The following is a 52,057-nucleotide window of genomic DNA, read 5'->3' on the forward strand; positions in this document are numbered from 1 at the left end:
CTCTCATGCGTTGAATGGCTTTTGATAAGCTGGCTTGCAATTCTTGCAGGGATCTGTTTGGCCCATCAATGTTTCCAACATCATAAACATTGACCTGACTGCCTAGGTGCCAAGGGAATTTGGCTAACTGGCTACGAATGGCAGCGGGGCTTTCCACAGCTCCCACACGACCGTTATTGATGTAAACCCCTTTGTCACTTTTAAATCCAATTAAAGCAAAATGTGTCCCTTCAAAGGGAGTTAAGCTAGGGTCATTAAGGTCTAAGAAGGTCATGACCATTCCCCATTTGGCTGTATATAAGTCGTCATCGATACCCCCATGATAGTAGATGGTACTGACAGGGTAGTAATCTTCTAACATGTTATCATCTCCTTTTAGGTTTATCATAGCAAAAAGAATAAGAGAGTCAACTCTTTTTAGGTTTTTGCTAAGAAATAGAATGAAAAAAGAGTAGAAGCTGAGGCGACTCAGTCAGCTTCTACTGCCTCATAGGGATTATTAAAATTGAATAGATAGGTCGACAGCGTTTTCCACAGCAGCGAGGAAGTCAGGGTTTTCAATGACTTGGGAAGCCTTGTTGAGTTCCTCATAGATTTCAATATCTTTATCGTGGTCAATAAAGTTGACCTGTTGACGGAAGAAGTCATAAGCGATTTGAGTTCCTTTTCCAAGGGCTTGCTGATTCGTTTTGAGATCCAAAACTTGGCAGGCTGCCATGATTTCAGTGGCAACGATGCGGCGAGAATTCTTAAGGATTTCACCTGCTTTACGAGCTGCAGTTGTGCCCATGCTGACAAAATCTTCTTGGTTTTCACAAGACGGAATCGAATCCACACTAGCAGGGTGAGAGAGCACCTTGTTTTCAGAAGCTAGTGATGCGCAGGCATATTGGGTAATCATAAAGCCTGAATTTAGGCCAGGATGTTTGACTAGGAAGGATGGCAACTTGCTTAACTGACTATTGACTAAGCGTTCCACGCGACGTTCTGACACGTTTCCGATCTCAGAAATAGCGATACCAAGGAAATCAAAAGGCTGTGCCATTGGTTCACCGTGGAAGTTACCACCTGAAATCACGTGACCATCTTTACAGATAATAGGGTTATCGGTGACAGAATTGATTTCAATTTCAACCTTGGTTTTGACGTAGGCAATGCTGTCTTTACTTGCCCCGTGAATTTGAGGAATGCAACGAAGGGTGTAAGGGTCTTGAACACGCTCTTGAGTAGCAAGGGTTGTGTTTTGGCTACCTTCAAGCAGGTGACGAATATTACGTGCCGTTGCTAACTGACCGCTTTGTGGACGAATGGTATGAAGTTTTTCTTCAAATGGACTGGTAATACCGTTATGAACTTCTAAAGACAAGGTGCCAGCCAAGTCAGATAATTTCAGCAACTGGATAGCATCATAGGTGGCTAGGGCACCGATACCAGTTAGGACGGTAGTGGTGCCATTAATGAGGGCGAGGCCTTCTTTAGCCGCCAAATCAATGCATGCAATCCCTGCCTTGTCCATGGCTTCTTTTCCTGATAGGAGTTGCCCTTCATAGTATGCTTTTCCAAGTCCTAACATAGGGAGAACCATATGAGCAAGAGGTGCTAAATCTCCCGAGGCCCCTAGCGAGCCTTTTTCAGGAATATAAGGGTGCACCCCTTTATTTAACATGTCAAGAAGTGTCTCGATGGTTGATAAACGAATGCCAGAGAAGCCTTTGACTAAGGAATTGATACGGATAAGCATGATAGCACGCACGGCGTCTTCTGGCAATGGGTCACCAAAGCCACTCGCATGAGTACGAATTAAGTTTTCTTGGAGTTGGACAGTATCTTCTGGTGAGATACTGACGTTACACAGAGAGCCAAATCCTGTATTGATACCATAGACCACACGTTTGTCACGGACAATATCATCAACAATTTGCCGTGAGGCTTTAACATCTTCTTTGGCAGCTTCAGCAATGTGACAGGTGACACCATCACGCGCTACAGCTACAACATCTTCAAGCCTTAAACTATTACCATCTAAATGAATGATTTTTGTCATGGTTTATTCTCCTATATTCTTTCTTCAGGTGGAAAAGGTTGAGATCTTTTTTTTCGACCATACATGAGGAAATAAATGCTACTTGCTATAGCGACACCAACGGCACCATAGATAAAGTTTTTGGGGTTATCACCCCAAATCATCAATAAACTAATGATGACAGCAATCCAAGGGATAACAGGACCAAAAGGTACTCTAAAAACAACTTTTGCTTCTGGTTCTTCTTTGCGTAATTTCATAACGGCAAGAGCAGTTGGAATGTATTGGAAGAAACGAAAGCCAACGCTGAGAGTTGCTAAATGTTCAAAGGATCCTGTCAAAAGAAGGATGATGGCAATAGTGCTTGAAATGGCAATGGCAACTAATGGAGCCCCATTTCGATTTTTCTTAGCAATAGCTGCTGGTAATAGCCCTTCGTCAGCGATAGCAGCACCGTAGCGAGGAACCATGATAGACTCTCCCAAGTTAAGTCCTGTAATGGAAATTAGCGCACCGATTGAGACCATCCAAGCACCCGCAGGGCCAATCATTTTCATAAAGGCATCCTGAACGGGAGCGTTACTCATCATGATTGTAGGACCAAGCATTGCGATGGTACCTGCAATAATTAACATGTATAAGATGGACACGATACTGATGGAACCAAGGATAGCACGAGGCACATTCTTTTCGGGATCACGCATCTCGCCAGCGACAATAGAGAGGGTTTCAAAACCGATAAATCCATAGAAAATGTAAACGGCAGTATTAGAGATAGCCCCTAACAAATCCATTCCTTCTTCTAACTGTACAAAGGGTGTAAAGTTAGGCAGACCATTTTTAATAAAGAAGAGGGTACAGATGGAAAAAGCAACAATAGGAATTAATTTTGCAATCGTAGCCGTAATGGTAAAGATTTTGGAAGTCTTTAACCCAGCAATATTCATTAGGGATAATAAGATGACTAGGCCTATACTAAGCGGGATATTTTTTCCTTCAAAAGATGGGAAAGTAATGATAAACATTTTGGCAAATCCAGCTGCCATGGCTGCCCAAGCAAATATGGTAACAGCCCAGCCTAAGATACCCACGTTAAAGCCAACGAAATCTCCAAATGCACGTTTTGAGTATTGGAAAGCTCCGCCATTTTTCCCAAAATAGCCAGAAACTTCCGCAAAACAGACAGCTAACATGATTGTTAAGATTGCTGTTCCAAACATAACAGCAATTGCAGCAGGTCCAAGCCCCTTATAGATAGCTTGGGGTAATAGAAAGATTCCAGAGCCGATGACAGCATTGATACCATACAATGTTGCACCGCTCAAGCTAAATTTTGCTTGTTCTCTTTCTTGTTCGTTCATGTGATTAGACGCCATAAAAGCTCTCCTTTTTGTATCAATTACCTTGGTCACTTATAAGTGACAAGAAGGCATAAAGAAGCGATGTGTCATGTTTTCCTAATAGGTGCTAATAAGTGAGAAATTAACCTATGATAAGAGAGGTTCTCTCCTATCATAGGGTTTCCCAGAGTTCTGTCCAAATAGCCAATGGTTTTTGGTAGGTCTTGCCTTTTTGGGACATGTGCCAGTTTGTCTTTTGTTGATTGTCTTTAAGGACTAATAGGTGTTTGTGAGGTAAGGTTATCTGTTGCTGGTTTTCCAGTTTGATCTCAATATCTTCTAGCGCGTAAATCAAATGGATATGAGCGCTAGATTCCTCTATGTCATCTGCCTGCCAAATGGCTTTTAACTGTCCTTTGTAATGATCATCATAGATGAGGTTAACGTCTTGGCAGGTGCCTCGGCTAACCATTCGTGAACTGCCTTCAAAAGCGTAACTTTCAAAGGGAGCTAGGGAAATCTCTTTTGAGTGACTGAGATCACTTAAGATAATGGTTTTATCTAAAGGCATCAAGAGTCGGTGGTAATCCTCTAAGAGGGTAAAGGTGGTTTGCCTAAGGGCGACAGTGGCAGTAGAGAGACGATAAGCGAAATGACCTGGCTTATAATGCCCCTTTTCTGGGTAGAGGTAAAGTTGAGTGGTTTTTCCTCCGGACCAGTCAGATTGGACATAATCAGATGGTCTTATTAGGCTGATATCAATCATTTCCTATCTCCTCGTCTTAATTTTAGAACAATCCTGTGATATTACTCTCCTCATCGATATCTATTTTTTCACTGGCAGGTACCTTAGGAAGACCAGGCATGGTCATGATAGCACCTGTTAGAGCAACGATAAATCCAGCACCGGCAGATACCTTCAGATTACTGATTTTAAGGGTGAAATCTTTTGGTGCACCTAAGCGTTTGGCATCATCTGAGAAGGAATACTGGGTCTTAGCCATACAAATGGGATAGTTGCCAAAACCGAGTTTTTCTAATTCAGCCATTTCTCGCTTGGCCGCAGGGGTTAGACTGATACCTTTTCCGCCATAGACTTTAGTGACAATTTTAGTAAGCTTGGTTTCAATACTATCATTTTCATGGTAAACAAAGCTAAAGTGGTTGTCTTGGTCAGCTAGTTCACGACCACCAGCGCCGCCATTTGCCCAAACGTCTGAGATAACCACATCAACATCGCGTTTTTGACAAGCAGCATAGACAGCCTCTAATTCAGCCTCGGTATCTAAGGGGAATTTGTTAATGGCAACAACTACTGGAAGCCTATAGACTTCTTGGATGTTAGCCAAGTGTTTGTCTAGATTAGGAAGACCATCTATAACAGCCTGAACATTTTCAGTAGCTAGGTCTGCTTTTGGCACACCGCCATGCATCTTAAGGGCACGGATAGTAGCCACTAAGACTACAGCAGATGGGCGAAGTCCAGACATGCGACATTTGATGTCAATGAATTTTTCAGCACCCAAATCTGCACCAAAGCCAGCTTCTGTAACTGCATAATCTCCGTATTTTAGAGCTAATTTGGTGGCTAGGATACTATTACAGCCATGAGCGATATTAGCAAATGGGCCACCGTGAATAATAGCAGGTGTGTGTTCCAAGGTTTGGACAAGGTTAGGGTGAATCGCATCTTTAAGAAGAGCTGCTAAGGCACCACCAGCTTTGAGGGCTTTAGCAGTGACAGGCTCTCCTTGGAAATTATAACCGATGATGATTTTTTCAAGGCGTCCTTTCAGGTCTGTGATTGTTTCAGACAGGCAAAGTATAGCCATGATTTCAGAAGCGACCGTAATGTCGTAGCCATCTTCACGTGGAACACCGTTGACCTTACCTTGTAGCCCATTGACAATATGACGCAACTGGCGATCATTCATATCCACCACACGCTTCCAAGTGATGCGTCTGGAATCAATGCCTAAGGCATTACCGTGGTGAATGTGATTGTCAATAAGAGCCGCTAAGAGATTGTTGGCAACTCCGATGGCATGGAAATCTCCTGTAAAGTGAAGGTTAATATCTTCCATGGGTACTACCTGCGCGTGACCACCACCTGCAGCACCTCCTTTAATCCCAAAGACGGGACCTAAAGAGGGTTCACGTAAGGCGATGACAGCCTTCTTGCCAATGGCAGAAAGCGCATCTACTAAGCCAACGGAAGTGGTTGTTTTACCTTCACCAGCTGGCGTTGGGGAGATGGCAGTGACTAAGATTAATTTACCATCTTTTTTCTCTTTTAACTTAGCTAATTGTCGGGCATCAATTTTTGCCTTATATTTTCCATAGAGGGTTAAGGCATCCTCTTCAATACCAATGGATTGAGCCACATCTGTAATAGGGCTCATTTCAACTGAATTGGCAATGTCAATATCTGATAACACCATGTTTGCTCCTTTACATCATTAAACCATTCCAAGGATCTCTTCATAAATCTGATCGGCTAAGTGACAGCCCTTGTCTAATAGAGTTTGCCCTTGGTGCTGATAATCAGAGACAAATTCCTGGTCTTTGATGCCTGATAAGTTAATCAAAACATTGAGCCAGGCTCCTTGTAAGCCAGCTTTTAAGGAAAGCGCAGCAACTCCTAAGTCACTAGCGGCATTGGTGTTTGATTTTCCAACGGCAGCTTTGGTAGTTTCAAGAGCTTCTAACATCAAGTTCATCATCTGTAAGGGGGATTTGGCAGCTTCTTTTAGAGCACTTTGCATGGCTTCTTTATGAGCCAGCTTATCCTCATCTGTTTCTTTTGGCATGTCAAAGACAGCAGAGACCAGATTAAAAGCTTCTGTATCCTTGTCAATGGCATCTAATAAGTCCTGTTGCAAGCGACTACTTTTGGTGTGAAGGTCTTCAATAATGTCTTGATAGTCGGCATACTTTTTCTTGCCAAGCGTCAATTCACAAACCATTTTGGTTAAAGAAATGCCGTTGGCACCGGATAGTGCAGCAGCAGATCCGCCTCCAGGAGCTGGCGCATCTGAGCCAAGTACCTTAGCAAAATCCGTCAAACTTAAATCAACTAATCCCATAAGACACCCCCTAGCCTAATAAATTGTTTTCTAACACTTGTTTGTGGTAATCAAAGTCTTCTACCTGTAAATAGTATTCAGCCACATCTACTAAGGCTTTAGCAGGTGCTAAGCCGATGATTTCAGAACCAATAACATTCACACCGTAGCGACGTGCTTCAAATTTGATGGTTTCAAAGGTGCGATAAAGGGAACATTTTTCAAAATTGACCATATTCATTGAGACTTGAGCAATGTTGCGGTCTTCAAGCATGAGGCCGATTCCTTTACAATATTTATAGCCACCTGATGATCCACGGATTATTTTGGCAATATTTTTAGCCACTTCCACATTGTTGGTATCTAAGTTGACATTGAAAGCAACCAGAGGCATACGTGCTCCAACAGCTGTCACACCAGCAGTAGGGTGAATTTTGCGGTCGCCATAATCAGGTGCCCAGTCTTCTTCTAAGAGTTTTTCAGGCATGCCTTCGAATTGCCCTTTACGGACTTTGGCTAAGTTTTGACGCTCTGGACGTGAGGAAGAGTCTTCGTAGAGGAAGATTGGAATCCCTAATTCACGGTTAATGCGCTCTGCTACTTGTTTAGAAATCTCGACACACTCTTGTGTCGTAATGTCTTTGATTGGCACAAATGGGCAGACATCAGTTGCTCCCATACGAGGGTGTTCTCCGTGATGTTTGGTCATATCGATATTTTCAGAAGCGTATTTCACTAACTGAAAAGCGACTTCTTGGATTGATTCTTCATCACTAACCAAGGTAAATACACTACGGTTGTGACTAGCGTCTGACGAATAATCGAGTAGTGTTACACCAGCGACACTTTTGGCAGTTTTAACAAGGCCATCAATGACGTCTTGGTTACGACCTTCTGAAAAATTTGGAATACATTCAACAATTTTTGCCATCTTAATCTCCTTTGGGGAAAGTTAGTTATCAAGAGGATAACCTTTTTGCTTCGTTTTTAGTCAAATAGGTTTTTAACAGCGGCACTGACTAGCTCATCATTGGCTAGGTAAGGGATGGTGATGTGATCAGTACCAGCATGGAGGCGATTGTACTCAATAGCGGTTTCAATGGCATGTTCATTACGTGCCCAGTTACGTCTAGCAACGCCCCCCATGGTGTCCCAAGCAATGGCTGATTTGATAATATCGTCAATACGTTCACTACCATCAAGGACCAGACCAAAGCCACCATTAATGGCCTTACCAATACCAGTTCCGCCACCATTGTGGAGAGCAACTAAACTCATACCACGCGCAGCATTTCCGGCATAACATTGAACGGCCATATCCGCACAGACATTTGAACCATCTTTGATATTGGATGTTTCACGGAATGGTGAATCAGTACCAGATACATCATGATGGTCACGACCAATCATGACAGTACCAATCTTGACTTGACGAACGAGTTCGTTAAATTTAAGAGCAATATTGACGCGCCCTAAACAATCTTGATAAAGGATACGCGCTTGGGTACCAACTACCAGTTGATTTTTTTCAGCATCGCGAATCCAGTTGTAGTTATCACGGTCTTGGTAACGGCGTTCAGGATCGATAGCTTCCATGGCAGCTTTGTCAGTAGCTACCAAGTCTTCGTGTTTACCACTTAGACAGACCCAACGGAAAGGCCCATAACCATAGTCAAAGAGCATAGGTCCCATGATATCTTCGACATACGAAGGCCAGATAAAGCCGTCTTTGTCATCATTGCCATTTTTTGAAATGTCCTTGATACCTGAATCATAAACAGCCTTCATAAAGGCATTGCCGTAATCAAAGAAGTAAGTGCCTTTTTGAGTTAAACTCTTAGTAGCTTCAAAGTGACGGGCTAAGGTATCATCTACCAATTTATGGAATCTGTCCTTATCTTCTGCCAAGAGACGAGTTCGTTCTTCAAAGCTAATATCAACTGGACAATAGCCGCCATCGTAAACATTATGACAAGAGGTTTGGTCTGACAAGAGATGAACATGAATATTATTTTCATCAACATATTCCAGCAAGTCAACGATATTACCATGGTAGGCAATTGAGGTTGACTCCTTATCTTCCATAGCTTTTTGAGCTAATTGAACAGCTTCTTCTGGGCTTTCTGCGATTTGGCTGATCCAACCTTGTGAATGGCGGGTCTCAATACGGGATTGATCGACCTCGGCTACAATGGCAACTGCTTTAGCAATCTCAGCAGCCTTACCTTGAGCCCCACTCATACCGCCTAGACCAGATGAGATGAAGAGTTTTCCAGTCAAATCACCATCATCTGCGACACCAAGTTTTAAGCGACCCGCATTCAGGAGGGTATTGAAGGTACCATGGACAATCCCTTGAGGTCCAATATACATCCAACCGCCAGCAGTCATTTGACCATAGTTAGTCACCCCCATCTCTTCAGCAATTTCCCAATCTTTCATATTGTCATATTCACCAACTAAAAGACCATTGGTGATAATAACCCGCGGAGCACTTGCTTTTGATTTGAAGAGACCGACCGGATGACCGGATTCAACGACTAAAGTCTGTTCTTCTGTCATGACTTCTAGGTATTTTTTAATCAAACAATACTGCATCCAATTGGCACAAACAGAACCAGTTTCCCCATAAGTAACTAATTCGTAAGGGTAAAGGGCAATATCAAAAGAAAGATTATTATCAATCATGACTTGCATGGCTTTTGCGGCGGTACAATTTCCTTTATACTCATCAATTGGTTTGCCGTAAATGCCTTCATTTGGACGCCATCTGTAACCATAGATGCGTCCCCTTGTTTTGAGTTCTTCCAGAAACTCTGGAATGACATCTTCATGGAATTTTTGTGGCACATAGCGTAGGGCGTTTTTTAAGGCAATTTCGGTTTGAGCTTGACTGAGACGAAAGCCCCTGTCTGGTGCGCGACGAATACCTTCTTCAAAGACAGTCTTTTCAGGTAAAACATCATCCAATTTAACAGTCATAGCTGCTGCTATTTCATTTTCACTGTAAAATGACATGGAAAATTCCTCCTAAAATTTATTTCCCCCTAAGTCTAACTTAAGCTAGTCTATAAATAGTCACCCCGAGCAAAAATCGTTAAATGCTATTGATAATTTCTCTTCTTGTCATTTTTTGACTAAAATTTGACGCTTTGAGGATAGAATGGGGACATGATAAGAGTCAGCTAGAGGCAAATGCTGTTCTTTTTAGCTTGGCTTTGGTATCTTAGTTTTAACAGTTGAATGACAGGTTTATCAAAGAACAAGGTGTTTTCCTAACAAATCCTTTGAGCCTAACAACATTACGTTTCTTGATTTCATGGAGGTTTTTATATGGTCGCTGAACGAATACTGATGCATTTTAATCAATTATTGACACCTCGTGACCCAGGTCATCCCCTTGCTGGAGAAGAAATGGCACAAGCAGAGGTGATTGAGGATGCCTATGTTGCTATCAAGGATGGGAAAATTCTGGCACTGGGTTCTGGTGAACCAAACCAGGAGCTTATAGGACCAGAAACAGATCTAATCTCCTATGAAGGGAAGCTAGCGACACCTGGTATTATTGATTGCCATACGCACTTGGTGTATGGTGGTAGTCGTGAGCACGAATTTGCCCAAAAACTAGCAGGGGTTTCCTACTTAGATATTTTAGCACAAGGAGGCGGTATTTTAAGCACGGTTAGAGCTACTCGTGCAGCCGATTTTGACACTTTGTATCAAAAATCCAAAAGACTGTTAGACTATATGTTATTGCATGGTGTTACGACAGTTGAGGCTAAAAGTGGTTATGGTTTAGATTGGGAGACAGAGAAGCGTCAATTAGACGTTGTAGCAGCACTTGATCGTGATCACACCATTGATTTGGGGTCAATTTTTATGGCGGCCCATGCTATCCCAGAAGAATACAAAGGCAATTCAAAAGCTTATCTTGATACCATTGTGTCTGAGATGTTACCTAAAGTGAAAGAAGAAGGATTGGCAGAATTCTGTGATATTTTCTGTGAGAAAAATGTCTTTACAGCAGATGAATCACGCTATCTTTTGCAAAAGCCAAAGACTTAGGCTTTAAATTGCGCATCCATGCAGATGAAATTGCATCGATCGGTGGGGTTGATGTAGCAGCCGAGCTTGAAACTACCAGTGCTGAGCATCTGATGATGGCGACAGATGAAGGCATTGCCAAAATGAGTCAAGCAGGTGTTATCGGGAATTTACTACCTGCTACAACCTTTAGTTTAATGGAAGATACCTACGCTCCTGCTCGTAAAATGATTGACGCAGGGATGGCCATTACCTTATCAACAGACAGTAACCCTGGATCATGTCCAACCGCAAATATGCAGTTTGTTATGCAACTAGGCTGCTTCGTGCTGCGCCTAACTCCGATTGAAGTCTTCAATGCGGTTACTATTAATGCTGCCTATTCAGTCAATCGCCAAGATCGTGTAGGAAGTTTAGAGGTCGGAAAAGAAGCTGATATTGCAATCTTTGACGCTCCAAATAGTGATTACCCGCTTTATTTCTTCGCCACAAACTTGATTCATCAAGTCTATAAAAAAGGTCGCTTAGTAGTTGATCAAGGACGCATTGTCTAAAAGAATTTGAAAAAGAGACTCATTAAGACACTAAAAGAGCACTTCGACTGAAGTGCTCTTTTTAACTTAGAATAGTGTGTTTTAATAAAGAGATAAATTATTGACGAATCAGGTAGTCAAAGGCACCAATCGCAGCAGTAGCACCAGATCCCATAGAAATGATGATTTGCTTGTAAGCTGAATCCGTACAGTCTCCAGCTGCAAAAATACCAGGAATATTGGTTGAACCATGTTTGTCAACGATAATTTCGCCACGATCCGTTAAGTTGATACCACTGTCTTTTAGCCAACCTGTATTTGGGACAAGTCCGATTTGGACAAAGACACCTTCAAGGTCAATATGTTTTTCTTGACCACCATCACGTTCGGTGTAGTTAAGTCCTGTCACATGGTCTTCACCAACGATATCTTTTGTGGCAACATTCTTAAGAGTGGTCATGTTGTCAGTTTGAGCTGCACGGTCTTGTAGGACCTTATCTGCTTTTAGTTCTGGTAAGAACTCAAGCACGTAGACATGCTTCGCTAAGCCAGCCAAATCAAGAGCTGCCTCTAAACCAGAGTTACCACCACCAATAACGGCAACGTCTTTACCTTCAAAGAGTGGGCCGTCACAGTGAGGACAGTAAGTCACCCCTTTGTTACGGAACTCATCTTCTCCAGGAACGTTGATGTTACGCCATTTAGCACCAAGTGCCAAAATAGCTGTCTTAGCTTTCAAGACGGCATCATTAGCCAAGGTAACTTCTACTTCCTCATTTTTAGTGATAGAAGTCGCTAGTTGAGCCTTGATAATATCCACTTCATAAGACTTAGTATGTGCTTCGATTTCTGCCATCAATTTTGGTCCCTCAGTATAAAGGGTACCAATCATGTTTTCAATACCAACAGTTTCCATGACTTGGCCACCAAAGGTTTCAGCCAGAAGTCCTGTTTTTAGCCCCTTACGAGCGGCATAAATAGCAGCACTATTACCAGCAGGTCCACCACCGATAACGAGAACATCATAAGTTCCTTTATCAGCGAAGGCTTCTTCTGAAAGAGGGCCTGAGACTTGCTCAATGAGTTGCTCAATAGTAGCACGACCAGAAGTGAATTCTTCATCATTCAAGAAGACAGTCGGCACAGACATGATGCCTTTTGCTTTAACCTCTTCTTGGAACATGCCTCCCTCAACCATAGTGTGAGAGATGTTCGGATTGAGCACAGACATAATGTTCAAGGCTTGAACAACATCTGGACAGTTATGGCAGGATAAGCTGACATAAGTTTCAAAGCTCAAAGGACGGTCAATAGTTTTGATGCGATCAATCACATCTTGGTCTACCTTAGGAGCTCGTCCAGACACCTGTAAGAGTGCTAGAATAAATGACGTAAACTCATGCCCTAAAGGAAGACCGGCAAAAACAACACCGCTATCTTGGCCTTTTTGAGTGACTTTGAAACTTGGTTGACGTTTTAAGACTGCTTTTTCAACACTGATACGATCAGACATTGATGCAATCTCTTCAATAAACTCTTTTACTTTTTGAGAATTGTCATCCTCACCAAGGTAAGTCTCTAAAACAAGATCAGATTCTAAAAGAGCAAGGTATTGGTTAAGTTGTTCTTTAATGTCAGGACTTAATGCCATGGCTTTCCTCCTTTATGGGCTAAATCTTGCCGACAAGGTCAAGGCTAGGTGTCAATGTTTCAGCGCCTTCTTTCCATTTAGCTGGACAAACTTCACCTGGATGTTTGCGCACGTATTGGGCTGCATGGATTTTATCGATCAAAGTACTTGCATCGCGGCCAATACCATCAGCATTGATTTCCATCATTTGGATAACACCATCTGGGTCAATGATGAAAGTACCACGTTGAGCAAGTCCATCTTCACCAAGAACGTCAAAGTCTCTTGAGATAGCGTGAGATGGGTCACCAATCATAGGGTAAGTGATAGTACCAACAACATCAGAGTCATCGTGCCAAGCTTTATGAACAAAGTGTGTATCGGTTGAAACTGAGTACACTTCAACGTCTAATGCTTTGAGTGCTTCATATTGTTCTTGTAAGTCACCCAATTCTGTAGGACAAACGAATGAGAAATCTGCAGGGTAGAAGCAGAAGATCGCCCATTTTCCTTTGACATCTTCGCTTGTCACGCTAATAAATTTACCATTATGGTAGGCTTGTGCTGAAAATTCAGCAATTTCTTTTCCAACTAAAGACATGTAAAGTGTCCTCCTTTTTTTAACTTAATATAGTTGTATTATAAGAAAAGAAAATGATTCTGTCCACTCATAAAACCCTTGATTTTACTGGATTTATCTGTATTTTTTCTGACAATTCAAGTGTGAAAAACATCACATTAATTAAAATCATTCTAAATAAGGCGAAAACCCTTTCATAACAAAGGTCAATAGAAATGATATTTTCTGACAAAATTAATCTTAATAACATTTTTCTTCTTCTTTGTGACGAAAAAAATTAAGCAGCCTTAAAACAAACATCCAATTGTCATATAATTTTATCTTGACGAATGATTTCTTTTAAGGTAAAATAGTTTTTGTTGTGGCGGTATAGCCAAGTGGTAAGGCACGGCTCTGCAAAAGCTTGATCGTCGGTTCAAATCCGTCTACCGCCTTTAGTATACAAAACAAACCTTGATTAACTTCTTAAAAATGTTGTTAAATCAAGGTTTTTATTTTTTACGACAGGATAAAAAAAGAGAAAAAAGGAAATAAAGTCGGTCAAAAATCGGTCAAATTTCCGAAGATGTCTTTTATTACCTGATTGTTCTTTTCTTTGAGTTTATCTAGCTGATGAGCATACACTTTTAAAGTGATGTTTAGGTTCTCATGCCCAAGCAACTGAGATATGGATATTAGGTCAACGCCCTTTAAGATTAAAAAAGATGCGTAAGTATGACGTAGAGAGTGATTACGCACAGGACGACCAACAATTTTTTTAACTAATCTATTGCAGAGTGAGTTAGAAGCTCCGCATAGCACCCTATTTAATTTGTTTTCTTTATAATGATTTGCTTTAAATGCTTTGAGCAATTTTATAGTTTGATGATCAATTGGAATTTGTCTTTTTGATTGCTCGTTTTTTGTTTCCTTGAATTCTTGAGTTTTTGAGTAATCAAATGATTTATTAATGTCTATAGATCCCTTTTCAAAGTCTATGTCATTCCAAGTTATTCCGGTCGCTTCGGCGAATCGTAGTCCAGTCACTGCTATGATGTATAGAGTAAAGTAGGAAATATACTGGTATTTCTCACTCGTTACTTTGATTAGATTAAGGTATTCATCCTCTTCAAGGAAATCAAATTCTTTTGCTCTAGCTTCTTTTTGAGATTTTACAATCGCACCTTCGGCAAAATTTGTTTTGATAAGTCCACCTCTAACTGCTACATTGACAGCCCCTTTAATTTGATAGTGGAACTTTTCAAGTGTTTCTTGTGCATATTTTTTGGCAAACTCGTTGATTATTTTTTGGTAAAAGGTATGTGTTACTTTATTAAGCTTGATATCGCCAAAATATTTTTTGATGTGTTTGAGGTTTTTAGTGTAAGTTTCCCAAGTTTTGTCGACAACGTGTGGACGTTTGTAAATTTCTGCCCAATCTTTACAAAAATCATAAAGGGTTATATCTTCATTGCTATTATCTTTGTTAATGTTTGCTTCAGCTTTAATCGCAGCAGCAGAAGCTAGAGCCTTAGTAGCGAATCCGCCCTTTGACTTTTCTCGTTTTATTCCTTGGTTATCTGTGTAGTAAATGCGATAGGACCACTTATTGCCGCGCTTCCTAAATTTTGCCATTGTTTTCACCTCATTTTTCTGTTAAAATGGGTACAAGAAAACGAGCCATTTAATGCTTTTTTCTTATACGGTTTTGCCTCACGCTCTCCTCGCTAAAATTGAGCGTGGGGCTTTTTTAGTTTTTTAAAACAAAAAAAGGGCGCTTATTCGAAAACAGGCGCTCACAGTGGAGTTGGACACTCCAAAATAATGTTTCAGTGGTAGCGAGGCTACCAAAATTACACCTTAATTCTAACATAGTGATATTTAATTGTCAAGTTTCCCCCACTGGCCAGATAATAACTGCCTTGCGAGAGCTTTATCAATGTTGTCCATGATTTCTTTGGACAATGTTATTTTTCCGACAGGGTCAAGATCGTTAATTGGTTTAGCGATTTTTAGTTTGCTGACAGAAGTGATTGAGTCCAGCTTGGTGTAGGACACCTTGTCATAATTTGCATATCTTTTTTTGAGGAAGTTAATTTTGTCTAAGTCTGATTGTATCCATTTTCGGACAGTGATGTTTGCTACGGGCACATGAACCCCTTTAGGGTCATATCTATTGTAATATTTCATCCATATATCATGATATTTATTTTCTTTTTTAATCTGAAAAAACGCTGGGGGAACTGGTAACGAGTGGTGTATCCGTTCCACTTCAGTTGTTAGGTTTAGCACATTTTGAACTGTTTGAACTGTTTTTTCGGCATCATCCATTATGCTCGTAAAAATCTCTTTGTTAATTGACAGACTCTCTTTAGAATTTTTTGATGTTAGCGGTAAGATAGTTAGCTTTCCGTTATTGGGATGATCTTTTTTATTCAGCACAATCCCAAAGTGCGAATCGGAAAATTCATTGCCGATATTTATTCCAAAATGAATAAAGACGATAGTTCCTCGTTTGTATCTCTGATATTTTTGAGATTTAATTAAGTTTTCTGTTTTAAAAATTTTAGCGCGCTCGAGTTCTTGTCTTGATAATTTGTAAAATTTGGGATTTTTCGGATTATCAGAGATATTCAATAGAATTTTCTTGCTACGGCTTAAATTTTGTTTATTCAATGCTTTACTATCCATTTCTGCTCCTGCCTATCCCTCCCTATAAATATCTACGACTTCTCCGATAGTTCTGATATTATCATCTTCAGACAAGTATATTTCTTCGTAGTTGTTGTTCAAGCTTTGAAGATACCAAGCACCACCGTAGTCACGCTTTAGCTTCTTAACAAAGTTTTTTCCGTTAATTTGAAAAATACCAATATCGTTAATATCGACCTGTGAAGTGATATTAATAAACAAAAGGTCGTTGTCTTGAATAAGTGGTTCCATTGAATCGCCAGCTACTTTTGCAATAGTATCATATTCTTCAGGAACATCACTAGCACGCAATCTAACTTCCATATGTAGGTTGTCTTCTTGAAAAGTACCGTTACCTGCCGCAACAAGACCCTCGACATAATCATTGATATAATCTTCTGTCTCCTCAAGCTTTTTATCGAACATAGAAACAACTTTATTTTGTTCTTCTAATTGTTCGTTAGCGAAGCTGAGGACTTTTTCTTGTCTAGGTTGTTCTAGTTGGTTGTAGATAGAAACGATTTCAGGTTGATTAGATATTTCTGTCGTAGTGATTTTATCTTCGCTATTAATAGGTTGTACCCCTAGTAAAAATTCAGGAGTTACTCCTAGAACTTTAGCGAAATCATTCGCTCTATCAAGGGGGAATCCCCTTGTCCTATTGAAATACCTTGATAGTCCAGACTTAGCCATCCCTACCTGTCTTGCTAACTCGCTGATAGATAGCCTCTTTTCTTTTCTTAGTTCATCAATAATTGTGATAATTTCTTCATTAGTTCGCATATTTCACTCCTTAAAAGAATTATACCACCGTTCCCTAAAAAGCACAACAAAAACCCCTGGAAAAACTTTTTAAACTTTTTTGATTTATTTGTTGACAATAAAGAACAAAAGTTGTAAACTAAAATTGTTCACTCGGGAGAACAAAACACAATACAATGAGAGGAGGATTTTTATGGGAGTTGACTATTTACGAGTTAAAGCCGAAAGAATAGCAAAAGGTTATACCCAAGACTATATGGCTGAGCAGATGGGTTGGTCTGATAGGGCACGTTATGCGAAACGTGAAAATGGAATTGTTTCATTTGATGCTGACGAATTGGCGAAAGTAGTTCACATCTTAGGATTTTCAAAAGATCAAATAGGAATTTTTTTTACAAATAATGTTCACTAAAAAGAACAAAACTAACGAAGGGAGAAAAGTGTGCCAGAAGATTTAATCAAACAACTAGAAGTTGGATCGGAATTTCTAGCAAAGACGTGTTTACATAGCAAGATTATTATCACGGTGGATGGTATTCGGCTTGTGGAAACAAAAGAGTTCCACCCAGTGAGCGGAACTCTACTAGATTAGACAATACGTGTATAAGTGTGTATTTTAGCTAATCTATGAATATTTGAGCCAACAGACCCAACCAGAACAGAACGGTATTCCGTTTGGCTTACATTGTGATAATGGTAAATAGAACCATTATTAAACTCAACTTCCAAAGTGTTATTTTCCCAACCAACACTTCGGACGTTACTAGATGAAACGTATTGACGTTGCATAACTTATCTCCTTTCCGTAATGATAATCTCATTATAGCACGGTAGGAGGAACTACACAGATAGAAAGGAAACACATGAGACCAAAGCGATATCCGTATCAAAAAAGACCAGCTGATAAGCTAGTCATTCCAGAGTTTAAAAAAAGGATTACCTTAGAAGAGTTATTAGAGTCAATATTTGATAATTATCGAAAAATTCATTTTTCAATTTGAACCTTTCCTAATTCTTCAAGTGTTTTAAAAACACTAAGTAACATTTTTTTAGCTGAATCCTCACTAATTCTCAACAATAAATCTAAGACCTGTTGTTTTTGAGTTTCAGTTAAATCGAGATTGATTTTATCCATTTCTTTTGTAACGTTTTCTCTAATAATGGGCTTTATATCATAATCAGCTAAAATCTCAAGAATTTTATTATCCATGGCTTGTCCTCCTTTCCATAATTTTTGAATACAACGGTGAGAGGTCATATTCAAATAAATTATATCAGAAAGGATATAAGAACACAATATATTGTGTCGTCAATATACAAAAACACAACATATTGAAGTTTGGATAATCTATGAAGAAAAAACTAGACAAAATTCTCATTGATAAAGGAATGAGTAAAAAAGAGTTATCGGAGAAAACAGGAATTAGTTACAACACCATTATGAATATCGGTAAAAAAGATATTTCGTTTAACAAAATGAAAAAAATCGCCGATGTCTTAGGTGTCAGCCTAGACGAATTTAGATAACAAAAAAAGTCCGACGGGAATCGGACTCAAAACAAAACTTACGAGGTAATTTTATCATGGATAGCAGATTATTACAAATGCTAGATGAGTTTGAAGCGGGTCTTATTGATCGCAAAATCAAAGTCATGAAAATGATTAACAATGAAACGGAAACTTATCCGCTAGAACTCAATAAAAAGCAAGTTAGTAAGATGTTTGGGATTGACCCTAAAACATTTGACGCAAGATTTAACAGCCACAAAGATTTCCCACGTATTGAAACGGGAGGTCGGGAAAAATATCCACGAGATTTGGTCATTGAGTGGTATCACAGAAATTGGAGTATAACATGAACAAATTAGAATTATTTTTATTAGCAACAACCGTCATCTTAGCGGTCATTGCTAGGGTGCAACACGAAGTCATCAAAAAACACAATTCGCCAGAGAATAAACGCAGAATTTTTAGGGAAGTGGCTTTAGAAAACAGCAAGAAATGGAGTGCAGAACGTTATGTCTAAATGGGAATTACAAAAACAACTACTGGAAAATGCGACAGATTTTGAGAGCACAGTTGAGGCTTTACTTGACTTAAACGAGTCTGGCGAAATATCTGATCTGGAACTCTTACTGAATTTAAAGGATAAATTCAGAAGCTATTCCAAAGAAAAAATACGCATCCTTAATGAAATTCTCAGGCTAGGAGGCGCAGAATGATGACAACTTTTGAAAAGATTATTAAGAGCCTTAATCGGATTGAGGGGGAGTTAGTTAAACCTGAAGCTGAAAGACGAGATAGTTTACCTATCCTATCTGCGCAGTTGAGTGCTATCAAGCAAGATTTAAAATTGATGCTTTGGATTGAACTACCGACGTTAAATGACGTAGAGAAATATGAAGCTCTTTATCAAGGAAATGATTTTAAATTCAGTGAAACTTTCTTAGAGCGCCAAGCGACGAGAAAAGCCTTTTGGAGACGATTAGCTAAAGAAACTTTCAAAGAAGATCAGGATAAGAGGAATTCTGTTAAGTTGGCTGAGAAAGAATTTAAAGATGCGACGATATCGTGGCGAGAATTTTTGTGGGGTAAAAAGAAATGAATGTATCACTAAAACTCCTAGGTGAAACGCAAGCGGGTTTAAATGATATTTTACGTCAGGGGGGCTCTCTTGTTCCCAAATCCAAGCCCTGGCGGACGCAGTTTTTATACTAACAACTTTAAAACAAGTAATTGAGGAGAGAAAATGAAACCATCAGAACTAATTAGAAATTATTTTAAAGAACATACAGGTAAGACAGAGGCTGATTGTGCAAAAGCAACAGGGGTAGAACGTAACACAGTAAAGCAGTGCGTTTGGAGAGATAGGCAGCGAGGTCTTGCTACAAAAGATAGAGCTACTGGATTCGTCACTTACGAGGATGGATTTGCAGAGATTCCAGAAAAAATCAATGGGCATCCTCTTGCTAAAGTTAGCCATGAGATGCTTAATAGATTGCTTGAACAGACTGAGTTTATTACAGATGACGAGCTTCTTTTGAGATACTCAAAAGAAATCAGATTATATATTGCAGAGCTGAAAGGATTATTACGATGAACTATTTAGAATATGCACTAGCTTATCTTGAACGTGAGTTAGAAATTATTGATAATGAAGTTATCGAAGTTGAGTTGCCCGACGGAGATTGGGAGTTTGTGCCTAATCCCTATTACGAGGAAGGTTTGCATAACAGACCTTATTATCGCAGCCAGGTTGCTAAAGACATTCTTGATATTAAAGGACTTTTGGGGAGGTGAGGCTATTGATTGCATCAAAAAAGACGGCTTAGGAAACCGTCAACAATTACACACACACTTAAATTATAACACAGAAAGAGAGGAACACAATGATTGAAGTAACTTTTAAAGCAGAGAGCATGGCAGGTGTTTTCGATGCTATGCGTGAAGCTCTGGATATGCCGAAAACAGTAACCAAGGATGCGGTTGAAGAAAAACCAGCCCCTAAAAAGAAAGAAGAGTCTGTAACTTTGACATTAGCTGACATTAAGAAAATGGCTAAAGCCAAGGTTGAAGAAGGGAAGTCAAAGGACATCAAGGAGGTCTTGAAAGAGATGGACGTCGCAAAAGTTGGTGAACTTGAAGAATACCAGTTTGCGGAGTTTGTTGAGAAGTTGGAGGCCCTCTAATGCCAGTAGAAAATCACGCACTACTGTCTGCTTCTAGTGCTCACAGATGGCTTTATTGCCCTATGCTACCGAGATTAGAAGCAGACTATCCTAGCCGCGACACCGTATACACTCAAGAGGGCACAAGCGCCCATGAGCTTTCTGAAATCAAACTGATGTACAAGTCTGGTAAAATCACCAAGCGTAAATTTAACACGTTAACCAAGGCTTTTAAGGAAAACTCAGACTTCTACAACGAAGAGATGGAAGAGATGACGGAGCTTTACACAGATATTGTTATGGAGCACCTAAATGCTTATGAGGACGCTGAAATTGAACTTGAAAAACGGGTTGATTTTAGCGACTGGGTGCCTGGCGGTTTTGGGACTTCGGATGTTGTCATTTTGACGGATGGGGTCATTGAAATTATTGATCTTAAGTATGGTAAGGGTATGCCTGTGTCTGCTAACCAAAACCCACAGATGGGGCTGTACGCTCTAGGAGCTTACGCTTCCTACGATATGGTTTATGACTTTGACCGCATCAAGATGACCATTATTCAACCGCGTTTAGATTCGGTTAGTTCTGTTGACATTTACGTAGAGGAGCTTCTGTATTGGGCGGATAATGTTGTCTTGCCTATGGCCGCTCAAGCAGACGCAGGCATTGGTGACTGGAACCTAAGTGAAAAAGTATTGCAGTGGTCTCCTGTCGCAGCTAAATTGGTGCCAAGAGCGCAAGAAAACTGGGAATTAATTGATAAATATGACTATCAGGAGCCTGTCTATTTATCTGATGAAGCCGTCGCAGAGATTCTTGACAAAGCCTCAGCTATCAAGAAGTGGGTTGAGTCAGTTGAAGCCTATGCCCTGAAAGAAGCACTCTCAGGAAAAGAAGTTCCAGGCTATAAGATTGTCGAAGGTAGAAGTAATCGTGTGCTTACTAATAAGGAGGCAGCTGCGGCAATACTTGAGAAAAACGGCTTTGAAGATATCTACAAACCAAAAGAGCTACTGTCCATGGGGGCGCTAGAGAAGATGGTTGGAAAAACAACCTTCTCAGAACTGCTCTCTGAATATATTGATAAACCACAGGGTAAGCCTGTACTTGTCCATGAAAAGGATAAGCGCCCAGCAATTAACAGCTTAGAACAAGCTATTAAAGATTTTGAATAGGAGAAAAAATTATGACAACAACACCAAGCACAACTAAAGTAGTAACCGGAAAAGTACGCCTAAGCTATGTAGCTTTACTAGAGCCTAAAGCTTTTGAAGGTCAAGAGGCTAAGTATTCAACAGTTATCTTAATTCCAAAGACAGACAAAGCCACAATCAAGAAAATTAAAGACGCGCAGAAAGCTGCTTATGGAGCTGCCAAGGACAATAAACTCAAAGGGGTTAAATGGGAGCGCGTTAAAACAACGCTTCGTGACGGTGACGAAGAAATGGATATCGAAGAGCACCCAGAGTACGCTGGACACATGTTCATGTCAGTGTCAAGTAAAACTAAGCCACAGATCATTGATAAGTATAAAAACCCAGTTGACTCAGCTGATGAAGTTTACTCAGGTGTTTATGCCCGTGTATCACTTAATGCTTATGCTTACAACACAGCGGGAAATAAAGGCATCTCTTGTGGTCTGAATAATGTTCAGATTGTTGCTAAAGGAGACTACCTTGGCGGTCGTTCGTCAGCTGATGCAGACTTTGACGAGTGGAACGAAGAAGAGGACGAAGACGACATTTTATAGTAGAGGGCCTCTTTAGAGGCTCCTCATTTTTAAAGGAGAGGTATGAGACATTTAAATATTGATATTGAAACCTATAGTTCGAATGACATCAAAAATGGGGTTTACAAGTATGCTGACGCAGAAGATTTTGAGATTTTACTTTTCGCTTACTCTATAGATGGCGGAGAAGTAGATTGCCTTGATTTGACAAGGCAATCTCTACCTGAAGACATCAAAGATATGTTATTTGATGATAAGGTCCGAAAGCACGCCTTTAATGCCCAATTCGAAAGAGTTTGTCTCAGCCGTTACCTCGGTCTACCTTACTATCTAGATCCTTGCCAATGGCAGTGTACTATGGTGTTGGCTCAAGAATTAGGTTTGCCTTCAAGCTTGGAAAAGTGTGCGCTGTATTTAAAATTAGCACAGGAAAAAGATACCTCGGGTAAAAACTTAATCAGATACTTTTCCCTGCCTTGCAAACCAAGTAAAGCTAACGGTGGGAGAACTAGAAATTTACCAGAACACGCCCCCGAAAAGTGGCAAATGTTTATTGACTACTGCATCCAAGATGTTGTTGTTGAGATGGCAATTGCCGAAAAACTAGAGTCAGTTCCTGTGCACGACCGTGAATGGGATTACTACGCCTGTGACCAGAGAATCAATGACAGAGGCGTGGCGCTTGATAAAGAGTTAGTTGCTTCGGCCTTGTATTGCAAAGATGTTAAGATGGAAAGTTTGTCTGGTGAACTAAAAGCTCTAACAGGACTTGATAATCCTAATAGCAGGGCGCAGTTGCTACCGTGGCTAAAAGAACATGGCTATTCGGCTAGTGGGCTGACTAAAGCAGATGTTGAACAGGAACTTAAGACGGCCGAAGGAGAGCTTAAGAGAGTTTTAGAACTTAAACTACAAACCGCCATGTCAAGTCTAAAAAAATATGAAGCTATGGAAAGAGCTATGTGCTCAGACGGACGAGTTCATGGGCTACTTCAGTTTTACGGGGCTAGCAGGACAGGACGATGGGCGGGTAGAGTTGTCCAGGTACAGAACTTAGCTAGGAATTATATAAAGGACCTAGATGATGCTAGAGAGTATGTTAAAAAGCGTGATATTGATGCTGTGGAGATTTTATACGATAGCCTTAAGGACACTTTAAAGCAGCTCGTACGAACGGCACTCGTGGCTAAAGATGGCTGTACCTTCTATGTCTCTGACTTCTCGGCGATTGAGGCTAGGGTGATTGCGTGGTTTGCTGGAGAGCAGTGGAGGCTTGACGTGTTTTCGACGCACGGGAAAATCTACGAGGCGTCTGCCAGTCAGATGTTCGGAATTCCAATTGAGGAGATTGACAAGGAACTGCGCCAAAAGGGCAAAATTTCAGAGTTAGCACTTGGCTATCAAGGAGGTCCTGGAGCGCTTAAGCAGATGGGGGCTCTAAACATGGGAGTCAAGGAAGAAGAGCTTCAAGGGCTAGTTGATGACTGGCGCAGGGCTAATAAGAAAATCGTCCAATTTTGGAAAGACGTACAAAGAGCCGCCATCAAAGCCATCAAATCGAGAGCACCAATAAAACTTGGAAAACTATGATTTAGATACCGTAAAGGTTTCCTCTTTATAACATTGCCTAGCGGTAGGAACTTAGCTTATGCAAGAGCCAAGGTTGAGCCGGGCGACTATGGAGACAAAATTGTCTATGAGGGCCAAGGAGATAAGGCCTACTTCACAGCGCAAGAGACTTACGGCGGTAAGCTTGTCGAAAATATCGTTCAGGCGACAGCTAGGGATATTCTAGCCGAAGCGCTTCTGAGAATTGAAGCTGCAGGCCATGGTGTTGTTTTCCACGTTCATGATGAGGCTATTATCGAAGGCTCAGGCCTGACAATCGAAGAGGTTAATGATTTGATGGCTCAGACCCCTGAATGGGCGGAGGGTCTTCCTTTAAATAGCGAAGGCTACATAACAAAGTATTATATGAAGGATTAGATAGATGAAGCAAGAAAAACTAATAGTAAAGTCTTCTCCCCTGCAAGAGCTTCATATCGCAACAGGTAGTTCGCGAACAGCTAAGACATGGAAAAATATCACGCTAACTTGGCAGGAGCTGGTTGAGAGGTTAGAGAAACCTACAGTCACCCAAGAGACGTTTGCGGAGTACCAGAAGATGTCTCGAGCAGAAAAAGGGCAAGCAAAAGACGTAGGGGGCTTTGTCGGTGGATGGCTAAAGCAAGGTAAACGGAAAAATGAAAACGTTCAAAGTAGGTCCTTGGTTGCGCTTGACGCAGATAGCCCAAGTAAAGATTTCTTAGATAGGCTAGACCTGCTTGCAGATTATGCATACGCACTCTACAGTACTCACAGCCACTCAAAAAAAGCTGCTAAGTACCGTCTTATTATCCCTACTGACCGTTTAATGATGCCTGATGAATATGAGCCAGTCGCTAGATATTTGGCTAATCAACTAGGCATGTCAAACTTTGATGACACGACTTATCAAAGTGTACGCTTGATGTTCTGGCCGAGTCACTCAAGAGATGCAGACTTTACGTTTAAATATAACGACGAGGCTTTTCTGAGTGTTGATGAGGTGCTTGATACATACCCGGACTGGCATGACTCAAGTTTCTGGCCAGAAAGCCCGACGCACGCTGTTAAAAGACAGCGCGAAGCTAAAAAACAAGGTGACCCGCTTAGTAAAAAAGGACTTATTGGAGCCTTTTGTCGTAACTATGACATTAGACAGGCCATTGCAACGTTCTTACCTGAGGTTTATGAAGAAGGAACGACTCCTGATAGGTACACCTACACTGAGGGCTCAACCGCAAATGGCTTATTTATCTATGATGATGTCTTCGCTTATAGTCATCACGGGACAGATTCCGTGGGGGATACGCTTGTAAATGCATACGACCTTGTTCGTATCCATAAATTCGGAGAGCAAGATAGCGAGGCTAAAGATAATACTCCTACTAATAAGCTACCATCAAGTAAAGCGATGAATGCTTTTGTCTCTGACTTACCCGAAATTAAAGACTATCTAATGGCGGAGGCTTTAGGCGATTTCGATGAAGAGTTACCAGTCGAATATGACAGAAGCTGGCTTGAAATTGATGAGGGGGGCGAACCTGAGGTCAATAGTTATTTGCTAGCAACGCAGATTATTAAGGAGGTTCCGATTTATTGGGATGGCTTAGAATTTTTACGCTACGACGCTAAAAAAGGCATCCCGTTGTCTATGACCCCGAGGCGACCTGTGAAACCTTTGAGGGTTTTCTTAGAGAGACCGTCGGAGCTGAAAATATAGATTTCACCCGTGGTGCTAGTTAATCTCAAAATACAATAAAAAGCCCAAAAGGACTATACTGTAAGTGCCTACACAAACAGGAGGTTAGTCCAAATGAGCCACTTACAGTATACAGCTAAATCCCATCACTTACAATGGAATATGCGTCAATTATCAAAAATTTGTTCTCAGTTTTATCAGGATTATTGTCCGGAAGACTTCAAACACCGTCGTAACGTCTGTCTGTCCAAAGTTTCAGACCAATCTCTTCTAGTTTTACTGCTATTACAAGCTGAACTAGGTATTAAATCACAACGTCACTTTTATAGGATTTGTCAGCTATTTCCCTGCGGTACATTACTAGAAAGAAGTCGCTTTAATAGGCGTGCAAGACAGTTGATTTGGCTGGTTCAAGTGATTCGTCAGGCAATGAACACTCAAATTTCTCCCAATACCATTGTTATTATAGACAGCTTTCCTTTGCCACTTTGTCAATCTATTCGTAACCACAGGGTCAGACTTTTCAATGGGATAGCTAATATTGGTTACACCGCCTCTAAACATATGTGGTTTTACGGTTTTAAGGTTCACATGCTAGTGACCTTATCAGGCTACATTCTGAATTATGTTGTCAGCCCAGCCTCTGTTCATGATATTAAGGCAGTTTACGAGTTGCTAGAAAGGTGTGAACAATCCGTCATTTTAGCAGACTTAGGTTACCTTAACCGTGAGCTGAAAGATGAGTTGAAGCAAAATGGCTATCACCTCTCGACTCCCTTGCGTCAAGATATGGAAGGGGCTAAACAGCATAATCATTGGAAACTAATGGCTATGAGACGAACCATTGAGACTAGACTTTCAGAACTTTGTTCCCTTTTTGATATGGAACGAACACTGGCTAGGGGCATGACAGGGCTGCAATTGAGGATTGAACAAATCATACTAGCTTACAATTTGAGATATTTTGAAATTAACTAGCACCATGGGTAAAATAAGGCATATATAAAACACGTATATAAAAAAGAATTAATAAGTTGAAAAAAACGTAACCCTGACCTTTATTGACCAAAGGAGGAAAGATGAGGACTGAAAAAGACATTGAAAATTATTTGAAAAAGAAAACAAAAGGGCTGTGTTTAAAATTTACCAGTCCAGGGACGATAGGAGTGCCTGACAGAATTGTTGTCATGAATACGGGAACCTTTTTTGTAGAGGTCAAAGCGCCTGGTAAAAAACCAAGACCCAGCCAAGTTGCAATGCACAAAAAAATAAAAGAGGCTGGTCAGCACGTTTGGGTTGTTGACTCTTATGAATCAGTGGACATGGCCTTAAAAGAAATGGAGAAATGGGCGTGAGACTGCACGAGTACCAAGAATACGCTAAGACGTGGATAGTAGAGCACTCTTATTGTGGGCTTTTACTTGACGTGGGCCTTGGCAAAACACTGACAGCATTATCAGCGATAGATGAGATTCAAAATATTTTTTCCGAGGATCATAAGATTTTAATCGTAGCCCCTAAAAAAGTGGCGGAAGAAACGTGGCCAACGGAGATTGAGAAATGGCATTTTGATTTCACCTACTCTAAAGTTTTGGGGAGTGAGGGAAAACGAATTGAAGCGTTAGAAACAGAAGCCGATATCTATTTGATTAATCGTGAGAATGTTACTTGGCTTGTTGAATACTACAAGACTAAATGGCCGTTTACCTTTGTGGTTATTGATGAGCTGTCAAGCTTTAAGTCTAGTAAGTCAAAACGGTTTAGGGCTTTGCGAAAAGTTAGACCGAAAGTCCAACGCCTTGTAGGACTAACAGGAACCCCAGCGCCTAACAGTTTGGTTGATTTGTGGCCGCAGATTTATCTGATGGACAGAGGCGACAGGCTTGAGACGAGCCAGACTCGATTTAAAGACAAGTATTTTGTTCCTGATAAGCGTAATGGTCCAATCATTTACAGTTGGGCACTTAGGGATGGTGCAGAAGCAGAAATCTATGACAAGATTGAGGATATCTGTGTCAGCATGAAAGCTAAAGACTATCTCAAGTTGCCCCCACGAATCAACAACGTTGTATCAGTTAAGTTATCTAATATGAAAGCTTACAAACAGCTTGAAGCTGATTTGGTGTTGGAGTTTAAAAATAAAGAAATATCTGCGGCTAATTCTGCGGTCTTGGCCAATAAATTACTTCAAATGGCTAATGGTGCTATCTATGATGATGATAAAACAACAGTTGCTATACACGACGACAAACTTGACGCGCTTGAGGACATAGTAGAAGAAAGCCAAGGCCAGCCAATCTTAGTTTTTTATCAGTATCAACATGATTTTGAAAGACTTAAGAAACGATTCCCTCAGGCTGAAGAGTTGACGTCAGTTGACAAGTGGAATTCCGGAAAAATACCAATTCTTCTGTGTCACCCTCAATCAGCTGGGCATGGGCTTAATCTACAAAAAGGCGGGCATATTATTGTTTGGTTTGGGTTAACGTGGAGTCTTGAATATTATCAGCAAGCTAATGCCAGATTAGATAGACAGGGACAGACAGAACCCGTTATTGTGCACCACATTGTTGCAGAAAATACAGTTGATGAAAAAGTACTTAGGATTTTACAAGGCAAAGAAAAAAATCAGAACGCCTTACTTGAAGCAGTTAAGGCGCAGTTAGGAGTCTAGATGAAAAAAGAATGTGTCGTTAGAATCTACACGGGTAGAGAAAAGAATTTTGAGGCAAAACCTCAGTTTGAAGAGAAAACCTTTACGCGAAAAGCAGACATGCTGAGGTTTTGGGATTCTTGCGAAGCAACAGTTAAAGAAAAATATACTAGGGAGTGGAAAAAATGACAGAAGAACTAATAAATCCGCTACTAGATACGATAAAGAGACAAGAGGATAAGCTCTATAAACAGGCTAACGTGATCGTCATGCTGATGACAGCAGTTATTATGTTACTGATGATAAGTATCGCCTTACAAAACCACTACGAGCAGCAAATAACAGGACTACGTTCGCAGCTTGTACGGACACAAAAGCAGCTTAAACGTGCTAGCGAGGATAGAGATAGACAGACAAAGCGGATAGCTGAACTGACAGGGAATGGGGGATGAAAAATGGGATTTAGTGAACAAATTAAAACAAGTAAAAGCGACGAATATTACACGCCAAGATACGCAGTAAATGTGATCTTGCCATATCTAACAAAATTCAAACACATTTGGTGTCCGTTTGATAAAGAACATAGCGAATTTGTGCAAGCACTACAAGAACTTGGATATGAAGTAACTTTTGGGCATATTGAAACAGGAGAAGATTTCTTTGATTATGATGAAGTTCCAGAAGGTGTCGACTGCGTAGTAAGCAATCCTCCATTCAGCAAAAGAGATGCGATTTTTAATAAGTTGTATGACTTAGAAATTCCATTTGCCTTAATTATGAATATGAATGGTTTGTTTGACAGTAAGGCTAGATTTAATCTTTTTAAAGACAATAATTTCGAACTGTTAATTCCAAAAGGGAGGATGAAGTTTTTTGATGAAGAAATGATATCAAGAAATAATCCAAACTTCCAAAGCATCTATGTATGTAATGGAGTTTTAAATAATCAAATAGAGTTCACAGATATGATTGCAGAATTGACTGGAAATGGGAGATGATTATGTCATTAATTGATGAAGTAAAAGAATGCGGTTCAGAATCTCACAAAAAGTGGTTTGATAGATTTTTTGATGATTTAAAAATCGAGGAGAAGATTAAACAATCTGCGATGAAAGGTTTTTCTGGTTATAAAATCTCTATTTCAAAAAATGATGAATACTTAGCTAGACGACTTAACAGTCAAAAAACAGTAGATTTACTAAAACAACGACTGGGAGACGGTTTTGAAGTCGAAATAAAAAATCTTGAATCATCATATACAATCTTTGGTAAACCGGTTGTAATAAGTAGAGATTTGTGTATTTTTTGGAGGACAGGAGATAAGGATGGACGATAACACAGCAGTTGTTTTGACACTGCTAATATTATTTTTACCGATTATTATTAGTAGCTTTAGAGATTGAGTGAGGTACAAAATGACAGAGCAAGAAATTAAAAATCTGCTTAATGACGGCAGAAACCTAGTATCAGACGCAATTAGCAAGTGCTCTTTAGCGACAAGCGAAGTTCCTTTATCTGCGGATGATAGCTTGGTTGACAGTGCTTACGATTATATCATTCACGGCATAGGTGACGTTGATAAAATAGCTAAAAAAATAAGTGATGAGGTAACAAATGAACATTGAAGAAGCGATTAAAAAGATAAGAGAGCTTGACTTATATGGATTATCCCCAGCAGAGTCAAAGAAAGCAATCATACCAATTGTTTGTCAAATTAAACTCGACCAACAAAAAGTGGTAGTGCCTAAGTTTGTGGCGGAGTGGTATGAGGAACATAAAAATGAGTTTTATTTAAATTTACATAAGTTAGCTTGGGAATTAATTGAAAATTTAGATGAAGATTACTTTGTACCTGAAAAAGCATTAGATAGTGATTTTAAGCGTTGGTATCACAAAAATAAAACTGCTATTCAAACACTCATCAATATGCACCAGTTCGGCTATGATGCTCTTAGCTTTTGGGGATGGTTGGAGAAAAAATAATGGTTATCAACTCACCGAACAAGAAATCCGTAAAGACTTTGACTGGGCATGGCAATGGGCGAAAGAGGTGACGGAATGAGCAGGGACAAAACCAGAATCAGAAGCATTGTGAAGTCCATGAAACAGCTAGGTGCTAGCGAAGAGGAGACAGATGACTACATATGGCTATGTATGTTTAAAAAGCCTCACGTCATAGCTCAAGTCCGTAAAAAAGCTAGGATTTTCAGGAGTGAAGGGTGGGTAACAGATGACTGAAGAATTAGGAGTGTTGCTTGGCGATGATAAAACATCCTACTTTTTTAAGATGAACGTCGACGGAAAACCATTGTATTGTAAAAGTTTCTTTAACGCCTACAAATGCACACGCAAAGAAGCTGAACAGTTTCCGCAGTTTAGGTTCGTGCCGATAAAAGAGTTGGAGGGGCAATAATGGAAGAGTGGAGAACTGTTAAAGGTTATGAAGGAGTATATGAAATATCAAACACTGGCAAGATTAGAAGCTTGGACAGGCTGATTACATGTAGCGATGGAAGAAATGTATTCTATAAAGGTATTGAACTTAAATATTCATTAAATAAAGACGGATATTGTGTTGTTGCTTTATGCAAAAACGGCACCCAAAAAAGCGCTCATATACATAGATTAGTAGCGGAAGCATTTATCAAGAAAAATAGGCAAAATTTGGAAGTCAATCATATAGACGAAAACAAAGAAAATAACAATGCCAAAAATTTAGAATGGGTTACCAGAAAAGAAAACTGTAATCACGGAACTAGAACAGAAAGGAGTCAAAAAAACAGAACATATGAAAATGTAAGGAAAATCCCAGTTAGGAAGTTAGACTTGAGTGGAAATGTTATTAATGAATACTCATCAATTAGCGAAGCAGTAAAAGAATTTAACGGCTATATTATTGTAGTATCAAGGGTAGTAAACGGAAAAAGAAAAACAGCTTATGGATACAAATGGGAAGCTATTTAATCAACCAAATAAATTTAAGAAACTAAAATTACTGTTTAGGTAATGATTCTGCAAGGCACTGTGAGAATTTCAATGCGGATCGTGTGCCTGTCCGCAAAAAAAGACGTCCACATGGAACGCCCCTAGCAATATTATCAACACTAATATTATACCATACTGAGGGGGCTTTCATGACGTTTTTTCCAGAGATTGATATCCAAAAAACAAAATCCAATGCCAAGCGTAAATTGAGAGAGTATCCACGCTGGCGGAGGATAGCAAATGACGTAGATACTCAAAAAGTTACAGCTACTTACTCATTTGAGCCAAGACAACCGCATGGAGTCCCTAGTAAGCCTGTTGAGAGGCTAGCGCTTAATCGTGTGTCAGCAGAACAGGAGCTGGATGCAATTGAGCAAGCTGTTAGTATGATACTAGAGCCAGAGAGACGCAGAATTTTGTATGACAAATACTTAGCGCCTTATAAAAAGGCAGATAAGGTTATTTATACAGAATTATGTATGTCTGAGAGCTTTTATTATGATACGCTTGATATTGCTTTGTTAGCTTTTTCGGAGCTATATAGAGAGGGTTCGTTAATTGTTGAGCAAGGAGTTTTTAGCTAGTTTTTATACAGTAAACAGATAGTTTATACATATTTTTACATGTTATTATGGTACTATCAAAATAACAAGAAGAGATAACCGTTTTACCAACTGACTATTTATTTAGTCGCCAACTTTAACTACGATCAAACTTGTTATTTTAAAGGCACATGGGACGTGCAGGTTCGATTCCTGCCGTCTCAATAGTGGTTATTTCAACCACTAGAGCAATACAGCGGGCGTGGGACATGGAGCGGAGTTTTAACCGTTTTTGTGTAGACCTTATGGTATTAATCACGTTCGATTCGTGATGGGTCTATCAGCGTCGGAAGAGACGCGACCCCACATTCCTTCACAGGCAGACACGATCTGATATGTGGGTTTTATTAAGACTTAGCAATGCCTCTTGACAATGCGTACCAGCGCTAAGTCGATGTCAAGGTTGGACAAGACAGTGCCAACCGACATATTAACCGCAAGTCCAAAACCAAGGGTCGCAACCTTGCTTGTGGTTAGTAGGAACAACGGTTGTAAGTCGGTTCGATTCCGACTGTTCCTATGTAGAGCTCTAAGAAGTCTACGGGCCTTAGGAGCGATGAAGTTAGAGAATTGCATATCGCTCTAACTCAATATGCACAGTCATCACATTGTGGTGGCTTTTTATTATGTAAAAAAGAACCACAACAGTGGCTCTTATGCTTGCAATTTTAATTCAAGCGCTTCAGTAAGGACTTGAGAAAAGTTGAGGTTTTTATCTTCGGCTGCGTCGTTTAACCATTCAGGGATAGTCACGTTTTTGCGGACTTTTTTGGAATGATATTTTTTCATATAGGCAATCATATCAATGCCAATTAAAGCAATATCAGAATCACGATACTGTTCTTTTAAATCGGAAACGGAGCTAGCCTTTGGATAGTCGGTATAGTCTTCAAGGGCAAAGCCTAAGACTTCGACTGCCATTTCATAGGCGTGTTCTAAATCGTTACCGAAAGTAATAGCTTCAGGAACATCTGGAAAACGAACGCCAATTGAACTAGTTTCGTCATCATGTGTAAATATAGCTGGATAGATTAACATAGTTTTTTCCTTTCTAGGTAAACAATAACCAAGATGGTCAGGGCTTATTTCAGCCCTGCCTTCTTGAGAATATCGTCTTCGGTGCCGTTTGGAATATCACCTTTGTGCATGGGAACGATTGTGATATTGCCTGTTTCGAAGTTTTTGTACTTTGCATGGCTACCGTTTTGATTGACTTTTACAAAGCCGTTCTTTTTCAAGAGTTTGATAATTTCTCTTGCGGTTCTTGGCATATTGCTTACCTCACTTTCTATACTTATATTATACACATAAACAATGCAGATGTCAATACATAATACGCATAAAATACACAAAAAGGAGGTGATGGAAAATGGGATGACCGAAAAACAACAACTTTTTGCCGATGAGTACATCATCTGTTTAAATGCTACGAAAGCCTATAAGAAGGCTTATCCTAATATAAAAAAGGATTCTGTTGCTCAGGTTAATGGTAGTCGTCTGCTATCAAATGCTATGGTAAGGGCCTATATAGACGAAAGGTTAGAAGAATTAAAATCTGAACGCGTCGCTGATCAACAAGAGGTGATGGAATTTTTGACAGCTGTTATGCGAGGAGAAGTTAAAGAGCCTTTGCTAGTCCTCGATGGAGAAGGTACTCAAAAGGTGATTGAAGCTAGGCCTAATGTAGCGACTAGGAAAAGCGCAGCGGTTGATTTAGGAAAAAGATACGGATTATTTACGGAAAAAGTTGACCTCAACGCAACTGTAACAGAAGCTAAGAAATTTGATGACATTGTCAGTCAGTTAGGCGGTGAAGGGCTTGAAGAGTGAGTTTCCTTTATCGCAAAAGTACATTGATTTTTGCAATAGTTTTAAAAATGTTGATGCCGACTTTTTAGAAGGGACAACTGCCGCTGGGAAAACGACCGTTGGTGTCGGGGTTAAATTTATGCGAGCTGTTAGTCGTAGTACAAAAAAATTCCACATTATCGCAGCGAAAACTGTCGGTGTCGCAGAAAAAAACTTGATCAATCAAGATAATGGCATATTAGATATTCACAAATCAGCAATTTATAGACCAGATGGGGATAAAGATGCTAAACTCCCTCACATTAAATTTGAAGGCAAAATCATTTATGTGCTTGGTTACGATAATAAAGATAAGTGGACACTTGTCCTTGGCGGTCAGTATGGTTGTGTTTACATAGATGAGGTCAACACGGCAAACATTGAGTTTGTTCGAGAGATGTCAACTCGTAATGATTATATGATGGCGACACTTAACCCTGATGACCCAAACTTACCGATTTACAAAGAATTCATCAATCGTTCAAGACCTTATAAAAAATATGAGGGTGATGTACCAAAAGAAATTTTGTCAGAGCTAAAAGAGCCAGTAAATCCCAAGTGGAAATACTGGTTCTTTACGTTTAAGGATAATCTCTCGTTGACCGAAGAAGCGATTCAAAAGAAGATTGACTCCGCTCCTATTGGCACAAAGATGTATAAGAATAAAATTCTCGGACTTAGAGGTCGTTCGGAAGGGTTAGTATTCCCTATGTTCAGAAGAGAAACAAATGTTATCACAAAACAACAAGCCAAAACTTACAGTTTTGTGCAGTTTTCTTGTGGGGTCGATACTTCTTATTCAGAGCGTTCAAATGACACTATTGCTTTTATCTTCCAAGGCATTACTAGCAAAGGAGTTCTTGTGACACTTACCGAAAAAGTCTATAACAACAAAGACTTGGGGGGAGATAAAATCGCTCCATCAGATGTTGTTGTTAAACTGCATAGGTTTCTGGATGATTGCAAAGATGTCTGGGGTTTTGCAAGAAGAATTTATGTTGATAATGCAGACCAAGCGACAATGATGGAATTAAAAAAATATGCATCTAACAACGGACTAATTTATGAGTTCATGAATGCCAATAAAAGGTTAAAAATCATTGATCGTATCAATTTAATGGCAGGGTGGATAAAGCAAGGCTTTTATTATGTTGTTGAAGACTGTGAAAATCATATTCACGAACTGGAAGTTTACTCCTGGAAAGAAGATAAAGATGAGCCTGAAGACAGAAATGACCATACGATTAATGCTTGTCAGTACGGATTTATTCCTCACATAGACAAAATAGGAGAAGTTTTACAACAGTCAAATCAGTTTGAAGTTCTTAGGGCTGGCTTTGGCTACTAGAGAGGAAAATAATGTACACAGAATCATTTAGAGATAGCACAGGAAGGGCTAAAACACTAGAATTTAGATTCCACCGTGAAGCACGCATGAGGTATCAAGCGGAAAGTCTAAAGAGCTTGTTAGACGAAAAATATAAACTACTTCGTGAAATGATTGAACACCACGAGAAAGTGCAAAAACCACGCATCCAAGAGCTTTTAGACTACGCAGAGGGCAATAACCACACCATCAGCGAAACAGGCCGTAGAAAAGACGATGACATGGCTGACGTACGTGCTGTTCATAATTATGGTAAGTATATTTCCACGCTTAAACAGGGCTATCTAGTGGGTAATCCTATCCGTGTAGAGTATATTGATGGCACCGATCAGCAGCAAGGCTTATTAAAGGACTTATCTGTTAAAAACAATTTCCACCAGCTGAACCGCAGATTAGTAAAAGACCTATCTAAGGTAGGCCGAGCGTTTGAATTGATTTATCGCAGCATGGATGACAAGACAGAGGTCGTGAGACTAGATCCACGGGAAGTATTTGTTATCTATCAAAATAACCTAGAGCAATCAAGTTTGGCTGGTGTGCGGTATTACCACAAAAACCAATTAGATGGTACGACAAAAATAGTCGAACTTTACACTGATAGCAAAATCCTGAAGTTTGAATACGATGGTGATTTAACACCTATTGGAGAGGCTTCCTCTCATGCGTTTGGTTCGGTGCCAATCACGGAGTATCTCAACACAGATGATGGCATGGGCGACTACGAGACAGAGTTGTCTTTAATCGACTTGTATGATGCAGCGCAGTCTGACACAGCTAACTACATGCAAGATTTGTCAGATGCAATTCTGGCCATTTTCGGACGGGTGTCATTTCCGCCTGATGTTCAGACAGCCAAACAGCGTATCGAATTTATGAAAGTGATGCGTAAAGCTCGTTTGATGAACCTTCAGCCACCTGTTGATCAAGAAGGTCGTGAAGGGTCCGTAGATGCCAAATATCTATATAAACAATATGACGTGCAAGGGACCGAAGCCTATAAAAATCGTATTGTGTCCGACATCCATAAATTTACTAATACGCCAGACATGACAGACAGCAAGTTCGCCGGTCAACAATCTGGTGAGGCGTTGAAGTGGAAAGTGTTTGGTCTTGATCAGGAGCGTGTCGACATGCAAGCTTTATTTGAGCAATCTCTTAAACGTAGATACAAACTAATCGCTCGTGTAAGCCAACTGCTTAAAGAGATTGATGACTTTGACATCAGCAAGCTTAAAATCACATTTACGCCAAACTTACCTAAGTCGCTGCAAGAAAAGATTGAGTCCTTTAAAGCGTTGGGTGGGGAGTTATCACAAAAAACAACGATGTCTATTACAGATATTGTGGAAGACGCTCAAAAAGAATTTGAAAACATCCAGTCAGAACGTCGGGAGGAAGAATCTAACAACCCGTCGCTATCAGACTTTGACTTGGAGGTGTTAAGACGTGAAACTAACACGAAAGCAGAGCAATGGAGCTTATAATCGCGAAAGAAAAGCGATGAATGCATGGGTTAAAGCAGATTTAGACCACGAAGCTATGTTAAAGCAGTTATATACGCAATCAAAGGCACAAATTGAGGCTAACATAGATCGTTTTTACATGCGCTATGCTGACAAACGCGGCCTCGATAAACGTACTGTGAAGAAGTTAGCCGACAGTTTTGACGTTACAGCTTATCAAAATATGGCGAAAGAAGCGGTCGCTAATCGTGATTTTAGCAAAGAAGCTAATCTGTGGCTTAGCGTGTATAATCTGAAAATGAAAGTCAGCAGAGAGGAACTCTTGCGAGCTGAACTCAATTACGAATTGCTTAAACTGCATAGTAAAATGGATAACCAGATGCAATTAGCCAGAGAAAAAGCGGCGCTTGATGAAATCAAACGTCAGGCAGGTATTTTAGGTGGACAAGGTTCTGTCGCTAAAAGATTAAAAGGTATCCTAAACGCAGACTTTTATGGTAAAAATTTTTCTGAACGGGTCTGGGGAAACAACGGTTTATATCATGAAATACAAAAAAGTCTTTTTAGCTCCCTTTCGCGTATAGCGACAGACATGCAAGGATATAAAAAAGAAAAAGAACGATTGATGAGACACTTTGATGTTGCAGAATACGAAGCACTAAGATTACTCAAAACCGAAAGTGCAAGAATTAGAAGTGATGTCCAGTTAGATGCTTATAAGAAAAATGGGTTTACACATTATATATTTGTCTGTGAACCTGGTGCTTGTCAGATTTGCTCACCTTATGATAAAGAACGATTTGAGTTAGGTAAAGGATCAACGGCTGTGACCATGCCGCCACTACACCCTAACTGCAAATGTTCAACGTACGGAGAGATTGATTACGATAGTATTATTAAATAACAACAGGCGGGCAACCGTCTTTTTGTACCAAAAAAGCAGGAGGGAATATGAATCGAGAAAGTAAACCAGGCATGGAAAGCGTAAAAATCGGAGGGTTGACATACTCTGTTGAAAAAACATCGGACTTGCAAGGAAAGAATGGCAATTGGGGTCTTATACACTATAAAACACAGCAAATTAAGCTAGATGACTCATTAACCGAGCAACTCGAAGACCAAACGCTCATCCATGAAATTACTCACGGAATTTTAGTCGAAGCAGGCTATACTAACCACGAAGAGGACCAAGCTAACCGCATTGGTCTTATTTTGTATCAAGTATTGCGGGATAACGATTTTAGTTGGTTGTACAAAGGGGAATAAACAATGAATAAAATATCATTAAATATCGAAATCACTTGGGAAAACAAAGACGAATTCCAGCAAATCATGAATAAAGTTAATGAAACGAAAGAAGCTTACGAAAAAGCCTTAGAAGCTGCGGGAAAATTTGTCCCTAAAATGTCGTGTGCAACAAAGTTAAATAAAGGAGAAAGCAATGAATAAACGCATCAAGAAAAAACGTAGATTAGAGACATTATTAGGCTTAACAATCGGTCAAATTACAGCGTTGCGATTGGAGCTAGACGCAGTTAAATCAGCGACGCTAGATAACCAAGCAGCCATCAAGTCAATTGGTGATGAAGTTGATTACATAAAGCAAAATTACAAACGGAAGTGGGGGAAGAAATGAAATATCGTAAGAAACCTGTCGAAGTTGAAGCGTTTCAGTGGTACGGTGATATTCGTCAAAAAGAAGATCCAGAGTGGATAATTAGCGCGATTTCGGAAGAAAGAGCTTGGATTGCGGTTGACAAGGTTGTTAACAGTCCTGTTTTACGTATAAACACTTTAGAAGGTGTTATGACAGCTAATCAAGGCGATTACATCATCAAAGGCATCGCTGGTGAATTTTATCCATGTAAACCTGATATTTTTGAACAGACCTATGAATCAATCTAAACCAAAGTCGTAGCAATACGGCTTTTTATTGTGCCCTGAGCATGGCCTAAAAAGGCTCAAATTAATCACTAGCGTGGCTTGTGGATAAAAACACTTAATAGGGACTAGAAGACATGAGGCGCCCGTTTTCGTGGCTCTGTGGTGTGTTTAAAAACAGGACTAGCGTGGGAGGAAAAATGAATAAAGAACTATTAGCAAAACTTTTTAAATGTGCTCCAGATACCGGTACAGGTTCAGAAGGGGCTTCTGACTCAGATAACCAACAAAACGACACAGATGAAGAATCTAGCGACGATGGTTTTAAGGCCCCACAATCTCAATCAGAGTTGGATAGTTACACAAATAAAGCTATTCAGAAAGCCTTAGAAAATCAGCGCAAGGATGAAGCTAAGCGTATTGATGACGCTGTAAAAAATGCTTTGGCAAAAGAAAAAGACTATTCCAAACTATCCGAAGAAGAGCGCCAACAGCGTGAATTTGAAGATAGCAAAAAAGCTTTTGAAGCTGAAAAAGCCAAGTTTGAACACGATAAACTTGTGGTGCAAGTCGAAAAGGACCTTATCGAAAAGGGGTTACCGTCTGAATTTGCTGAATTGCTTGCTACAAAAGATGCAGAAGATGCACTAGAGCAAGTAAAAACATTTGAAGCGGCATTTAAAAAGGCAGTAGCTGAAGAAGTTAAAAAGACCGTGCGACAAGAAACCCCAGCAAACGGCGGTGGGTTAAGCAAACAAACTAATTACGGTGCTAACTTGGCTAGTAAGGCAGCACAACAAAGCACCAAGCTTTTTTAGGAGGAAAACATGAATAAACGTAAAGTAACAACATCTAAAGAGATTCTACACAATCTCGACTATGAGGCTATGTCCGTCACTTTAGATTCAAGCACAATCGGTAAAAAAGTTGTTCCAGCTGGGACAGTGTTAGCAGGTGTTTCGGAATCAGTATTTAAAGACCGTAAACAGAAAGTAAAAACCGTGACAAATGGAGAAGTTTCTAGCGAAAACAATATCTGCGGGATTTTGCTGACAGATGTTGATTTAACAAATGGCGACGCAGCTGGTTCTTGTGTTTATCGTGGCACTGTCAACGCAGATAAACTTGCAGAAACAACGCTAGCAGAGGGTTTCACAGAATTAGCAACAAAGCTACCACATATTGTTTTTATCAAGGGAGGTAAATAAACATGGCATTGATCCACGAAATTATCACATCGGAAAATATCAAAGGTTTTTACAACGCCAAAAACGAAAGTATTGAAAACACGTTGGGCGAAAATGCGTTTCCGCCAAAACAACAATTAGGACTCAAGCTTTCGTTTATTAAAGGTGCAGCAGGCAAACCTGTTACTCTTAAAGCGGCAGCTTTTGATACTAAAGTGCCACTACGTGATCGTATGGCTGTTGAATTGCTTGACGAAGAAATGCCATTCTTCAAAGAGGCTATGGTTGTCAAGGAAGCAGACCGTCAGCAACTCAATTTGTTAGCTCAAACCAAAAACCAAGAACTTATTGACACGGCGTTAGCAGCGATTTACAACGATAAAGTAACGCTTATTGCAGGTGCTAAAGCACGTCTAGAAGCAATGCGCATGGAAGTGTTGTCTAAAGGTAAAATCCATGTTGCATCAAACGGTGTCATGAAAGATTTTGATTATGGATTAGATCCTTCGCAAACAACCAAGCCAAGCACAAAATGGGATCAAGCAGAGACCGCGACACCACTTAAAGACATCGAAGGTGCTATTGAAAAAATAGCAGAACGTGGCTTTGTACCAGAAGCTATCATCATGAACTCTAAGACGCTTAGCTTGATCAAGAATGCTAAATCAACTCTTAAAGTCATCAAACCAATGGCACCAGATGGGGCAGCTGTGACTAAAGGTGATTTGGAAAGTTATATTGCTGATGAACTAGGTCTTAAAATTTTATTTAAGGATGGCATGTTTATTGGTGATGATGGTAAATCTCGTAAATACTTCCCAGATGGTTTTGCAACTTTGGTACCTAACGGCAACCTTGGTTACACTGTATTTGGGACAACTCCAGAGCAGTCAGACTTGCTTGGTGGTGAAGCGACAGATGCTGAAGTATCAATCGTTGAAACAGGTATTGCGATTACCACTACTAAGACAACAGACCCAGTGAACGTCCAAACCAAGGTATCTATGATTGCTTTGCCATCGTTTGAACGCTTGGAAGAAGTACAAATTATCGACGCCTTACAAGAAGGTTAAGGAGGTGCTTTATGGCCGAAGTTATTAAGGCTTTTAGAGACAAAGTGACGACTAATGCTTATTATGTAGGCGATGATTACAAAGGAGATCGTATCGAGGAATTGACAGCCAATGGTTACTTGGCCGGAAATACTCCTAAACTTGATACTGTCGAAGAAGTTGACCTAGATAAGTTAAAAGTTGACGAAATCAAAGCAAAACTTGATGAATTGGGTGTGGACCATGACCCAAAGCTCAAAAAGCCAGAATTATTGGAACTTTTAAAACAGTCAGCTAGCTAGGAGGTGTTTATGCAAAAGATAAACACAGATAGCATTATAGCTAATGTGAAGCTTGATTTAGGTATTGACGATACCTTACAGGATAATCTGCTTAGCATGTTACTAAAACGTGTTACAGACCATTTTAAAGCGGAGTATGGCGTTGAAGATATAGACAACGCCTTTTTCTTTGTCTTTGAAGATTGTCTGATTGCTCGCTTTAATCGCAGAGGGTCGGAAAGAGCTAAAAGCGAAAGTGTGGAAGGACACACAACCACCTACTATGACTTTTTAAACGAGTTTGAGCCTTACGACAAAATGATTAAATCTAAGCTTAACCTAATTAAGGATAAGTCTCGCGAAGGAGGCTTGTACTTTTTATGAGATATGCAGATAGAATTACATTTATAAAGGCAACAGATGAGCGATATGATCCAGATTTAGGAGAATATACACATACAGAAGTTATAAGCAAGACTTTGCCTTGTTTTGCGATGGATATGGGTATGGAAAAGTCTGTACAGATTTTTGGAGATTATCAAAAATCACGAAAAGTTGTTTATGTAAAGCAACCGTACAATCAAAAATATGATTTTTGTGAGTATAAAGGTGTGAAGTATAGGGCGTTGGCTGATAAGCAATCAGAGACTGTTTTTTATCTCGAGGAGGCTGTCTAATGCCAGGGGTAACTATTGAATGGAAAGGTATTGAAAAGGCCTTTAGTAAGCTTGTGAATGCCCCTGGTAACATCGACAGATTAATTGATGCAGTTGTTAAAAATAATGCTGAAAAAGCTAAAGCAGAGGCACAAAGAATTGCACCTTATGACACTGGATTTTTACATGACGAGATCTATGCTCACTATCCTGGCAAAGCTTGCGCAGAAATTATTTCAAACGCTGGATATTCAGGTTTTTTAGAGTATGGTACAAGAAAAATGCCGGCTCAACCATTTTTGAGGCCAGCAATTGAATCGATTTTACCAGACCTCGAAAAGGATTATAACAGCGTCATCAGGAGGGCCTTTAAATGACACCTAACAACGCCGTTTTTAGGCAGTTTTTCAAAGAATGTTTGGTTATTACTAAAGATACTTATGATTATATTCCAGATGCAAGTGCAAAATATCCGTTTATCTATATTGGGGAATCATCAAATACCCCGAATAATAATAGTGAGCTTATGGGAGATATTAGGCAGACGATACACGTTTACGGAGAGTTGAAAAAACGCTCAAAAATAGATGATATCGCTGCTAATATTCACGACAAAATCGGTGCTTTAAAATTTGCATTTGGTTACAACATTCTTATTGACCGAATTAACGAGCGCACAATAACAGAAAATTCAGAAACAACACCGTTATTACATACGGTGCTTGATATTTACTTAACTTACACAAAGAAAGGAAACTAAATGCCAGAATTAATTCAAGGAAAAAGCTTTTTGCTATTCTTTCGTAGATTAGCTGACGCTAAGACAAAAGATGCTGCAAAATTGCGATTCCAAACAGAACACGCTATCAAAATGGAGAAAGAGACCGAAGCCACAAAAACAAAAGACGGTATTGTCAATGCGTTGTCTGATGGCGAAAACACAGTTGACATGTCTTCATTAGCTTATGTCGAAGACACAAAGACAAAAGCAATGTGGAAGGAGCTTCGCGAGTGGTTTAAAGCGGGAGACATTGTTGAGGTTTGGCAAGTTGATTTAACATCCGAAAAGGGCGGAGATTATGAAGTTGACTACTTCCAAGGGTATTTTAAATCGTTTGAGATTTCAGCGCCTGCTGATGGAAAAGTAGAACTATCTGCCTATACGCTATCATTATACGAAGTTATACGAAGAAGTTGCGCAAGAGCTTGGTAATTCAACCATACTAAAACTTTAATTAAAATTAACGAAATTAGATAGTAGCAAGATCCCTGTATCGCTACTAAATGAATTGGCAGATTTTTATAAAGTAGATGTTAATAATATTTTTTTAGGCAATAAATACGATTTAAATCATATAAAACAATTACAACACTAGAAAGGACAATATGAACGAACTAGAAAACAAAATAAATGAACTTGAAGAAATAGTAATCAACATGGATGAAGTAGCTGTAGTGATTCCATGGAAGGTAGCAAAAAACCTACTACAAAGAGCAGGTTATTTATCAGAAGAGGAACGCAGATTGTTGCAGTGGAAATTTGGAGATTCTCCCCACCAAGGTAAACGTTCCGAAAAAGTCCGCAATATGCTAGAGGGACTTAGGAATAGTGGAAATTCCGAGAATAGCTGATAATTTTAATTCTGTTGTTTGGTCATTGTGCATGAAAATGAGGGTTTCATTTTTAAGACCAGCTGTTGAGACTATTATGCCAGAGTTTGAAAAAGACTATCGCAGTGTTATTAGGAGGGCTTTTAAATGACACCTAACACAGCTGTTTTTAGGCAGATTTTTAAAGAGTGTTTGACGGTAACTAAAAATACCTATGATTATTTGCCGAATGCCAATGCTGAATATCCATTTGTTTACATTGGGGAGTCATCTAATACGCCTAACAATAACAGCGAACTTATGGGGATGGTTAGGCAAACAATACATGTCTATGGAGAGCTTAAAAAACGCTCTGGAGTAGATGATATTGTTGCTAATTTACATGATAAAATCACCTCTCTAATATCTGCATACGGTTATAACGTTCAAGTTGATCGCATCAATGAGCAGACATTACCTGATAACTCAGACACAACGCCATTGTTACATACGGTGTTAGATGTCTATTTAACTTATACAAAAAAAGGAGAATAAATGCCTGAATTAATTCAAGGGAAAAGCTTTCTGTTGTTTTTCCGTAAATTAGCAGACGCTCAATCAAAAAGCGCAGCTAAACTAAAATTTCAAACAGAGCATTTCATCAAAATGGAAAAAGAAACCGAAGCCACAAAAACAAAAGACGGTGTCATCAATTCGCTGTCAGATGGCGAAAATACCATTGACATCACTTCCTTAGCTTATGTCGAAGACACAAAGACAAAAGCAATGTGGAAGGAGCTTCGCGAGTGGTTTAAAGCGGGAGACATTGTTGAGGTTTGGCAAGTTGATTTAACATCCGAAAAGGGCGGAGATTATGAAGTTGACTACTTCCAAGGGTATTTTAAATCGTTTGAGATTTCAGCGCCTGCTGATGGAAAAGTAGAACTATCTGCCTCTTACGCTATCAATGGAAATGGAGTAGAAGGAAAAGATAAACTGAGCGAAGATCAACAACAAGCGGTATCGTCTGCTCAGTACGAGTACCAAAAAATGGCGGCTACACAAGCGTCTAAAACATCTTAATAAGTTGGGATTACCCCCCAACTTATTTTTTTATATTAAGGAGAAATTTAAATGGAAGCAACTATTGGAAAGAAAACACATGAACTTATTTTTGGTTTTAAATTTTTGAAGTTTATCAATAAAGTTCGTTCGGTAACAATGGACGGCGTATCAACAGGCGTTGGGGGGATGACCATGATTGAAGCTGGAGCAGGATTTAAAGATCCAGAAGTGCTTGAAATCATTTTAAAGGGTGCTACAAACACCTCCACATCAAAACCAACAGATGATGAGTTAGAAAGCTTTATTGAAGAACTGATTGTAACAGGGGAATATATTGATTTTTATGATGAAGTAATGGCAGAAGTAAAAAAGGATGTAATCCTCCGTCAAGCTATCGCAGGAAATCAAAAAATCGAAGTAGTAGCCAAAGCCAAATAAATTTCTCCTTCGACGATTTAATGGCAATAGCAATCGGACGTTTTGGCTTAGAGTTAAAAGATGCTGAGCGTTTAACATGGCATGATTACTGTATTTACGACTTGGCTTACCAAGTTAAAATGCAGGAACAAGAAACTATGCTTGCTAAACAAGCTTGGTTTAATCAAGCGGTCAAAGCAACAAAAGGGAGTGGTAAAAGTATTAAACCTGCTTATAAAAACTTTAATGAATTTTATAACGCTGAGAAAGCTTTTGCTTCTGTTTTTGGAGTTGCTCAAGAAACCAAACGATTATCTATTGCTGATTTGAATCGTGCAATTAACCGAAAGGAGGTATAGATGGCAAGTGTTGCGGATTTTACGCTGACAGCACTGATTAAGGCGGATGCCAGTGGTTTTAGAGCGGGTATTCAAGATGCGAAAGGTGCTCTTGAATCTTTGCAAGCTTCATCTGGCAATAAGTTACAAAAAATCAGTGACAGTTTTGTTGGTGTAGGTAAGGCATTGACCGCTGGATTGACATTGCCGCTGGCTGCAATTGGCGGGGCTTCACTGAAAGCCTTTTCTGAGTATGACACTGCATTAATTGGAGTGCGCAAAACCACAGATATTTCTGGGGATGCTTTAAAAAGGTTTAGTAAACAAATCATGGGGTTGTCCCGTGAGATTCCAAATAGTGCTGTCGAGATTGCAAACTTGGCAGAAGTAGCTGGGCAATTAGGCATAAAAACGGACCAAGGAGGGAAACACCTCCTTAACTTTTCAAAAATAGCTGCCCAAATGGGGACAGCTACAAACATGTCATCTGAGCAAGCCGCAAATGCAATGGCTCGCTTAGCAAATATTACACAGATGCCTCAGACGCAGTTCCACAGACTGGGGTCAACTATTGTTGCGTTAGGGAATAATTTAGCTACAACCGAATCTGAGATAGCTGATATGTCTCTACGTTTAGCAGGTACAGGTCACCAAATCGGTTTGACTGAAGCACAAATAGCAGGGTTAGCGGCTGGTATGAGTTCTGTCGGCATTAACGCAGAAGCTGGCGGATCTGCATTTTCTCGCGTTATGCAAAAAATTAATACTGAGGTGCTTTCTGGCGGTGATAATTTAGCTAAGTTTGCGAAAATATCTGGCCAAAATGCCGAACAATTTGCTCAAACCTGGAAGACAAAACCACAAGAAGCTATTTTGAGCTTTGTAAAAGGTCTAGGAAAGATAAAAGCGAGCGGTGGAGATGTTACTCAAACACTTAAAGATCTAGATATAAGGTCAATACAAGAAATTGATACTCTAGCACGTCTATCAGGAGCTGGAGATTTACTGTCTAAATCTTTTGGTATTGCAAACAAAGCATGGGCGGACGGAACAGCTCTGCAAAAAGAAGCCGATGCAGCGTCCGAAAGCTTCGCTAATCAACTCAAGAAACTTAAAAATGCCCTTTTTGAAGCAGGTACTGTCATTGGAGGACAATTAGCTCCGCACATTGGTAAAATGGCGGAAAGTATCCGACAGGCAGTGCAAGCATTTAATGACTTAGACCCAAAAGTGCAAGCTAATATTGTTAAATTTGGTTTATTTTTGGCTAAAGTCGGCCCTGCTATATTAATTGTCGGTAAAATCATTAAAATCATTGGTTTAATTAGCAAAATTTCCATTGCGATAGCATTTATCGGTAAGTTAGCAACAGCTTTCAGAACCGCAGGAACAGCCATCGCTGGATTTAAAGCCGTCATAACTTTAACAGGTGGTCCGATCGCTTGGATTATAGCAGGGATTATGGCTCTGGTAGGAGTAATAACATATCTTTGGACGACAAACGAAGGTTTTCGTAACGCGGTCACCAATATTTGGGAGGCGATAAAACAAGCATTTGCTACCGCTTGGGAATTTATCCAAAACGTATGGAACGCTGCACCAGGGTTCTTCTCTGGACTATGGGAAACCATTAGCAGTGGTGCGTCCTCTGTTTGGGATAGCGTTAAATCTGTATGGCAGTCAACGGTTGAGTTTTTAAAATCAATTTGGCAATCTGTTGCAGATTTCTTCGCTCCATTTTGGGAAGGAATTAAAACTTTTGCGCTGAATGTTTGGCAAAGCTTCATTGATGGAATGGCTCCGATCATAGACTCTTTCAAAAATTTTTGGGGAGCTGTGGTTGAGCATTTTAATGTAATCGCCGAACAAATAAAACCTATCTGGGAAGATCTCAAGCAATTCTTTAGCGATACTTGGAATTTAATAGTTGGTATTTTCGAAGTTGCATTTGCTATCTTAGCACCTATTGTTTTAATGGGATTTGAAGCCATAAAAACAAAAATTATTATCGTGTGGGAAGCAATTAAAGCTATCGTGCAAATAGCATGGGATGTGATAACCACTGTTATCCAGACAGCTTTAGCAGTTATAGGAGCTGTTTTAATAGCTCAATTCGAAATCATTAAAGCTATCATTAAAGCTGCATGGGATTTTATGACAACGCTTATTCAGACTGTTTGGACGATAATGACGACTATCATATCAACGGCAATTAATGTAATTGCAGATATTATAAGAGTTGTCACAGCGGTTATCCAAGGAGACTGGCAAGGTGCTTGGGATGCGATAAAATCCATTGCTGAAACAATATGGAATGCTATTCTGACCATAGGTCAAGCGCTATTTAATGCTTTAAAATCAGCTATCGAAACTATCTTAAACACCATACAATCTATCTGGGGTGCCGTTTGGAATGCGGTTAGTTCTGTCGCTTCGAGCATTTGGAATGCTATCGTGTCTATTATCAGCAATGCCATGTCAACTATGCAAAATGCCGTTAGTAATGGCATCAATGCAGTGAAAAATTTCATCACCAACGGATGGAACTCTGTTGTTGGCTTTTTACGTGGCATTAATCTTTTTTCAGCTGGTAGTGCTATCATGCGAAGCTTTCTTGATGGTGTTAAATCAATGTGGGGATCAATTACTAACTTTTTCGGAGGTATAGCAGGTTGGATCAAGGCTCACAAAGGACCTATCAGTTACGATAGACGCTTGCTTATCCCTGCTGGTAAGGCAATTATGGGCGGATTTAATCGTAGCTTGGTGAAAGGTTTTGAGTATGTCAAAAGTAATGTATCCGGTATGGCTGGCAAAATCTCTGACTTAGTTGGAGCGGGGTCTGTATTTGATACAGATATGCGTAGCACAATATCAGGAGCAGTTACAGCAGGTGTGGAAGTTGATCTAGGACATCAAGCAAAACCTCTGGAAGTTGTATTGGAGCTAGGCAATAGAGCTTACGAATTATTTGTTGATGATATTACTGATAGACAGCAGACTACTGCTAAATTAAGAGAGGTCTATTAATGTATGATTTTTCAAAAATGGAGAGTGGTGCGAGCGTAACAGCTCGCTTGCCATCTGATAATATGTCTGTTAACGGGGAACCGTTAAATGAGATAGTACCAGGTTATAGACAACTGCATGTTGCAGGTCGTGGATTGATCGGACAGGAAATCGAAACTATTACTATTCCCAGTCGAAGAGGCGTTTATGTTACAAATATCCAAGATAAAGAAAGAGAGTTAACTATAACTTTCCAACTTGTGGCCAAAAAATCCGAGGACTTACGTAACGCATATACAAAACTAAACAAAGCCTTGCGGGGAGAATTATCCTTAGTTTTTGCAGATGAGCCAGACTTTACTTATAAAGGTTATTTAAGCTCTGTGCCAAATGACGCCGAGCAATCACTAACCATTGTATCTAGCTTTACAATTTTAGTGCCTGACCCTTTTAAGCAAGGTAAAACAAAATCATCCACAGGGCTCATCACGCTTACCGATGCCGATGAGGTTTTGCCGAGTAAGATTACACTAGCATTATCCGGAAGCGCATCAGAGATCGAAATAACAGCTGGAAACAATCGCATGAAACTTAAAGGCCACTACGGTGGAGGTGACAAAATTACCATAGAGTGGTTAGCTGATGAGTTTGTGATTAAACACAATGCCAACTTAGCATTATCTCATTTGTTACATTTATCTGTACCGGAGGAGTTTTATGTAAAAAACGGAGATACTATAAAAGCCACTAATGCGACTGTAGAGCGTGTTGAATGGAGGGATGAGCAGTTATGATTTATCTTTTTGATAGAGATGAAAAATTAATAAAAATCATCCGCAAAAACGCATGCAAATCTGTTACACAAAAACAAACATTGACCGATACTAATTACGTCTCGGATATGCTAACAGCAGAAATTAAAGCTTTACCGGATGATATTTTGGAGCAGTCGGAATACATCGCTATACCTACCAAAGAAGATAAACGGAAGTTTCATCTTTTTTTATTGCCCGAGATGAGACAGAGGGTGATGTTACAGTTTTCGATGGCGTCCAATCTGGAATTGAAGAACTTAGGAAAGCAGTCTCTGAAAACAAAAGGCCTCGCAAACGTGATGCTAGAGAGGTCATTGAGTATTTACTAAAAGATACAAACTGGCATGCTAGATATGTCGCAGAAACAGGAAAATCATCTACTAATTTTTATTATGATTCCGTCTTTGACTCCTTGTTAAAAGTTTGCTCTGCTTGGCAATTAGAAATGCAGTTTTTTGTGGAGATGAATAACAACGAAATCGGCGCAAGGTACATTGATTTTAAAAAGAAAATCGGTGTCGCTGAAGGTAGACGTATTGTTTATGGCCATAACGCTTTAAAAATTTTAAAGCAAAACGAAAAATCTGAGATTATCACAGCGATAATTGGTAGAGGAAATGGCCAAGAAGTATCTTCTGCCGATGAAAACGAGGGTGGACAAGCTGGGTATGGTCGCAAGATTACATTTAAGGATGTCGTTTGGACCAAACCTAAAAACCCATTAGATAAGCCAGCCGGGCAATTATTTTTAGAGTGGCCAGAAGCCACAGAAAAGTACGGGATCAATATAAAAGGTAAAAAAATGCCTAAAATAGGCGTTATTGATATTGATTCTGATGACCCAGAAGAATTAATCCAGCGATCTTACGAGTATTTGGTAGATCATGCTCGTCCTAGAGCTACTTTTAAAACGACATCTGCTTACTTAAAAGCCGGAATTGGCGACACTGTGAGAGTAGTGAGGAAAGACCGCAATCTTGATTATGAGGTGCGCGTCTTTGAAATCACTTGGGATAGGCTAAGCGACAAAGCGACAGATATCAAGTTAGGTGATAGGCTAAATGCTTCTGATAGCTTAAAAAAATCTCAATTACAGTCGCATTTGACAGATAGTGTTTCAGACGCCGTATTTGATAGTCTTGGTCATTTTTTAAAAGATGAGTTACCAAGTGCGGGTGGATTTAACACAAACTTTTATGGCGAAAACGAACCTGATAAAAGCAAGGTAAAAATTGGTGATACTTGGTTTAAACCAGACCCAGAACACGAAGGACATAAAATCCTTTTGGTTTGGGATGGCGAAAATTGGGTTGAAATCATAAGAAGTTATAACCCCGATGTAGCAAAGACAGCGGTCGAAGAAGCTTTAAAAGAAGTAGAAAAAGCCAAAAAAGCGCAAGAAGAAATCAACCAGCGTACTGACAAAGAGCTTGAAGAGTTTAGAGAAACCCTCAAAAACCTAGCTTTGCCAGAAGAAGCCATCAAGAAAATCACCGAGTCTATCAAAGTTGACGACATCCCGTCACTTAAGCAAAACTTTGATGACCTAAAAAACAAGGTCAGCGAGACAGCCCGATTAAACGCTGAAATCATAGGCACAGATGGTAAGACCCGCTACAACAAAAATTTGCTGGTTGGCGACCCTAATCGTACTAAGTCTTATGATGAGGACTTTATCGAGATTGAGGCCAACGACGGCGGCTTTAAGCGTGGCGAGACCTACACAATTAGCTTTAGTCAGACTTGTGAGCTGCTCCAAAAAGTGGCTATCACGCTGACGCAGGCTAATAACAAGGGACTTAAGCTAGTGCTGACACCAACGAAGGCCAAGATGGAACCGCAGACCTTTAATCTCACCAAGGACACAGAGGTCATCAGCGTTTATCCTTTGAGTTATACAGGCACTTTAACGGGCGATTGGTATAAATCTAAGCAAATAGATTTAAATGTGTCAGAGACGCAAGAATTAGCTCTAGAGATGGCTTATAAAGAGGTCGCAGATGCCAAAGGGGCAACCATTATCGGTAAGCAGTCTGATAAACCAAAAATTATTTTAGATGGAAGGAGGAACAGATGACATCAGTCGAAACAATACCAATAAAAATTGTCTTTGCCCGCAAAGATGCCTCAGAATGGCAGTCTATTAACCCTGTTATTGATGCAGGGGAGATGGTTGTAGAACTAGACACTCACAGGCTAAAGGTCGGAGATGGTAAAACAAGCTATAACGACTTGCCTTACTACGAAGGTCCGCAAGGTGAGTCAGTGACAAAAGTACAACTTTCCGAGGATGGAGAGCTATCTATCTGGATTGGCGACCGAGAGACAAAGCTTGGCAACATCAAAGGCCAAAAAGGTGATAGAGGTAAGAGTGTAGAGAGCGCTCGAGTTGATGAGTCAGGTCACTTAAAAATAAAAATCGAAGACCAAGAAGAGGCTGATGTAGGTAGTGTAAAAGGTGACAAAGGCGATAGCATAGCTATCCAAATCCACGAGATTGTATCCGATGGCTTAAAAGTGACTTTTACAGATAATACTACCGTCATCATACCAAAAGGGCCAAAAGGTGATACTGGTGATGCTAGAGGAATTAACTTAGATGACTATGTTACAAAGTCAGAGCTAAAAACCGTGGGTGCGCCAGATGTTAAAGCCATTAATGACTTTTTAGGACTATCTCAAAAGATGTTTACGAGCAACTATAGTTACTCTGATAGTCTTTTAAAAAGCTATAGTAGCCCTAGTTACTCTGCTAGCTGGTATGTCAACGAATCAACCAAAGACGTCAATGTCAAAGACAAAGTATTGATTACCATAAGTAACACGACAACCCGAGTGGATAACTACTTGGAGGTATCGGTTACTTATGTTGGCTCTAACTACGTGACTGCTACCTCAACAGGGAAGTTATTAACTACTCCTGGCGAAGTTAATGTCCTAACGAAAGAACAAATCGCAGCTGCTTATGCTAAGAAAGAGCACAAACACGAGATTGACGATATCAAGGGCTTACAGAATTCTTTAAACCACAAAGCCAATGCCCAACATAGTCATAGCGAGTACTTACCACAACCGGTTGCGGACAAGCTTTACCTTTCCAAGAGTGAGCTTCAAGGATATTTGTCTGGTTATCTCAGACAAGGCGACATCCAATATCAACTTAACAATATTGGCAAGCTAAAAGATGAGGTCACGGGTCAGTACCTATCTGTCCAAGTGGTTGATAAGGGTCGAGTGCCAAGTGATACCAGCGGCATGATTGTTTTTGAGCGATCTGGAGGCAAATGATGACGTTACAAGATATACCAGATAACATTTTTATCAGTTAGTAGAGCAAGCAGTAGATACAAAGCTGGTTTGGGGCAAGAGCGTGCAAATAGATAGCTATTACATATCTAACCGCGACAAGTACCGTTTTAGAGCTGGCAGAGATGTTAATATCTATCACATTGTGTCTAGCACACAAGCTGATGTCTATGCGGCAAATAAGTATAACTATCA

At 39.9% G+C, this 52,057-nt stretch carries 67 protein-coding genes, 1 tRNA gene and 4 pseudogenes (1 of these 72 running past the window's edge); 55 read left to right on the forward strand and 17 right to left on the reverse strand.

The features are described 5' to 3' along the window. The 8 genes from hutG to STRIC_RS10075 all read right to left on the reverse strand — a co-directional run. A protein-coding gene (hutG, locus tag STRIC_RS10040) for a formimidoylglutamase (protein WP_008090179.1) crosses the window boundary here: on the reverse strand, nt 1-361 show its 5' portion. It extends 629 nt beyond the left edge of the window; only the first 361 of its 990 coding nucleotides appear in the window; the start codon lies at nt 359-361; its stop codon lies beyond the left edge, outside the window. A 138-nt stretch (nt 362-499) separates the two neighbouring features. Beyond that, nucleotides 500-2,044 carry a histidine ammonia-lyase gene (gene hutH / locus STRIC_RS10045; protein WP_008090107.1) on the reverse strand — a complete coding sequence of 515 codons (1,545 nt, stop codon included), beginning with the start codon at nt 2,042-2,044 and terminating at the stop codon, nt 500-502. Nucleotides 2,045-2,055: 11 nt separating this feature from the next. Further along, nucleotides 2,056-3,399, reverse strand: a complete 1,344-nt coding sequence (locus STRIC_RS10050) for an APC family permease (protein WP_008089984.1) — start codon at nt 3,397-3,399, stop codon at nt 2,056-2,058. Between the two features lie 136 nt (nt 3,400-3,535). Next, nucleotides 3,536-4,129 (reverse strand): HutD family protein, encoded by a 594-nt coding sequence (locus STRIC_RS10055; RefSeq protein WP_008089902.1) that lies wholly within the window; start codon nt 4,127-4,129, stop codon nt 3,536-3,538. A 22-nt stretch (nt 4,130-4,151) separates the two neighbouring features. Next, a complete protein-coding gene (locus STRIC_RS10060; protein ID WP_008089713.1) occupies nt 4,152-5,804 on the reverse strand; it encodes a formate--tetrahydrofolate ligase in 1,653 nt (550 codons plus the stop codon). A gap of 18 nt (nt 5,805-5,822) precedes the next feature. After that, a complete protein-coding gene (locus STRIC_RS10065; RefSeq protein WP_008089656.1) occupies nt 5,823-6,449 on the reverse strand; it encodes a cyclodeaminase/cyclohydrolase family protein in 627 nt (208 codons plus the stop codon). A 10-nt stretch (nt 6,450-6,459) separates the two neighbouring features. After that, nucleotides 6,460-7,359 (reverse strand): glutamate formimidoyltransferase, encoded by a 900-nt coding sequence (ftcD, locus tag STRIC_RS10070; RefSeq protein WP_008089817.1) that lies wholly within the window; start codon nt 7,357-7,359, stop codon nt 6,460-6,462. Between the two features lie 56 nt (nt 7,360-7,415). Next, entirely contained in the window at nt 7,416-9,446 is a 2,031-nt protein-coding gene (locus STRIC_RS10075; protein ID WP_008090159.1) for a urocanate hydratase, read from the reverse strand. A gap of 315 nt (nt 9,447-9,761) precedes the next feature. Between STRIC_RS10075 and hutI the strand changes: the two are divergent. After that, nucleotides 9,762-11,026: pseudogene (gene hutI, locus STRIC_RS10080) on the forward strand (imidazolonepropionase). A 97-nt stretch (nt 11,027-11,123) separates the two neighbouring features. On the opposite strand, the gene ahpF reads toward hutI, so the two are convergent. After that, nucleotides 11,124-12,656, reverse strand: a complete 1,533-nt coding sequence (gene ahpF, locus STRIC_RS10085) for an alkyl hydroperoxide reductase subunit F (RefSeq protein ID WP_008090073.1) — start codon at nt 12,654-12,656, stop codon at nt 11,124-11,126. Nucleotides 12,657-12,675: 19 nt separating this feature from the next. Further along, nucleotides 12,676-13,236 (reverse strand): alkyl hydroperoxide reductase subunit C, encoded by a 561-nt coding sequence (gene ahpC / locus STRIC_RS10090; protein ID WP_008089673.1) that lies wholly within the window; start codon nt 13,234-13,236, stop codon nt 12,676-12,678. A gap of 342 nt (nt 13,237-13,578) precedes the next feature. On the opposite strand from ahpC, the gene STRIC_RS10095 reads away from it, so the two are divergent. Further along, nucleotides 13,579-13,649: transfer RNA gene (locus STRIC_RS10095), tRNA-Cys, on the forward strand. A gap of 106 nt (nt 13,650-13,755) precedes the next feature. On the opposite strand, the gene STRIC_RS10100 is transcribed toward STRIC_RS10095, so the two are convergent. From STRIC_RS10100 to STRIC_RS10110, 3 genes are all read right to left on the reverse strand, one after another. Beyond that, nucleotides 13,756-14,829: a site-specific integrase gene (locus STRIC_RS10100; RefSeq protein WP_008089866.1), complete on the reverse strand. Its 1,074-nt coding sequence runs from the start codon at nt 14,827-14,829 to the stop codon at nt 13,756-13,758. A gap of 246 nt (nt 14,830-15,075) precedes the next feature. After that, nucleotides 15,076-15,885, reverse strand: a complete 810-nt coding sequence (locus STRIC_RS10105; protein WP_008089756.1) for a type II toxin-antitoxin system PemK/MazF family toxin — start codon at nt 15,883-15,885, stop codon at nt 15,076-15,078. Between the two features lie 12 nt (nt 15,886-15,897). Continuing rightward, entirely contained in the window at nt 15,898-16,668 is a 771-nt protein-coding gene (locus STRIC_RS10110) for a LexA family transcriptional regulator (RefSeq protein ID WP_008089759.1), read from the reverse strand. Between the two features lie 172 nt (nt 16,669-16,840). Here STRIC_RS10110 and STRIC_RS10115 point away from each other — a divergent pair, with 172 nt between their 5' ends. Continuing rightward, nucleotides 16,841-17,059: a helix-turn-helix domain-containing protein gene (locus STRIC_RS10115; protein ID WP_008090305.1), complete on the forward strand. Its 219-nt coding sequence runs from the start codon at nt 16,841-16,843 to the stop codon at nt 17,057-17,059. A gap of 176 nt (nt 17,060-17,235) precedes the next feature. Here the strand turns inward: STRIC_RS10115 and STRIC_RS10120 are convergent, their stop codons facing one another. Both STRIC_RS10120 and STRIC_RS10125 read right to left on the reverse strand, forming a co-directional pair. After that, nucleotides 17,236-17,436: a KTSC domain-containing protein gene (locus STRIC_RS10120; protein WP_002988329.1), complete on the reverse strand. Its 201-nt coding sequence runs from the start codon at nt 17,434-17,436 to the stop codon at nt 17,236-17,238. Nucleotides 17,437-17,632: 196 nt separating this feature from the next. Continuing rightward, a complete protein-coding gene (locus STRIC_RS10125) occupies nt 17,633-17,857 on the reverse strand; it encodes a hypothetical protein (RefSeq protein WP_008089957.1) in 225 nt (74 codons plus the stop codon). A 140-nt stretch (nt 17,858-17,997) separates the two neighbouring features. Here STRIC_RS10125 and STRIC_RS10130 point away from each other — a divergent pair, with 140 nt between their 5' ends. The 25 genes and pseudogenes from STRIC_RS10130 (at nt 17,998) to STRIC_RS10240 (ending at nt 31,549) form a co-directional block, all read left to right on the forward strand. After that, nucleotides 17,998-18,174, forward strand: a complete 177-nt coding sequence (locus tag STRIC_RS10130; RefSeq protein WP_002995990.1) for a helix-turn-helix domain-containing protein — start codon at nt 17,998-18,000, stop codon at nt 18,172-18,174. Nucleotides 18,175-18,230: 56 nt separating this feature from the next. Then, nucleotides 18,231-18,506, forward strand: a complete 276-nt coding sequence (locus tag STRIC_RS10135) for a hypothetical protein (protein ID WP_008089822.1) — start codon at nt 18,231-18,233, stop codon at nt 18,504-18,506. Beyond that, a complete protein-coding gene (locus tag STRIC_RS12470; protein WP_002988693.1) occupies nt 18,503-18,673 on the forward strand; it encodes a hypothetical protein in 171 nt (56 codons plus the stop codon). The genes STRIC_RS10135 and STRIC_RS12470 overlap by 4 nt, the downstream gene beginning before the upstream one ends. Beyond that, nucleotides 18,666-18,869, forward strand: a complete 204-nt coding sequence (locus tag STRIC_RS10140; protein WP_008089763.1) for a hypothetical protein — start codon at nt 18,666-18,668, stop codon at nt 18,867-18,869. The genes STRIC_RS12470 and STRIC_RS10140 overlap by 8 nt, the downstream gene beginning before the upstream one ends. Next, on the forward strand, nt 18,866-19,252 hold the full coding sequence (locus tag STRIC_RS10145; RefSeq protein ID WP_008089828.1) for a hypothetical protein: 387 nt from the start codon (nt 18,866-18,868) through the stop codon (nt 19,250-19,252). The genes STRIC_RS10140 and STRIC_RS10145 overlap by 4 nt, the downstream gene beginning before the upstream one ends. A gap of 144 nt (nt 19,253-19,396) precedes the next feature. Beyond that, complete coding sequence (locus STRIC_RS10150; RefSeq protein ID WP_008090317.1) at nt 19,397-19,747, forward strand: hypothetical protein; 351 nt, start codon at nt 19,397-19,399, stop codon at nt 19,745-19,747. After that, nucleotides 19,744-19,947: a hypothetical protein gene (locus STRIC_RS10155; protein WP_008089774.1), complete on the forward strand. Its 204-nt coding sequence runs from the start codon at nt 19,744-19,746 to the stop codon at nt 19,945-19,947. The genes STRIC_RS10150 and STRIC_RS10155 overlap by 4 nt, the downstream gene beginning before the upstream one ends. Nucleotides 19,948-20,036: 89 nt before the next feature. Then, entirely contained in the window at nt 20,037-20,336 is a 300-nt protein-coding gene (locus tag STRIC_RS10160) for a hypothetical protein (RefSeq protein ID WP_008090092.1), read from the forward strand. Next, the gene (locus STRIC_RS10165) at nt 20,336-21,490 is read left to right on the forward strand and encodes a DUF2800 domain-containing protein (protein WP_008090247.1); all 1,155 of its coding nucleotides are present in this window, start codon (nt 20,336-20,338) and stop codon (nt 21,488-21,490) included. The genes STRIC_RS10160 and STRIC_RS10165 overlap by 1 nt, the downstream gene beginning before the upstream one ends. 11 nt (nt 21,491-21,501) lie before the next feature. After that, nucleotides 21,502-22,065, forward strand: coding sequence for a DUF2815 family protein (locus tag STRIC_RS10170; RefSeq protein WP_008089835.1), 564 nt, complete (start codon nt 21,502-21,504; stop codon nt 22,063-22,065). Nucleotides 22,066-22,107: 42 nt separating this feature from the next. Beyond that, nucleotides 22,108-24,030, forward strand: a pseudogene (locus STRIC_RS10175) (DNA polymerase). Between the two features lie 4 nt (nt 24,031-24,034). Further along, nucleotides 24,035-25,353: pseudogene (locus STRIC_RS10180) on the forward strand (DNA primase); the annotation flags it as partial. A gap of 88 nt (nt 25,354-25,441) precedes the next feature. Then, a complete protein-coding gene (locus tag STRIC_RS10185; RefSeq protein ID WP_008089625.1) occupies nt 25,442-26,305 on the forward strand; it encodes an IS982 family transposase in 864 nt (287 codons plus the stop codon). 101 nt (nt 26,306-26,406) lie between these two features. Next, a complete protein-coding gene (locus STRIC_RS10190; protein ID WP_008090414.1) occupies nt 26,407-26,682 on the forward strand; it encodes a VRR-NUC domain-containing protein in 276 nt (91 codons plus the stop codon). After that, entirely contained in the window at nt 26,679-28,001 is a 1,323-nt protein-coding gene (locus tag STRIC_RS10195; RefSeq protein ID WP_008090312.1) for an SNF2-related protein, read from the forward strand. The genes STRIC_RS10190 and STRIC_RS10195 overlap by 4 nt, the downstream gene beginning before the upstream one ends. Beyond that, entirely contained in the window at nt 28,002-28,169 is a 168-nt protein-coding gene (locus tag STRIC_RS12475; protein WP_008090392.1) for a hypothetical protein, read from the forward strand. It abuts the gene before it with no gap. Next, a complete protein-coding gene (locus tag STRIC_RS10200) occupies nt 28,166-28,432 on the forward strand; it encodes a hypothetical protein (protein ID WP_008089641.1) in 267 nt (88 codons plus the stop codon). Before STRIC_RS12475 ends, STRIC_RS10200 begins: the two co-directional genes overlap by 4 nt. A 3-nt stretch (nt 28,433-28,435) precedes the next feature. Continuing rightward, on the forward strand, nt 28,436-28,978 hold the full coding sequence (locus STRIC_RS10205) for a hypothetical protein (protein WP_008089788.1): 543 nt from the start codon (nt 28,436-28,438) through the stop codon (nt 28,976-28,978). Between the two features lie 2 nt (nt 28,979-28,980). Next, nucleotides 28,981-29,316 (forward strand): hypothetical protein, encoded by a 336-nt coding sequence (locus STRIC_RS10210; RefSeq protein ID WP_008089741.1) that lies wholly within the window; start codon nt 28,981-28,983, stop codon nt 29,314-29,316. A 79-nt stretch (nt 29,317-29,395) separates the two neighbouring features. Then, nucleotides 29,396-29,605, forward strand: a complete 210-nt coding sequence (locus STRIC_RS10215) for a hypothetical protein (protein ID WP_008089824.1) — start codon at nt 29,396-29,398, stop codon at nt 29,603-29,605. Then, nucleotides 29,595-29,963, forward strand: a complete 369-nt coding sequence (locus tag STRIC_RS10220) for a DUF1642 domain-containing protein (protein ID WP_008089925.1) — start codon at nt 29,595-29,597, stop codon at nt 29,961-29,963. The genes STRIC_RS10215 and STRIC_RS10220 overlap by 11 nt, the downstream gene beginning before the upstream one ends. Before the next feature lie 7 nt (nt 29,964-29,970). Beyond that, nucleotides 29,971-30,042, forward strand: a pseudogene (locus STRIC_RS13125) (DUF1642 domain-containing protein); the annotation flags it as partial. 168 nt (nt 30,043-30,210) lie between these two features. Beyond that, nucleotides 30,211-30,393 carry a hypothetical protein gene (locus tag STRIC_RS10230; RefSeq protein ID WP_040832390.1) on the forward strand — a complete coding sequence of 61 codons (183 nt, stop codon included), beginning with the start codon at nt 30,211-30,213 and terminating at the stop codon, nt 30,391-30,393. After that, on the forward strand, nt 30,393-30,944 hold the full coding sequence (locus STRIC_RS10235; protein WP_008089922.1) for an NUMOD4 domain-containing protein: 552 nt from the start codon (nt 30,393-30,395) through the stop codon (nt 30,942-30,944). The genes STRIC_RS10230 and STRIC_RS10235 overlap by 1 nt, the downstream gene beginning before the upstream one ends. Before the next feature lie 170 nt (nt 30,945-31,114). After that, a complete protein-coding gene (locus tag STRIC_RS10240; protein ID WP_008090167.1) occupies nt 31,115-31,549 on the forward strand; it encodes an ArpU family phage packaging/lysis transcriptional regulator in 435 nt (144 codons plus the stop codon). A 672-nt stretch (nt 31,550-32,221) separates the two neighbouring features. Here the strand turns inward: STRIC_RS10240 and STRIC_RS10245 are convergent. Both STRIC_RS10245 and STRIC_RS10250 read right to left on the reverse strand, forming a co-directional pair. Beyond that, complete coding sequence (locus STRIC_RS10245) at nt 32,222-32,605, reverse strand: type II toxin-antitoxin system HicB family antitoxin (RefSeq protein WP_008090141.1); 384 nt, start codon at nt 32,603-32,605, stop codon at nt 32,222-32,224. A 44-nt stretch (nt 32,606-32,649) separates the two neighbouring features. Then, nucleotides 32,650-32,838, reverse strand: coding sequence for a type II toxin-antitoxin system HicA family toxin (locus STRIC_RS10250; protein ID WP_008089605.1), 189 nt, complete (start codon nt 32,836-32,838; stop codon nt 32,650-32,652). A gap of 91 nt (nt 32,839-32,929) precedes the next feature. On the opposite strand from STRIC_RS10250, the gene STRIC_RS10255 reads away from it, so the two are divergent. The 27 genes from STRIC_RS10255 to STRIC_RS10390 all read left to right on the forward strand — a co-directional run bounded on the left by STRIC_RS10255 (nt 32,930) and on the right by STRIC_RS10390 (nt 51,844). After that, entirely contained in the window at nt 32,930-33,397 is a 468-nt protein-coding gene (locus STRIC_RS10255; RefSeq protein ID WP_008089689.1) for a terminase small subunit, read from the forward strand. Continuing rightward, nucleotides 33,378-34,763: a terminase gene (locus STRIC_RS10260; RefSeq protein ID WP_447446875.1), complete on the forward strand. Its 1,386-nt coding sequence runs from the start codon at nt 33,378-33,380 to the stop codon at nt 34,761-34,763. The genes STRIC_RS10255 and STRIC_RS10260 overlap by 20 nt, the downstream gene beginning before the upstream one ends. Before the next feature lie 11 nt (nt 34,764-34,774). Next, nucleotides 34,775-36,286: a phage portal protein gene (locus STRIC_RS10265; protein ID WP_008089881.1), complete on the forward strand. Its 1,512-nt coding sequence runs from the start codon at nt 34,775-34,777 to the stop codon at nt 36,284-36,286. Beyond that, a complete protein-coding gene (locus tag STRIC_RS10270) occupies nt 36,249-37,169 on the forward strand; it encodes a minor capsid protein (protein ID WP_008090341.1) in 921 nt (306 codons plus the stop codon). The genes STRIC_RS10265 and STRIC_RS10270 overlap by 38 nt, the downstream gene beginning before the upstream one ends. Before the next feature lie 47 nt (nt 37,170-37,216). Then, a complete protein-coding gene (locus STRIC_RS10275) occupies nt 37,217-37,531 on the forward strand; it encodes a hypothetical protein (protein ID WP_008090076.1) in 315 nt (104 codons plus the stop codon). A gap of 3 nt (nt 37,532-37,534) precedes the next feature. Then, entirely contained in the window at nt 37,535-37,714 is a 180-nt protein-coding gene (locus STRIC_RS10280; protein WP_008089780.1) for a hypothetical protein, read from the forward strand. Further along, a complete protein-coding gene (locus STRIC_RS10285) occupies nt 37,707-37,901 on the forward strand; it encodes a hypothetical protein (protein ID WP_008090427.1) in 195 nt (64 codons plus the stop codon). The genes STRIC_RS10280 and STRIC_RS10285 overlap by 8 nt, the downstream gene beginning before the upstream one ends. Then, nucleotides 37,898-38,170: a hypothetical protein gene (locus STRIC_RS10290; protein ID WP_008090074.1), complete on the forward strand. Its 273-nt coding sequence runs from the start codon at nt 37,898-37,900 to the stop codon at nt 38,168-38,170. The genes STRIC_RS10285 and STRIC_RS10290 overlap by 4 nt, the downstream gene beginning before the upstream one ends. Before the next feature lie 176 nt (nt 38,171-38,346). Then, the gene (locus tag STRIC_RS10295) at nt 38,347-38,964 is read left to right on the forward strand and encodes a DUF4355 domain-containing protein (protein ID WP_234944213.1); all 618 of its coding nucleotides are present in this window, start codon (nt 38,347-38,349) and stop codon (nt 38,962-38,964) included. 9 nt (nt 38,965-38,973) lie between these two features. Further along, complete coding sequence (locus tag STRIC_RS10300; RefSeq protein WP_008089947.1) at nt 38,974-39,354, forward strand: hypothetical protein; 381 nt, start codon at nt 38,974-38,976, stop codon at nt 39,352-39,354. 2 nt (nt 39,355-39,356) lie between these two features. Next, nucleotides 39,357-40,406 carry a major capsid protein gene (locus STRIC_RS10305; protein WP_008090190.1) on the forward strand — a complete coding sequence of 350 codons (1,050 nt, stop codon included), beginning with the start codon at nt 39,357-39,359 and terminating at the stop codon, nt 40,404-40,406. An 11-nt stretch (nt 40,407-40,417) separates the two neighbouring features. Next, the gene (locus STRIC_RS10310; RefSeq protein WP_008089726.1) at nt 40,418-40,687 is read left to right on the forward strand and encodes a HeH/LEM domain-containing protein; all 270 of its coding nucleotides are present in this window, start codon (nt 40,418-40,420) and stop codon (nt 40,685-40,687) included. Nucleotides 40,688-40,696: 9 nt separating this feature from the next. Continuing rightward, nucleotides 40,697-41,050 (forward strand): phage head-tail connector protein, encoded by a 354-nt coding sequence (locus STRIC_RS10315; protein ID WP_008090265.1) that lies wholly within the window; start codon nt 40,697-40,699, stop codon nt 41,048-41,050. Beyond that, nucleotides 41,047-41,343: a hypothetical protein gene (locus STRIC_RS10320; protein WP_040832392.1), complete on the forward strand. Its 297-nt coding sequence runs from the start codon at nt 41,047-41,049 to the stop codon at nt 41,341-41,343. Before STRIC_RS10315 ends, STRIC_RS10320 begins: the two co-directional genes overlap by 4 nt. Further along, nucleotides 41,343-41,699 carry an HK97-gp10 family putative phage morphogenesis protein gene (locus tag STRIC_RS10325; RefSeq protein WP_008089977.1) on the forward strand — a complete coding sequence of 119 codons (357 nt, stop codon included), beginning with the start codon at nt 41,343-41,345 and terminating at the stop codon, nt 41,697-41,699. The genes STRIC_RS10320 and STRIC_RS10325 overlap by 1 nt, the downstream gene beginning before the upstream one ends. Beyond that, nucleotides 41,696-42,082 (forward strand): DUF3168 domain-containing protein, encoded by a 387-nt coding sequence (locus tag STRIC_RS10330; protein WP_008089657.1) that lies wholly within the window; start codon nt 41,696-41,698, stop codon nt 42,080-42,082. The genes STRIC_RS10325 and STRIC_RS10330 overlap by 4 nt, the downstream gene beginning before the upstream one ends. Further along, a complete protein-coding gene (locus tag STRIC_RS10335) occupies nt 42,083-42,535 on the forward strand; it encodes a phage major tail protein, TP901-1 family (RefSeq protein ID WP_008090173.1) in 453 nt (150 codons plus the stop codon). A 173-nt stretch (nt 42,536-42,708) separates the two neighbouring features. Further along, nucleotides 42,709-42,954, forward strand: coding sequence for a hypothetical protein (locus STRIC_RS10340; protein ID WP_040832394.1), 246 nt, complete (start codon nt 42,709-42,711; stop codon nt 42,952-42,954). Between the two features lie 126 nt (nt 42,955-43,080). Beyond that, nucleotides 43,081-43,467: a hypothetical protein gene (locus STRIC_RS10345; RefSeq protein ID WP_008089877.1), complete on the forward strand. Its 387-nt coding sequence runs from the start codon at nt 43,081-43,083 to the stop codon at nt 43,465-43,467. Further along, nucleotides 43,468-43,995 carry a phage major tail protein, TP901-1 family gene (locus tag STRIC_RS10350; RefSeq protein WP_008089676.1) on the forward strand — a complete coding sequence of 176 codons (528 nt, stop codon included), beginning with the start codon at nt 43,468-43,470 and terminating at the stop codon, nt 43,993-43,995. Nucleotides 43,996-44,046: 51 nt separating this feature from the next. After that, nucleotides 44,047-44,415, forward strand: coding sequence for a tail assembly chaperone (locus STRIC_RS10355; protein WP_008089666.1), 369 nt, complete (start codon nt 44,047-44,049; stop codon nt 44,413-44,415). 20 nt (nt 44,416-44,435) lie between these two features. Continuing rightward, the gene (locus STRIC_RS10360) at nt 44,436-44,753 is read left to right on the forward strand and encodes a hypothetical protein (RefSeq protein ID WP_008089771.1); all 318 of its coding nucleotides are present in this window, start codon (nt 44,436-44,438) and stop codon (nt 44,751-44,753) included. Further along, nucleotides 44,754-47,762 carry a phage tail tape measure protein gene (locus STRIC_RS11645; RefSeq protein WP_008089847.1) on the forward strand — a complete coding sequence of 1,003 codons (3,009 nt, stop codon included), beginning with the start codon at nt 44,754-44,756 and terminating at the stop codon, nt 47,760-47,762. Next, on the forward strand, nt 47,762-48,535 hold the full coding sequence (locus tag STRIC_RS10375; RefSeq protein ID WP_008089964.1) for a distal tail protein Dit: 774 nt from the start codon (nt 47,762-47,764) through the stop codon (nt 48,533-48,535). Before STRIC_RS11645 ends, STRIC_RS10375 begins: the two co-directional genes overlap by 1 nt. Continuing rightward, a complete protein-coding gene (locus STRIC_RS12770) occupies nt 48,532-48,885 on the forward strand; it encodes a hypothetical protein (protein ID WP_008090125.1) in 354 nt (117 codons plus the stop codon). Before STRIC_RS10375 ends, STRIC_RS12770 begins: the two co-directional genes overlap by 4 nt. Beyond that, entirely contained in the window at nt 48,804-50,633 is a 1,830-nt protein-coding gene (locus STRIC_RS10385; protein ID WP_234944217.1) for a phage tail spike protein, read from the forward strand. Before STRIC_RS12770 ends, STRIC_RS10385 begins: the two co-directional genes overlap by 82 nt. Beyond that, nucleotides 50,630-51,844: a hyaluronate lyase N-terminal domain-containing protein gene (locus STRIC_RS10390; RefSeq protein WP_008089917.1), complete on the forward strand. Its 1,215-nt coding sequence runs from the start codon at nt 50,630-50,632 to the stop codon at nt 51,842-51,844. Before STRIC_RS10385 ends, STRIC_RS10390 begins: the two co-directional genes overlap by 4 nt. Nucleotides 51,845-52,057 lie beyond the last annotated feature (213 nt).

Source organism: Streptococcus ictaluri 707-05 (genome assembly GCF_000188015.2).
Lineage (GTDB): Bacteria > Bacillota > Bacilli > Lactobacillales > Streptococcaceae > Streptococcus > Streptococcus ictaluri.

Excerpts from the sequence above, each read along its gene's own strand:
- hutH (WP_008090107.1), bottom strand. The coding sequence starts at position 2,044 with ATGACAAAAATCATTCATTTAGATGGTAATAGTTTAAGGCTTGAAGAT.
- STRIC_RS10050 (WP_008089984.1), bottom strand. The coding sequence starts at position 3,399 with ATGGCGTCTAATCACATGAACGAACAAGAAAGAGAACAAGCAAAATTT.
- STRIC_RS10055 (WP_008089902.1), bottom strand. The coding sequence starts at position 4,129 with ATGATTGATATCAGCCTAATAAGACCATCTGATTATGTCCAATCTGAC.
- STRIC_RS10060 (WP_008089713.1), bottom strand. The coding sequence starts at position 5,804 with ATGGTGTTATCAGATATTGACATTGCCAATTCAGTTGAAATGAGCCCT.
- STRIC_RS10065 (WP_008089656.1), bottom strand. The coding sequence starts at position 6,449 with ATGGGATTAGTTGATTTAAGTTTGACGGATTTTGCTAAGGTACTTGGC.
- ftcD (WP_008089817.1), bottom strand. The coding sequence starts at position 7,359 with ATGGCAAAAATTGTTGAATGTATTCCAAATTTTTCAGAAGGTCGTAAC.
- STRIC_RS10075 (WP_008090159.1), bottom strand. The coding sequence starts at position 9,446 with ATGTCATTTTACAGTGAAAATGAAATAGCAGCAGCTATGACTGTTAAA.
- ahpF (WP_008090073.1), bottom strand. The coding sequence starts at position 12,656 with ATGGCATTAAGTCCTGACATTAAAGAACAACTTAACCAATACCTTGCT.
- ahpC (WP_008089673.1), bottom strand. The coding sequence starts at position 13,236 with ATGTCTTTAGTTGGAAAAGAAATTGCTGAATTTTCAGCACAAGCCTAC.
- STRIC_RS10100 (WP_008089866.1), bottom strand. The coding sequence starts at position 14,829 with ATGGCAAAATTTAGGAAGCGCGGCAATAAGTGGTCCTATCGCATTTAC.
- STRIC_RS10105 (WP_008089756.1), bottom strand. The coding sequence starts at position 15,885 with ATGGATAGTAAAGCATTGAATAAACAAAATTTAAGCCGTAGCAAGAAA.
- STRIC_RS10110 (WP_008089759.1), bottom strand. The coding sequence starts at position 16,668 with ATGCGAACTAATGAAGAAATTATCACAATTATTGATGAACTAAGAAAA.
- STRIC_RS10115 (WP_008090305.1), top strand. The coding sequence starts at position 16,841 with ATGGGAGTTGACTATTTACGAGTTAAAGCCGAAAGAATAGCAAAAGGT.
- STRIC_RS10120 (WP_002988329.1), bottom strand. The coding sequence starts at position 17,436 with ATGCAACGTCAATACGTTTCATCTAGTAACGTCCGAAGTGTTGGTTGG.
- STRIC_RS10125 (WP_008089957.1), bottom strand. The coding sequence starts at position 17,857 with ATGGATAATAAAATTCTTGAGATTTTAGCTGATTATGATATAAAGCCC.
- STRIC_RS10130 (WP_002995990.1), top strand. The coding sequence starts at position 17,998 with ATGAAGAAAAAACTAGACAAAATTCTCATTGATAAAGGAATGAGTAAA.
- STRIC_RS10135 (WP_008089822.1), top strand. The coding sequence starts at position 18,231 with ATGGATAGCAGATTATTACAAATGCTAGATGAGTTTGAAGCGGGTCTT.
- STRIC_RS12470 (WP_002988693.1), top strand. The coding sequence starts at position 18,503 with ATGAACAAATTAGAATTATTTTTATTAGCAACAACCGTCATCTTAGCG.
- STRIC_RS10140 (WP_008089763.1), top strand. The coding sequence starts at position 18,666 with ATGTCTAAATGGGAATTACAAAAACAACTACTGGAAAATGCGACAGAT.
- STRIC_RS10145 (WP_008089828.1), top strand. The coding sequence starts at position 18,866 with ATGATGACAACTTTTGAAAAGATTATTAAGAGCCTTAATCGGATTGAG.
- STRIC_RS10150 (WP_008090317.1), top strand. The coding sequence starts at position 19,397 with ATGAAACCATCAGAACTAATTAGAAATTATTTTAAAGAACATACAGGT.
- STRIC_RS10155 (WP_008089774.1), top strand. The coding sequence starts at position 19,744 with ATGAACTATTTAGAATATGCACTAGCTTATCTTGAACGTGAGTTAGAA.
- STRIC_RS10160 (WP_008090092.1), top strand. The coding sequence starts at position 20,037 with ATGATTGAAGTAACTTTTAAAGCAGAGAGCATGGCAGGTGTTTTCGAT.
- STRIC_RS10165 (WP_008090247.1), top strand. The coding sequence starts at position 20,336 with ATGCCAGTAGAAAATCACGCACTACTGTCTGCTTCTAGTGCTCACAGA.
- STRIC_RS10170 (WP_008089835.1), top strand. The coding sequence starts at position 21,502 with ATGACAACAACACCAAGCACAACTAAAGTAGTAACCGGAAAAGTACGC.
- STRIC_RS10185 (WP_008089625.1), top strand. The coding sequence starts at position 25,442 with ATGAGCCACTTACAGTATACAGCTAAATCCCATCACTTACAATGGAAT.
- STRIC_RS10190 (WP_008090414.1), top strand. The coding sequence starts at position 26,407 with ATGAGGACTGAAAAAGACATTGAAAATTATTTGAAAAAGAAAACAAAA.
- STRIC_RS12475 (WP_008090392.1), top strand. The coding sequence starts at position 28,002 with ATGAAAAAAGAATGTGTCGTTAGAATCTACACGGGTAGAGAAAAGAAT.
- STRIC_RS10200 (WP_008089641.1), top strand. The coding sequence starts at position 28,166 with ATGACAGAAGAACTAATAAATCCGCTACTAGATACGATAAAGAGACAA.
- STRIC_RS10205 (WP_008089788.1), top strand. The coding sequence starts at position 28,436 with ATGGGATTTAGTGAACAAATTAAAACAAGTAAAAGCGACGAATATTAC.
- STRIC_RS10210 (WP_008089741.1), top strand. The coding sequence starts at position 28,981 with ATGTCATTAATTGATGAAGTAAAAGAATGCGGTTCAGAATCTCACAAA.
- STRIC_RS10215 (WP_008089824.1), top strand. The coding sequence starts at position 29,396 with ATGACAGAGCAAGAAATTAAAAATCTGCTTAATGACGGCAGAAACCTA.
- STRIC_RS10220 (WP_008089925.1), top strand. The coding sequence starts at position 29,595 with ATGAACATTGAAGAAGCGATTAAAAAGATAAGAGAGCTTGACTTATAT.
- STRIC_RS10230 (WP_040832390.1), top strand. The coding sequence starts at position 30,211 with ATGACTGAAGAATTAGGAGTGTTGCTTGGCGATGATAAAACATCCTAC.
- STRIC_RS10235 (WP_008089922.1), top strand. The coding sequence starts at position 30,393 with ATGGAAGAGTGGAGAACTGTTAAAGGTTATGAAGGAGTATATGAAATA.
- STRIC_RS10240 (WP_008090167.1), top strand. The coding sequence starts at position 31,115 with ATGACGTTTTTTCCAGAGATTGATATCCAAAAAACAAAATCCAATGCC.
- STRIC_RS10245 (WP_008090141.1), bottom strand. The coding sequence starts at position 32,605 with ATGTTAATCTATCCAGCTATATTTACACATGATGACGAAACTAGTTCA.
- STRIC_RS10250 (WP_008089605.1), bottom strand. The coding sequence starts at position 32,838 with ATGCCAAGAACCGCAAGAGAAATTATCAAACTCTTGAAAAAGAACGGC.
- STRIC_RS10255 (WP_008089689.1), top strand. The coding sequence starts at position 32,930 with ATGGAAAATGGGATGACCGAAAAACAACAACTTTTTGCCGATGAGTAC.
- STRIC_RS10265 (WP_008089881.1), top strand. The coding sequence starts at position 34,775 with ATGTACACAGAATCATTTAGAGATAGCACAGGAAGGGCTAAAACACTA.
- STRIC_RS10275 (WP_008090076.1), top strand. The coding sequence starts at position 37,217 with ATGAATCGAGAAAGTAAACCAGGCATGGAAAGCGTAAAAATCGGAGGG.
- STRIC_RS10280 (WP_008089780.1), top strand. The coding sequence starts at position 37,535 with ATGAATAAAATATCATTAAATATCGAAATCACTTGGGAAAACAAAGAC.
- STRIC_RS10285 (WP_008090427.1), top strand. The coding sequence starts at position 37,707 with ATGAATAAACGCATCAAGAAAAAACGTAGATTAGAGACATTATTAGGC.
- STRIC_RS10290 (WP_008090074.1), top strand. The coding sequence starts at position 37,898 with ATGAAATATCGTAAGAAACCTGTCGAAGTTGAAGCGTTTCAGTGGTAC.
- STRIC_RS10295 (WP_234944213.1), top strand. The coding sequence starts at position 38,347 with ATGAATAAAGAACTATTAGCAAAACTTTTTAAATGTGCTCCAGATACC.
- STRIC_RS10300 (WP_008089947.1), top strand. The coding sequence starts at position 38,974 with ATGAATAAACGTAAAGTAACAACATCTAAAGAGATTCTACACAATCTC.
- STRIC_RS10305 (WP_008090190.1), top strand. The coding sequence starts at position 39,357 with ATGGCATTGATCCACGAAATTATCACATCGGAAAATATCAAAGGTTTT.
- STRIC_RS10310 (WP_008089726.1), top strand. The coding sequence starts at position 40,418 with ATGGCCGAAGTTATTAAGGCTTTTAGAGACAAAGTGACGACTAATGCT.
- STRIC_RS10315 (WP_008090265.1), top strand. The coding sequence starts at position 40,697 with ATGCAAAAGATAAACACAGATAGCATTATAGCTAATGTGAAGCTTGAT.
- STRIC_RS10320 (WP_040832392.1), top strand. The coding sequence starts at position 41,047 with ATGAGATATGCAGATAGAATTACATTTATAAAGGCAACAGATGAGCGA.
- STRIC_RS10325 (WP_008089977.1), top strand. The coding sequence starts at position 41,343 with ATGCCAGGGGTAACTATTGAATGGAAAGGTATTGAAAAGGCCTTTAGT.
- STRIC_RS10330 (WP_008089657.1), top strand. The coding sequence starts at position 41,696 with ATGACACCTAACAACGCCGTTTTTAGGCAGTTTTTCAAAGAATGTTTG.
- STRIC_RS10335 (WP_008090173.1), top strand. The coding sequence starts at position 42,083 with ATGCCAGAATTAATTCAAGGAAAAAGCTTTTTGCTATTCTTTCGTAGA.
- STRIC_RS10340 (WP_040832394.1), top strand. The coding sequence starts at position 42,709 with ATGAACGAACTAGAAAACAAAATAAATGAACTTGAAGAAATAGTAATC.
- STRIC_RS10345 (WP_008089877.1), top strand. The coding sequence starts at position 43,081 with ATGACACCTAACACAGCTGTTTTTAGGCAGATTTTTAAAGAGTGTTTG.
- STRIC_RS10350 (WP_008089676.1), top strand. The coding sequence starts at position 43,468 with ATGCCTGAATTAATTCAAGGGAAAAGCTTTCTGTTGTTTTTCCGTAAA.
- STRIC_RS10355 (WP_008089666.1), top strand. The coding sequence starts at position 44,047 with ATGGAAGCAACTATTGGAAAGAAAACACATGAACTTATTTTTGGTTTT.
- STRIC_RS10360 (WP_008089771.1), top strand. The coding sequence starts at position 44,436 with ATGGCAATAGCAATCGGACGTTTTGGCTTAGAGTTAAAAGATGCTGAG.
- STRIC_RS11645 (WP_008089847.1), top strand. The coding sequence starts at position 44,754 with ATGGCAAGTGTTGCGGATTTTACGCTGACAGCACTGATTAAGGCGGAT.
- STRIC_RS10375 (WP_008089964.1), top strand. The coding sequence starts at position 47,762 with ATGTATGATTTTTCAAAAATGGAGAGTGGTGCGAGCGTAACAGCTCGC.
- STRIC_RS12770 (WP_008090125.1), top strand. The coding sequence starts at position 48,532 with ATGATTTATCTTTTTGATAGAGATGAAAAATTAATAAAAATCATCCGC.
- STRIC_RS10390 (WP_008089917.1), top strand. The coding sequence starts at position 50,630 with ATGACATCAGTCGAAACAATACCAATAAAAATTGTCTTTGCCCGCAAA.